Genomic DNA, 57671 nt, shown 5'->3' with positions numbered 1-57671 from the left:
TATGAGGATTTGTATGCTTACTTTGTGAGCTGTCACTCTATAGTGCCGGGACCAATGACATTGGAGTCTGCCATGGAGCATGCTGAAACACTTCTCATGCGCACGTCGGAAAACGTCGCTCGTCTCATACAAGCTTCCAGCGTCAACAGGAGGGAATCATAATGTCAATAACCACGAACATGATCCTACGGGTCGAGATTGATAAATCGCTCATCACTTTTGGAGAAGTGGCAACAGTAATTCATCATGCAGGAGGAGATTTGGTCGCCATGGATATGATCCGGGCAGGCAAATCCGTTATTGTTCAAGATCTTACCATCCAGCTAAATGCTGAGGGCGACAAGCAGCTCATTCATGCGATCAATGCTTTAGAAGGAGCTCGGGTTGTGCATGTTTCAGACAGTACCTTTCTTGCACACCTTGGAGGTAAGATTCAAATAACGCCGAAAACGCCGATTAAAAATAGAGAAGATTTATCACGGGTGTACACGCCTGGCGTCGCTCGAGTCTGTATGGCGATCAAAGACGACCCGCAAAAAGTATATACCTTAACGGCAAAACGAAACACGGTTGCCGTCATTACGGATGGTACTGCGGTTCTGGGACTTGGTGACATCGGTCCTGAGGCTTCGATGCCTGTAATGGAAGGGAAGGCTATGTTGTTTAAACAATTTGCTGATGTGGATGCATTCCCCATCTGTCTGCAAACCAAGGATACCGAAGAAATTTTGCGCATTATCAAGGCGATATCGCCTACTTTCGGAGGGATCAATTTAGAAGACATCAGCTCCCCGCGCTGTTTTGAGATTGAGAAAAGGCTTCAGGAAGAACTGGATATTCCAGTCTTTCATGATGATCAGCATGGAACCGCGGTCGTTATATTGGCGGGTCTGTTGAACGCGCTTCGTTTGGTCGGCAAGTCTATCGAACAAATTAGGGTAGTCATTTGCGGTATTGGAGCCGCAGGAGCAGCTTGCATTGAAATGCTGCAGGCAGCGGGGGTGAAGAGTATAGTAGCCGTAGACCGGTGCGGGGCATTAGTGCCGGGAAGCTTATATGGAAATCCGACGTTGGATCGAATCGCAGCTATTACCAATCCGGAGCGTAAACAGGGAGGGGTATCGGAGGTGATCGGAGGTGCGGATGTATTCATCGGTGTATCAGGTCCCGGCGTGCTCGAAGTTGCGGATCTACGCTTGATGGCAAGGGATCCGATCGTGTTTGCCATGGCGAATCCGGAGCCTGAGATTGATCCGGAGCTTGCCGAGCCTTTCGTTAGAGTTATAGCTACAGGGCGGAGCGATTACCCGAATCAGATCAATAATGTGCTTTGTTTTCCGGGGATGTTCCGGGGAGCGCTTGATTGCCGGGCTTCATGCATTAATGAAGAGATGAAGCTGGCAGCAGCCAGAGCCATTGCTTCTATCGTGACAGATGAAGAACTGAATGAACAATACATCATTCCCAGTATTTTCAACGACAAGGTCGTTCCAAGAGTTCGTGATGCTGTGATAGAGGCAGCTATACGTACTGGGGTGGCAAGGCGGATTCCCCCGGAATACCAGTCTGGTGAGAACATGCGAAATTTCCAACTTTTACAGGGAGAACAAACCGACATACTAGTCTGACACAGGATGGTCGTTAGTAAGTAAAGCTAATTGGTAGAATCGTCTATTATTAAATAGGGTCTTTTCCAAAGTGACTTTTGAAACGACCTCGAGTAACCGTTTAAGATTAATTTTAGAAAACCGAAGAGCTAAGCGGTTTGTTTTGCTTAGCTCCTCGGTTTTTTTCATCCACATCTGCTTTTTGAGCAGATTATGGTGGCTAATTATCGGAACTCAAGGACAATATTTTGAAATGCCTTCAACGCATTGAATCCACTGGTAGAAGTACCCGTTAGGTTGTACGATATGTTCCTGATCCCAAGCACATGCCGCATCTATAAGGTAAAATGGAAGATCTTTATCTGATTCTGTTATGACAGGGAAAAATCTTTTCATGTTATCACATCAAAGTCAATCGAAGTTATCTTTCTAAGAAGTTAAGAGAAGGAAATGATCCTTTCCAAGGAATTGTTCTTTCACTTACTCACATGTTTTATATTTGGGGAGATTAAATAATCGGAAGATCCGCTAAGTCAGCGGAAGATCGTCTCTGTTCGTGAAGCAATGCATCTCCTTATAATAAGATACATAAGTTACATACAAAGTTTAATGGTAAGCGATTACAAGATTTTATCCGTTCCGGTTGTAAAGGACTGAGGGCCTTCAATATATTCAAATTATTACAAGGGGGAAATAAGATGAGTATCAAGAAGCTGGGCTTATTAGCAGCTATAGGCGTGATTGCTGTTACTACCATCACCGGGTGCAATGGGAAAACGGAATCTCAATCGGCAACTCCTGATCCGAGTAAGAATATTGGTAGTAGTGAAGGAGAGGTCGTTGATCTTGAAGTATGGGATGTAAACGGAGGTTTTAAACCGATAACTAAGGGGAGCAAACTTTATGAATTTTACAAGGAAAAGCTGGGGGTAGGCGTCCTTCAACCGTACGTAGATTGGAACGGCGGCACAAACTATTTGAACCAGCTGAACCTTAAGATTGCCGCTGGTGAAATGCCAGACTTATTCCTGCCATGGCAAGGTAATGAAGATACCTTGGCTAAAAGTGGCGGCATTGCCGATTTAACTGATCTTTTGCCCAAATATGCACCAAACGTATGGAATCAAATCCCCAAGGATGTATGGGATATAGTGAAGGCAAATGATCCGACGGGGCAAGGCAAAATTTATTATATTCCCACCGTTTTGGATTATGGAAGAGTGGCTGGCTTGATTCGCAAAGATTGGATGGACAAACTTTCTCTTTCCATGCCGAAAACTCAAGACGATTACGTGAAGGTACTGGAAGCGTTCCGGGACAAGGATCCGAACGGCAATGGTCAGAAGGATGAGATTCCAACCGGAGGCAGGCAGGAAGGGCGTTGGATGGATCACTTGTTTGCGATGTACGGAGTTGCAATGTTTGAAGGGAACCCGGATTGGGATTTGTATGACGGCAAGCTGACGTATTCAGCCGTTTCTCCAAATATGAAAGCAGCTTTAGAATTCATTGCGAAACTATATAAGGAAGGATTATTGGACAAAGAGACGTTTCTGAACAGTAATGCTCAATGGGACGGTAAGATTGACGCCAATAGAGTCGGTAACTATTTTCACTGGGGACAGAACGTGAGTCAACATTTGGATAACATAGTTAAAAATCTCGGTGTCAAGGGTGATTTTTCAGTGCTCCCAATACCGGAGGTCCCAGGATACAAGGGATTTTATACAGCGAAGAAGATGCAGAAACCAGCATATGTCGTCAAAAATAACAAGGATCAAAATAAGTTGATGGCTACAATGAAATTGTTGAACAACATGTATGACAAAAAAAATTGGAAAGACCTGTATCTTGGCGTGGAGGGCATGCATTATACAATTACAGATGGCAAGCCGGTTAAATTGCCTCTAGACAAGAGTACACAAGAAAATCTATTTATTCAACCGTATCAAAATTTAGCGACGGCTGATTTTACTTCTGAATTAATTGAGAGTACTTCGTCGGAGGATAGAAAATGGACAACTGACCAAAATATTCGAAACATCCAAGAAACCCAGAAATATATCAAGACAATTGCCGGCGACGGAATGCCTCCAAGTGTATATGAAAATTTTCCTGATATTAATAATCGTACCCTGTATATCGAATATGCTAGTAAGATTATTACTGGACAATTCCCAATCAGCAAATTTGATGAATTTGTTGAGAAATGGAACAAATCAGGCGGTGAAGAAGTTACGAAGCGTGCGAGAGAATGGTATGCAAAGGTAAAGAAATAGTTTTTATAAGGATTAACATAAATGAATGAACAATGAAAAGAGCGAGTGTTGGTAATAATTCACCAACACTTGCTCTTTTTATTCAGCTAACGATTTGTTTCTCTGTATTTACTAGGAGATACGCCGAAACGTTTTCTAAACATGCGGCTGAAGTGAGTATAGCTGCCGAATCCACTGGAGTAGGCAATTTCCTCTAACGTGCTCGTTTCAAATAGAATATAGTTCCTCGCAATGTTCAACTTAACCTCATTAGCATAATCCATTATAGAGTTGCCAAATGTTGCTTTAAACAACTCCGATGCGCGAGATATTCCTAACCCTGCATGAGAAGCAACTTGTTTCAGGGTGAGTGATTCTGTGGCATGCTGCTCAATGTAATTTCTCATCTGGCTAGACAAATAATGCCTGTTGGAAGCGACTGAGTTGCGGCTTAGAAATCGGCGGATATACAGAAACGCAAGACGAACCGAATAGTCTTGAATATCTAAATCCTGATCCTTCAATTTACGACGTTCATAGACTAAATTTTTTAATATGTTGAGGAAAGGATCATCCATTCCAATGTGCAGCTTGCGAGGGTGATCGCCAAATGGTTCCACTTCTTTCGTTTGGCAGTAAAAAAAGTAGTCGACACAGCGCACGCTTTCCCCGTGCTCCGAAAGACCCGTTTTTAGGGCGTAATGATCTCCAGGAGAGGCGACTAATAGATCACCAGGGTGATACTCTTGAGCTTGCCCGTTAATGGATATCTGACTACTCCCTTCGGCTTGAAAACGAATCAGAAAAAATTGAAGCACCCGCTCGGAATATAGCGGTTTGGTATGGATCTTGTAACCACAACTTAACAAAGAGCATGATTCCATTTCTGTCTTAAAGCCCCCTCCCTGAAATTAATCGGAAGATCCGCTGAGTAAACGGAAGATCGTCTCTGTTCATCATAAGCGCTGCTTACCTATAATGTAAAGAGAGGTTGCGTGACTGCTACCAATCAATTTATATGGAGGTCTTTTAAATGATTCAGCAAAAATGTGCTCTGCAGCTGTATACTTTGAGAGAAGAGTGCAAAGTGGATTTTCCAAAGGTTCTGCGGGAAATAAAAAGCATGGGGTGGGCTGGCGTGCAATTTGCTGGATACCATGGGTATGATCCGGAGGTACTGGCTGAAACGGCGGAGAAAACGGGTCTGCAGACCGCGGGATTGCATGTTAGCTACCAACGGGTTACAGAAGAGTTAGACGAACTCATTGCTGAAGCACGGATGTTCAAAACTCGTGATTTGATCATGTCCTCCACTCCTATGAACCTGAGAGATTTAGAAGGATACACTGAAATAAAGAAGCGATTAAATGCAGCTGCTGAACAATTACGGCTTGAAGATATGCGAATCAGCTACCATAACCACGCCTATGAGTTTGATACCGCGATTAATGGACTCTCAGCTTTTGAATTTTTGCTGGAGCCAACAATGGACAATCTGATCCTTGCCGAAATTGACGTATATTGGGTGAAGAAGGGTGGCTATGACCCTTTATCAATTATCTCTCGTTATTCCGGAAGAATGCCAATCATTCACTTGAAGGATATGGCCCTAAATAATGAACAAACGTTTGCGGAAATTGGCGAAGGATGTATCGACTTTAGTCCGATTTTGAAATGGGGAGAGCAAAACGGTATAGAGTGGTATGTAGTAGAGCAGGACAAATGCTTTAGGGCCCCAATGGATTGTGTACAGACAAGCTTCACCAACTTGTCTCGCATCGTTACAGAGCTTAAATAATAAGGCAACTGAGGAAATCCGAACGTTAATCATAAGTTGGAGGTAACTATTATGGGGAAAAAGCTGAAATTTGGAATTATCGGAACAGGGAATATATTCACAGCGTCACACTTGCAGCCTTTATTGGAGCATGAAGAGGTAGAGATTGTCGCTTTATGCGATATCAATAAACTCAGAGCAGAGAAACTAGCTGCTGAGTACAAGATTCCTTATGTTTACAGTGACTATGATCAGATGCTGAAGGAATTACCTGAACTAGAGGTGGTCGATATATGCACGCCGAACCTCTTTCATTCCAAGGCGGCTATAGCAGCTCTGGAAGCGGGTTGCCATGTGTTTTGCGAGAAACCAGATGCGGTAAATCCAGTGGAAGCGCAGAAAATGGCGGACGCAGCGAAAGGTTCCAATAAGCTATTAATGGTCATGCGCAATAATCGCTTCTCACCGCAAGCTCAATATTTGAAGAGTTATATTGAGGAGGGCCTAGCTGGAGAAATATACACCGGTCGTTGCGGATGGTTGCGCCGTAGGGGTATTCCTGGCAAAGGTGGCTGGTTTACTACCAAGGAATTGTCAGGTGGTGGGCCTCTTATCGATCTTGGTGTTCATTTTATAGATTTGGCCGTCTGGCTAATGGGTAACCCTCGTCCTGTGGCAGTGAGTGGCGCAACTTATACGAAATTTGCTAACAATGAGTTATCGGACTCTATCCATTCGAAATTCGGAGAGCGGCAGGAAAATGGCACGTTTGACGTTGAAGATTTGGCAAATGGATATATCCGCTTCAATAACGGGGCTACTCTCCAATTGGAATTCAGTTGGGCGTCCAACCTTGGGGAGGAGATGAACTTTGTGGAATTACGAGGCACTCAATCCGGGGCCAGCATTATAAAAGGTGAATTACAAATTTATACTGAGACTGCAGGACAGTTAACCAATCTTACACCTGTGTTTAAAGGTACAAGCAAGCTGGGGAATCACGGAAAGCACTTGTATCACTTCATTGATTGTCTACAGGAACGAGCGGAGCCGATCAACACGCCAGAACAAGGAGTCGATATGATTAAAATTTTGTCTGCTCTCTATGAATCTGCGGAAACCGGTAAAGAAGTACGCTTGTAATTTCAAACTGGTGTTCTGAACGATCCCCTTCTGATATGTACCTTAAGAGAATGACTCTTAACGTAGACTTTTAAAGACCATTTGAAAATGAGTCTGATCACACATTTACTCCTCTGATGCAAGAATTGGGCAAATTGGTATAATTAAGATAATAGTGAAAATATCACTCTACAATTTTGAGGAGAAATGAAGATGAATGTAAACGCTGCAAAACGGCCCAATATCATTTATATCATGAGTGACGATCATGCTGCGCATGCCATAAGTGCCTATGGTAGCCGGATTAACAAGACCCCGAATATCGACCGAATAGCTGAGGAAGGTATGCGCTTTGATAATTGCTTTTGCACGAACTCCATTTGTGCCCCTAGTAGGGCGGTGATTTTGACAGGCAAGTATAATCATCTATGTGGAGTTCAAACGCTGAAGGAAAACTTTGATTCGCGACAACCCACCGTACCCAAGATGCTTCAAGAAGGCGGATATCAGACTGCGCTCATCGGAAAATGGCATCTCGGACACGGTGGAATCAGTGATCCTACTGGATTCGACTACTGGAACGTATTCATTGAACAAGGTGAATATCATAATCCAGACATGATTGAAATGGGGGAGAAGAAGACCTTTACGGGTTATGCGACGGATCTCGTGGCCGACTTCTCAATTGATTGGATGAATAAGCGCAATAAAGAACAGCCGTTCTTCCTGATGTGTCATCATAAAGCACCGCATCGGCCTTGGGAGCCGGACGAAAAACATAAGCACATGTACGAAAACGAGGAAATTCCGGAACCGGAAACCTTTTACGATGATTACGAAAACCGTTCCGAGGCGGCCAGTGTAGCAACCATGCGAATCGACGACTTAAAAGAGAGAGATACGAAAGGCAAACCGCCGGAGGGGCTGGCTCCGCAGGAAGTGAAGCAATGGAAGTACCAGCGATATATAAAAGATTATTTGCGATGCATCGCTTCTGTGGACGATAATGTTGGAAGGATTCTAGATTACTTGGATGAAGAAGGCATTGCGGAGGATACGATCGTTATTTATACCTCGGACCAGGGCTTCTTCCTAGGTGATCACGGCTGGTACGATAAGCGGTTTATGTACGAGGAGTCACTTCGTATGCCTTTCCTTGTTCGTTACCCGCGGGGCATCCGTCCAAGCAGTATCAATAATGATATGATTTTAAATCTTGATTTTGCTGAGACATTCCTTGATTACGCTGAACTGCCGGTTCCGAACGACATGCAAGGACGAAGCCTACGGCCGTTGTTCAATGGTGAAACACCAAAAGAGTGGCGAACTTCCATGTACTACCGTTACTGGATGCACTATGATCAGTTCCACAAGGTATATTCACATTATGGTATACGGACACAGCAGTATAAGCTGATTTACTATTACGGTGAAACTTTTGGATACCGTGGCTCCTTTGAACACCAGATAACGCCTGAATGGGAAATGTTTGATCTGAAGGCTGACCCATACGAAATGAACAATGTGTACGACTCGCCGCAGTATGCTCAAATCCAGAACGAGCTGATTGCAGAGCTTGAACAGTTGCAGGCGCAATATAAAGACGAAGGACTACATCGTCGACATAGTGGATAGTATAGGTGTACACAGCAACCCGTTGGAGCTGACGCCCAACTTTGACAGATTGACCTAGTAAACAGCTTGCATGAAGCCTGTGAAATTAAGATTTCACAGGCTTTTAATTTTTTATGTCGATGTTGAAAGGGGAGGTGCACACGGTTAAGTATTTTCAGATGTGGTCAAAGCTTAAGCATCCGTCTGAAATCCCGTGGCGCGAACCCGGTGTGGTTCTTGAACATCGTTGAAAAGTTATGCTGTTCCATGCCTACGGCTTGGGCAATGCTGCCGATGGACTGATCCGATGCCAGCAGTTGGCGAGCCTTCTCCACCCGCAGACGGTTCATATACTGCATGGGAGAGCAGCCAAGCAAAGTGTGGAACGCGCGGATGAAGTAATTCGGATGGTAGTGTGCCAGTCCAGCCAGCTGTTCGATTGTAATTTTTTGATCCAGATGTTGTTCAATATATTGAAGAACACAGTTCATTTTTTGGGCAGCAGCAGCCGGATTCGCAATCATCTCGCAGGGCTGCTGCAAGTAGAGTCCTAACAAGCTGAGCAGAGCGGACCGTGAATGAAGAATGGCGGCTGGCGACAGATCTGCGTTGCAGTCTACGATTTGCTGGAACCACCGTTTGACCTCTGACGGGTCGGGGGCTTCGAGGCATACGGGGAACCGATACAATTCGAAGAGATCCCGGCTTCCGACGCGGGCGGTGAAGTGGCACCAATATTTATGAAACGAGGCATCGCTATCCTCTGGAAACGACTGCACGGTGTGGCAAGGCAGCAGAATGAGTTGACCGGGCTTTGCCTGGTAAGCAGTTCCGTCCACTTCGATGGGGCCGCTGCCTTCTATAATAAAATACATGCGATTAAAGCTATGGATGGGGTTGTTTGGCTTCCAGTCATCACAGACGTTCTGAACCTTGGCGACGATTACATCGACCTGTAAATTAAAGAGCAGGCTGCGCAGAGAATCAATCATTGCTTTCTGATGCATATTGCCTCCTATTTTCGAAAAATGAAGTTAATATTTACTACAAAAAGGTTAACAAATTGAAAGATTGATGTAAATAGAAAAGGTACGATAGAAGGGCAGTTTGTAAGCGTGACCAAGCTAATTGAGCATGACAAGTATCCATTAGGAGAGGTGTGAAGGAGCAATGGCAGGTAATCGCGCTGTCGTGTATGTTGAGCCAGGAAAGGTGGAAGTTCGGGATATTCAATTTCCGGATCTTATTCTAAGAGACGGACCGGGAGTGAATCCGCTTAATGTGGGGCGCAAATGTGAGCATGGCGTTATTCTCAAAGTCGTGACCACGAATATTTGCGGCAGTGATCAGCATATGGTTAGAGGCAGAACGACGGCTCCAAGCGGATTGGTATTGGGACACGAAATTACAGGTGAAGTCATCGAGGTTGGCCGTGATGTGGAGTTTATTAAAAAGGGAGATCTGGTTTCCGTTCCGTTCAACATTGCATGCGGCCGATGCCGAAGCTGCAAGGAGCGGAATACGAATGTCTGCGAGAATGTGAATCCGGACCGCCCGGGCTCTGCTTATGGTTACGTCGACATGGGAGGCTGGGTTGGCGGGCAATCGGAATATGTTATGGTGCCTTACGCCGACTTCCAGCTGCTTAAATTCCCTGACAAGGAGCAGGCGATGGAAAAAATCCAGGACTTAACGATGCTTTCGGATATATTTCCTACTGGATACCACGGAGCTGTCAGCGCGGGGGTGCGGCCAGGCTCGACGGTATACGTCGCCGGAGCTGGCCCTGTCGGTTTAGCGGCTGCTCACTCGGCACAGCTGCTTGGCGCTGCAGTGGTTATCGTAGGTGACTTGAATGCTGAGAGATTGGCACAAGCACGCAGCTTTGGATGCGAAACCGTTAACTTGAGGGAACATCCCGATCTGGGAGAGCAAATCGATCAAATTCTAGGGGTTCCTGAAGTCGATTGTGCGGTGGATTGCGTCGGTTTCGAGGCTCACGGCCACGGTCACGCGCACGGCGAAGCTCCGGCAACGGTGCTCAACTCCATTATGCAAGTCACTCGGGCAGGAGGAAAACTCGGGATTCCAGGGTTATATGTAACTGGAGATCCGGGAGCTGTTGATAACGATGCCCGAATCGGCACGTTAAAAATTCGCTTTGGCCTTGGCTGGGCCAAATCTCATACGTTCGTGACAGGCCAGACGCCTGTTATGCAGTATCATCGGGAACTCATGATGTCGATCCTGAACGGTAAAGCTCAAATCGCTAAAGCTGTAAATGCAACCGTGATTTCGCTGGATGAAGCGCCGGCTGCTTATTCGGAATTTGACAGGGGAGCTTCCAAGAAGTTCGTCATTGATCCACACGGTTTAGTTAAGAAATAAAGTCAGTAACGGAAATGATGGAGGTTGGCATGAAAACAGGCAATCGTCAATTTATGACGGAAGTTGTAGCAGGGTGGGGCAAGCTGCCCGAAGGCATTTCGTTTGGCTATACGCACGGCATTGTGATCGATCGAGAGGATAACGTATACGTATTGCATACCGGTGAAGACAACGTAGCTGTGTTTAATCGATCCGGTGAATTTTTGCGTTCCTGGTCCGTGGAAGGCATAGGCGCTGGCGCGCATGGATTGTATCTGCATGCAGAGGCTGATGGTGAATATCTGTACATGACGGATACGGACAGTGCAGCAGTGCTTAAGACAACGCTTGACGGGGAGATCGTGCTGCGGCTGCAGCCACCAGTTTTGCCGGATATATACAAGGAAGAGAAGCTATATAAGCCGACCGATCTGGCGGTTGCGCCGAATGGCGACATTTATGTAACCGATGGCTACGGCCAACATTGGATTCACCGTTATGCGGCCAACGGGGAGTATCTGAGCTCTTTTGGCGGCACAGGCAACGAACCCGGACGTGTAAAATGCCCTCACGGCATCTCCGTGAAGTTGACGGAGAATGGTCCCGAACTGTATGTCGCAGATCGTGGGAATTACCGAATTCAAGTCTTCACGATGGATGGCAATCACAAACGGTTTATTCAAAATGATATGGACATGCCTTGCAGCTTCTATTTTGCTGGTGATTATATGTTCTTCCCTGACCTGCACAGCCGAGTCACCGTATTCAATGCTGCGGACGATACGCTGGTCGCGCATCTCGGTGAGGATCAACAGGCTTACAAGCAGCAGGGCTGGCCGAATCTGCCGAAAACCTACTATCGTGATAACCGTTTCAGCTCACCGCATGGTGTCTGTGTGGATTCCCACGGAGATGTGTATGTGTCGGAATGGATTTTCGATGGTCGTGTAACGAAGCTTCGCAAGATCTAGCGATAGAAAAAAAACGAGTTGAGCGCGAATCCGCTGCTTGACTCGTTTTTTTATGTTCAGTTTTAACAAGCTCGAATTCGAATCTCTGCTTGCGGCAAGCAGTCCGTGATGATTATTTCCACGCCGCCGCCTATGCGAGCGGCAATTTGCACCGTACACCCCGTACCTTCAGCTGCAAACTGCCCCCCTTCAGTCAGATTGACCAAGATGCAGAAGGGCTGGTCACGTTCCCCCACGTAGCGGAATGCTGCACGGTACGCCGTATAGTCTTCGTTGAAATGCTGCTGCAGCATCCACACATTGAAGCCGGCCGTCACTTTGCCCAACTGATAATAAGAGGCAAACCAGTTGATCACCGGTGCCGACAAGCCGCCGAACTGATGCCATCCTGCACCCCGCCCGGTCTGAACGATAAAATGCTCGTAACAATTGTAGGTGTCTTCCGTTTCACGTTTCCATAGCTCCAGTGCGGTATGGGCTATGCGGGAAGCCAGATCCGGGTAACCGAGATCAAGCATCGTTTTCCAGAAAAACCATTGATGCGGCATCCAAACCGCACCGTTCCAATAGCCATCCGCTCGATAATACGGTGCGCTTTGGTCTACGGTAGAAAGACCGATCGGCGTCCAGAAGCGGTCCTCATCGAACAGTGCCGCAACCAGCCGCTCTGCGCGCGCTCTGTCACAAATACCGGCAACCAGCGGATAAAGGCCGTCCATCCCCATGTTGTAGTTGGCGCCGGAGGCGTGCCGCAGAAGACCGGCAGGCGTGCCATCCTCGTGATGGATGACATAGCCGTAATAGCCGGCTTCTTCATCCCATGCATGCTGCTCCAGCGCTTCGGTCCATAACCGAATATGTTCCTCGTACTCCGTAATATCCGCTTGCCAAGCCTCGGACATGCCAGCCGCCAGTTGAAGAATCTTCGCGATGCGAATCGCCTGACTCGTTGTGATCACAGGAGCAACCGTCGATGCCAGTGCTTGTTCATGTACATATTTCTGCGGCGGATAGTCGTCCCAGCCTCCGGAATTATAGAAATAATCCCATGTTCGGAGCAGCCCGGACTGGAGTGTATTGGTCGTAGAACCGCCGGTTCTACCGGCCAGGAACAGGTAATACTGCCGCAACCGCGGGTAAAAATGGTTCACAAAGGCGAGAGATTGACCGTGGTTCCACAACTCTTGGAACAGGTACAGCTGCACGGGCACCGGGCTGCCGTGGTGAATAAAGGCGGCTTGGGAATCGCCCGGCTCCGTCATATACGCCTGCAAGCAATCGATCGCACGCTGAGCGTCGAGATCGGAAAAGCCCAGCCCAATAAACCCGGAGTCCCAGGTATAGAGCGAATCCCACCAGCGGCCAGGCGTGCTGTGGCGAATATATTTTCGCTTCGTATAGACAGGGAAAACGGTATTCGTCAGCAAGGTGGCGCGCATCAGCTGCTGGCTGAAAGCATAGGTGTCGCCGGAAGGGTAGACTGGAGCTGGCTTTAGCTTCGCGCGCTCCGTGAGATAGATGGACTCGCATTTCTCAGCGTCAAGCGTAAACGTCGCTAACATGGCATGAACGTCTTCATACGTCCCCGAGCACACGATCCCATGAAGAACCATCGATGAAGCGGGAAGCAGATGAATCGGGCGCATAAACACATTCGTAAAGTGCCCCTTCCCATTCCCCTGCAAAATCTCATCGACATGATTATGTACCGTATGACGAGCATAACGATCCAGCTCATCGTTTCTGTACTGCCGAATCTCAACATCAGGATACGTCCATAGGAGTCCATAATGATAAGGGGAGTCTGGGTAGCGAAGAATCAGACTGTCTAGAACAGGGCCTTCCAGCAGCTCAGGCTCGATCTGCCAATGACGGTCAACAAAGACGACGTCTGAGCAAACGCTGCGTTCGATAAGCGTGAATCCGTCAATGATCAGGGGACCCGAGCCAGCAGCCTGCAAGCGGATGGTGACTTCTCCGGCAGGAAGCGTCCCTAAGTGCAAGGGAGCAACTATGAAAGCGCTCGATGGTTCCAGCACAAGAGGATGCCTCTCACGTCCGATCTCAATCTCGAGTGTTCCGCGCTGCTTCGCTTGATAGCGCAATAGAAACACGCCGTCCTTGAGAGGGGCAGTGAGGCTCACCTCATAGCGGAGCAGATCTCCGTCGTCCGCGCCGAACTGGCACCCGATGGCAGAGCCGCCCGTACAATGCTGCCCGCGCACTTCTCCGCGCGCAAAGCCGTCATAGACCAAGCCGTCCGACGGGCGCGGATGGGCAAACGTCAATTCGCTGTAGTCCAGCGCATCTACCCACACCGCGCCTTCGGGAAGCTTGGCTTCTGCATGCACATGCACGTCTCCGTGTCCCGGAAGACGAGGCGGTTGCAGCGAAGCCATCCAGTGCAGCACGAGGTTCTGCGGCTGCTCGGTTTGATTAGCCAAAGCAACGCGGACGAGCCGGCTCTGATCGTCGATTCGACTGAACGAAATATCGGCATAGACCCGATCTTTCCATTCCAGTTCATGTCGATGAGAGAAATAGCTAAAATCCGGCGCAGCTTCCCACGGATGATAGCCGGATTCCCACAGAACGCTGGGAATATCGATTTTTCTTCTGTAGAATCCCGGCATTAAACTGAGATCAAAGCGCAAGCCTCTTGCTTGATCACTGATATGGGAAATGCCCATATATTGTTTCGTGTAAGGTCCCCAAGCAGGCAGTCTAAGATCATGGTCAGCGGGGAGGTTGTCGATGTCTGACATGTAGAATCGCTCCTTCAACAGTGTGGGATATTCTCTTTATTTTAAAGGAATACAAGCCCCAAAGCCTCTTGAAAGCAGATCAATTTGTCTTGAAATCGGATATTCGTGTTATGATGGAAGGAAAGCACCCGGGTGAAAGGGAGAACGCAAATGCCAGTAAGTTTGGCCCCTTACGATAAGGAACAAGTTGAGTATGCAGATCCGAATTTTCGAATTAAAATTTGGACGATCAACCATCCCAGCCAACCCTGGGAACAATATGGACCGTGGCACTACCATGAGGAAGTGGAGTGGATCGCAGTACTGCAAGGCACAATGACAATGGAGACGACGCATCTCAGCTATCCGCTGCAAAGCGGTGATGCGGTGATGTTAGGCTCCAACGAGCTTCACCGATCCCATAAATATGGACAGGCTGATCTGACGTATATCGTTTGCCATGTGGATATGCCGGCTTTCCTGGATCCGTCACTGCTGCCCTATCTGGCTGCTTTTACCGGCAGGTCCGCGAATCTAACGCAACTGAATGATGCGCTGCGCAAATATCCGTCAAGCAGACAACTCATTCACGAGCTCCTGCACCAGATGCTGGTGGACATGACCGCCAAACCGAGAGGCTACGAGCTCGCCGTGAATGCCAGTTTGAAAAAACTCCTGTATACGCTGATTCAAATTGACGATGCCCGCGTCATTGTGCCGATGGACCCGCAGTTAGCAGAGAAACTACGACCGGCGCTGACGTATATCGAGCAGCAGCTAGAGGCGTCTTGCCAGATTACGGATATTAGCGCCAAGCTGAACTACAATAGCAGCTACTTTGCCAAACTGTTCAAGAAAGGAATGGGCATGACGTTTACGTCGTATGTACAGCTGCGCAGAATGAAGCGAGCGGAGCAGCTCTTGCTGACAGAGGCATGGTCGGTGACGGAAATCAGCGGAAAAGTAGGGTTTACAAGCCCTGCACAGTTTTATCAGTTGTTCAAAAGGCACTTCGGCTGCTCACCGAAGCAATTTGTTGAAAGGCGGAACGCCAACCATACGACGAGGGATTAAAGCTAGGTACCACGCCGAAATTCACTTGGTGTCAGTCCAGACCAGCGCTTGAATTGCCGGCTAAAGTGTGTGGTATCCTGGTAGCCCAATAAGGAAGCTAAAGATTCAATGGATAAGGCGCTGTTAAGCAGCTGCCATTTGGCCTCTTGCAAAAAAGTGGGCTGCCTATGTGAAAGAATTATTCCGATTATGGAAGGGCTTGTCTTTCCTTTCATCGCAGGCTGTTCCAGGCATGTAGCCTTGGGACAGCCTGCTTGCATTTAATAATTCGAATAGTTAAGCTCGACCGTCGACAACCCGCAGAAGCCCGGGAAGTTCTTGGCGATCTTTCTGGCTTCTTCATCGGTGGAGGCTGCACCTAATTCTTCGATGCGGCGAATGCGGGCTCGCTCTGACATTTCCGCAGCTGTAATAATGTTATTAATCTGCTTATAAAGTTCCGGACCCCAGACTTTGCCGAAGTCTACATGCATCCGTTCATCGGCCATGTCAAACTCGCAATGAATCGCAGACAGCCCGTCGTCGAAGTTCCAGAACTGTTCGGCGCTTTTCCGCTTTTTAATAAAGGAACACGGTTCGGCGACCATCGTCAGCCCTGCGTACATATCCGGGAACCACTCGGCTGCAAGATCTTGGAGGCCTTTGCCCGGAGATCCTTTAAAGTACTTGAATTGGGAAGTGGTGTAGCCCATTTGCTCAAGACGCCGAACGCCCATTTGGCAATGCCGCACTTCATCCCACAGGTGACGGGCCAGGTCAAAATAAAACGGTTTCGGCAGGAGCTGCGCCCCATAATATAAATAGCATAACGATTCCGCTGCTCCCATTTCCGTGGCGTTGATATAGTGCATTTGTTTGATGCTGTCATGAAGGACAGACATGGAGGGATCTTCGTACGCCGTTTTATACTGGCCTGTAAAAATATGAATGGGGAAACGCTCAGCGTTCCAGGCTGAATCGGAAGGCACAGGGCCGAAGGCTTCGACTTCTGGATGAATCGGCCATTGGATAGTTGAACCCGACTCCCTGGGAGCTTGGCGATCATAACAATGCCACACCTGATCTACGTAGCGCTGCCAAGCTGCAACTTCCTCCGCGATAGCAGCGTTGTCGCTGCCTGCAAAGAAGATTTGGTCGTGGGCCCATGTCAGCATCGCCTGCCGATCCAGCACAATCATGCGCAGGACATCCAGCGTAGGCGCATCCAGAATGGGGTCAAGTTTATACTGGAGCGCTTCGTATCCGTCGTATAACCGGCGAAGCATGACGGTATAACCGGCAAAAAACGCGGCCTCCGAAGGCGCAAGAGAGCTTCGCTCGAAAGCTTCGCGCACATATGCCGGAGGGGGCTGCTTCTCAAGGGAGGGGCCAGGGAGCTCGCCTGTACGGGCATAGAGAAGCTTGGCGTGCTGATTGTGCAAGTAGCCGAAGCGGGCGGTCTGCCCCTTCGTTTCAAATTCTTTGACAGCAGGCACCCAGCCTAAAACGGCACGAGATAGCTCGAATTCCTCCCAGAACAACGCAGTGAGCGCAGCTGCCGTGTCTTTGGGACGCAGGTAGCGATTGGGTTTGCCTAATCTCGCTTTTACCGTATCCTGATCCATGATATTAACATCACGATGTTCATTCATAAAGTGGACCCCCAGTGAGATAGTGTTTGGTTCATAGGTTTAGTGTATCGCTCTGGAGGTAGTAAAAGTTTCTTTCATTTGTGCTAAAATATCGTTATGTTGCTCTTTATCAAAACAACCGAGGAGTTAAGCGAGAACAAAGCGCTTATCTCCTCGGTTGTTTTTAAATTTAATCTGACAACAAGCTTATTTATTTTTGTAAGCCTCGTTAATTTCTTGCACTATTTTTTGCACGTTCGGATCAGCTTTCATCTTGGCGACAAAGTCGTCCCAAGCGGTCAGTGATTCTTTGCCCATAATGACTTTTACTTTCATATCCTGAATTTTCTTTTTCAATTCGGGACCGTTGGTCAAGAAGGTCTGCGAAATCAGGCCGTTGCCAGCGTCCGGCGTGCTGAAGGCGGCGCGGTCGTCAATAATTTTTTTGCTGCGATCGTAGAACTCTTTCGGAATGCCGTTGTAGTAGGCGCGTTGGTATTTATCGAACATTTGGAACAGTTGTCCCAAGTTGTTTGATGTATCCGCGACATTATCCGTTTTGGCTTGTTCAGTTGCAACTTTAAGGTCGTCTTTCACCGTGTAGTGCTTGTCAGGCAGGCCGTACCGGGCGAGATTGGAGACTTCCTCGCCGTATCCTTGATCCATCAGAGCCAGCAACTGCTTCATTTTTGCTTCCGGCACCGTTTTTGGAATAACATACATGCCGTAGTTGCCAGAATCCTGGCCGGCGAATTTCTTGCCGTCCGGTGTCTTCAGGTAAGGAACCGGGAAGGAATCGGCTTTAGGGTCAATTTTTCTCATCGCATCCGTGTACAGCCATTGCGGGTTCAGCGCGGAGCCCAATACCCCGGCCTTGCCTCCCATATACTGCTCGCGGGCTTGCGTCATTTTAATGACGGCAAAATCCGATGTCAGCACTTTTTCATCATACGCTTTTTTCAACCATTCCAATGCTTGACGTTCACCAGGCTGGAAGGCTATGAAATCCAGTTGATTGCCAACCAGCTTGAAGGTGCCGAAGGCGCCGTTGAAGGTATCTTCAACCCAGGTATAGAGGCCCATGCTGTCTGTTTCTACTTGACCGGTGAGTCCGATAGTGTCCGCTTTTCCGTTGCCGTCCGGATCTTTTTCGGTAAATGCTTTCAAGACAGCGTACATCTCGTCCATCGTCTCCGGCACTTTCATGCCGAGCTTATCCAGCCAGTCTTTTCGGACATGTACGCCCCATGAGCCTTCGACCGGCCGCGGCCGCGGAATGCCGTAATTCTTTCCTTTAATTTTGGCATTATTCCATACGACCTCTGGAAGCGCACTCAAATTTTTATAGTCTTTGATGTAGGGAGTAACGTCCCAGAAAGCACCGGATGTAGCCATTTGCACAACCTGGGAGTCAAAAATATTGGGCACAAGCGTCAAATCAGAAAGATCGCCGGAAGCAAGCATAACTTTCGTTTTTTCATTAAGAGAATTCAGCGGGCTCCAGATGATATCCAGCTTAGTGTTGGTCTTTTTCTCAATTTCCTGCAAAATCGGGTTGCTCGGATCGACGGCCTGAGCACCTTGCTGCAGAGTATAAATGGAAACCTTCAGGGGTTCCTTGGAAACGGCGGTTGTACTGGTGCCGGCAGTTCCATCCGGAGTGGTTTTGGCATCCGTTCCGCAGGCAGTGAGCACCGTCGTCAGACTTAGCAGCGCGACGAGCGTCAACGCTGTATTCTTGGCAATGTTGTGATTGGTTGTTGGCATAGAATAACCTCCCTTGTGTATCATAGCGTATTTTGGGTTAAAAAAACATATAAGCAGTCCTTGCAAAATTCCGTCAGATGTCAGCCTTTGACGGAGCCGACCATCACCCCCTTGGCGAAATGCTTTTGCAAGAACGGATAGACAACCAGAATCGGCACCGTAGCGATGACGACAGCCGCCATTTTGAGCGTATCCGTTGGAATCTGGACATCGCCGGCCATTTGATTGGCGATTTCCCCCGAGGCGGAGCTGGACGAATCGATGAGCAGCATCTGCAGCACAACTTGCAGCGGACGCAAGTCTGGCTTCGTGATATACAGCACGGCGGAGAAGAAGGTGTTCCAGTAAGCGACGGCGTAGAAAAGTCCGAATGCGGCCAGCGAAGGCAGCGATAAGGGTAAAATAATGCGGAACCAGACGCCGAGATCGGTGGCGCCGTCGATTTTCGCGGCTTCTTCCAGTTCGTCCGGAATGCTGTCAAAGAAGCCCTTCATCAGAATCACATACCAGCCGCTGGTGAGCACTGGCAGAATCAGCGCCCAGGCGGTATTGATCAAATGAAGCTCGCGCACGACGAGATAAGGCGGGATGATCCCCGGATTGAACAAGGTGGTCATAAGAATCAGAATGAGCAGAACGCGTCGGCCCAGCAGCCTTTTCCGGGATAATGTGTAAGCACCGGCTGAAGTGACAATGAGACTAAGCGCAGTTCCGACGGTTGCCAGGAAGGTGCTCATGCCGGCTGCTTTGGTAAATACATTGTTGGAAAGCAGGTAACGGTAAGAGTCGAGCGTCCACTTGTCCGGCAGCAGAATAATCGTCTTCTGCAAGTATTCAATCGGCGATGTAAAAGAAACCGTGGTTATATAGTAGAAAGGAAAAAGCATGACCAGCGCGATCAACACCAACGCGCCAAGAATGGTTCCCTCAAACCAGCGGTCGGATAAGGATTTGTGGTTCATAGTCAAGACCTCCTAGTAAATGCCTTCCTCGCCGAATTTCTTGGCAAGGCGATTCGTAATCACGACGAGCACGACACCGACAATCGATTTGAAGAGACCGACGGCTGTGCTGTAGCTGAACTGCGCCTGCTGAATGCCGCTTCGGTAGACATACGTATCGAAGACATCCGCGACTTCGGAGACGGCGCCGTTCATCATGAGGTACACTTGTTCGAAGCCCACGTCCATCATATGTCCGACGCGAAGAATAAGCAGGATAATAATAACGTTGCGAATGGCGGGCAAGGTCACGTGCCATATCTGGCGAATGCGTCCGGCGCCATCGATTCTTGCCGCTTCAAAGAGCTGCGTATCGACGGAGGCGATCGCCGCGAGAAAGATGACGGTTCCCCAACCCACCTCCTTCCAGATGGATTGGAGGGTCAAGAGCCCCCAGAACATATTAGGGTTGGTGAGAAATTCGATTTTATCGAGTCCGACGGCATCCAGCAGCTTATTGATAAAACCGCTGGAGGTGGAAAGCATCAGATACGTAATCCCAACAATGATGACCCAGGACAGAAAGTGCGGCAAATATATAATGGATTGAATAATGCGTTTGACCCACTCCAGCTTGACTTCGTTCAACATCAGCGAGAGGAGGATCGGAAGCGGGAAGAAAAAGACGAGATTGAGCAAATTAATGGCAAGAGTGTTGCGCAGCAGCAGGAAGAAGCTGTCTTCGCCGAAGAACCGCTGGAAGTGCTGAAGACCTACCCAAGGGCTGTGCATAAAGCCTGCGAAAGGAGAGTAATCCTTGAAGGCGATAAGAACCCCCCACATGGGCACGTATTTGAATAGAAGAAAGAAGAGCAGCATTGGCGAGGCGATCAGATAGAGCATCCGATCTCGTTTAATCGCAGACCAGCGTTGCCGCAAGGTTGATTTGTTCGCTGCCTTGGCGGGCTTGTTTAATGCAGGCATGGGAACATCTGGCGTTATCGATGATTTCATAAGTGTCACCTGTTTCTGAATGAGATTGGTTGCGGTTGTCTGACTCCACTGTAAACGTGCCGTGCATTTCCGGCAATTAGACACATATTCCGGACAATTTCCTGCGATTGGACAATGATTCCGGAGCTGTTTTTTACAGAAAAAGGTTGGAATCGAAGCTGTTTTTCTTATATGATGAAGAAACATTTACGGAGGATAAGGACGAAGAGGTGAGCGAAATGTGGCGGCAGCAGTATCGAAAAAAGGGGCTATTCATCGCGATTCTCAGCGCTTGCGCACCCGCGGCTCTGATTGGCATTATGCTTTATGTGCTGGGGACACAGCAGATTGAAGCGCAGGCACAGAAAACCCATCGCAATCAAGTTGCCTATGCAACGGAACGGATCAGCCAGAACCTTACTCATTTGGAGACGATTATGGCGCAATGGTCCTTCAATTTGAATCTGGGGGCCGCCTATTCGGACTTGGAGATTTACAAGGATTTTCAGAGCACGCGCGCCATCTATCAAGCGCTGTCCTGGATTAAAGCGTCGGATCCTCTAATCGAAGAAGTTACGCTGTATCTGGACAAACAGCAGGTCGTGATCAAAGAAAGTTCGGGAATCCGTGTTGTCCAAAGCGAGAAGGAACTGCAAACTTACCGTGAGCTGGCCTCTTATCAACGAGATGTATACTGGACGCCGCGGGGAACGATCGCTGAGACGAATTCGGGGGAATTTGCGCCGTATATGCTGATCGTGCGGCTGCCGGGGGGATTGGTGCGAACAGAAGCTGCGCTCGTCGTTGAGATCAGCGCCAAGCAGCTGAATAATCTGATAGCCGAGCTGGATTCGGAAGGAACGGGCGCAACCGTGCTGATCCAGCAGGATGGCGATGCGATTTCGCTCGGGAAACATACGCTGACAGAACCGACCGTGCTGGACAAAGAACTGATTGACTCCATCCGTCATCCTCAACACACTGATAAATCCTCTGCAATTGAAACCTGGGGACAGGAAGCGTATTCCGTCTCATATGGAGGCATGAACCGTGTGGGGAATACGTGGACGCTGGCGGCGGCTACGCCGCTTTCCCAAATGACCAAGCCGGTGCAGACGCTTTCGCGGATTATGATTGCGACCGGCTTGTTCGGGGTGGCTCTGGCCTTGGCGCTCTCCTGGTATTCCTTCCGGCACATGTATAATCCGGTGCGGAAGCTGATGCAGCAGCTATTCCCCGGCCGCGTGGCGGCTTCATCTGATGAACTGGCTGCGATCGCCGACGCATGGAAAAATTTATCGCGGGAAAGTCAGATGCTTCAGGAGCGGGTGGATCGACAGCTGCCTTCCCTTCGGGAAAGCTTCCTGATTCAGTTGATGCAGGGGCACTTGTCGTTTCTGAGCGAGGAGGAACTCGCAGACCACATGGCGCAGTATGGGTGGGATGTGCAGGGGAGGTCGTTTTCGGTCATCGCGGTGAAGCTGTTGGGACTGTACAGATCGGAAGGCAAATTCTCTCCTGGAGATGAGCAACTGGTTACATTTGCGGCCGTGAACATTACGCAGGAATTAGCCGAGGGCATGCATCTGGAAACGAATACCATTAACTTTCAGGATTTGACCTTGGGCGTGCTCGTCAGTCATGCGCATCCGACGATTCCGTTGGAGGAGATTCGGACAAGCCTGTTTCACTTTGCTGAGACATTAGCGCCTGCGCTCAACAATCTGCTCAAAGTTGAAGTGACGGTATGCGTCGGCGCGAGCACGCAGGAACTGCATAAATTGCCGGTCTACTTTGAAAATGCGCGCAATGCGCTGAATCACCGGACGATTGGCGACGAGCAGCAGGTGATGGATGTGGATGACATTCTGCCCGGCGGTCATGATGTGATTGTCTATCCATTCGAAGAGGAAGCGGCTATACTCAAAGCGCTGCGATCGGGGCAAGAGAATGAACTGGACGTTCAACTAAATGAGTTTCTTGGTCATCTGAAATCGCGTCTGGTAAAGGAGCTCGATGTTCGGCAAGGGCTGCTGCAGCTCTGCGGCAATATGCAGAACACCATTATGCTTTCTGGCTTCAACCCTTTGGAATTGAACGACGGGGTGGATATCTGGCTGCATTTGTCGGAATTGCAGGAGCCGGAAGCAATTCTGCTCTGGATCAAGAAGCATATTGTTAAGCCCTATGTTCATCGGCTTCACAGCACGCAGGACATGCAGTTGAAGCGGCTTGTAGAGAATGTGCTGTCCACGATCCATACCGATTACGCCAAGGATATTTCCCTGGAAGGCTGCGCCGACCTTCACGGCACCTATGCCAAAAAGCTGAGTTTAGGCTTTAAGCAGGTCACAGGGATGACGTTCATCGACTACGTGACGATGTATCGGCTTGATAAAGCGAAGGCGCTTTTGCTGGAGACAGATGATAAAATTAACGACATTGCACTGAGTGTCGGGTACCAGCCGCCGTATTTCAACCGGCTGTTCAAGAAGTACGAAGGGATTACGCCGGGACAATTTCGCGAGCAGGCGAAATAGCGCGCCCGTGAGCTGCTCTGCCTGCAGCGCGCTTCTCGGAGCGGCGAGGCAGGCGTCATGAAAGTCATATGCCGGGAAACGGCTTCAGAATGGATGTGCAATTGCCGGAAATTGCACATCCCCTTTATAGTGAGGGCAAGAGCGCAGAAAGGAGGGCGCTTGGCCAACATTTCACGATAAGGGGAGAAGTTATGTGACAAGTATGTTCAAAAGAAATGTAAGCGTTTTACTTGCGTTTGTGATGCTGGCGGTTCTGTTCTTGGCGCTGCCGTCGAAGCAAGCGCACGCTTCGGACGCGTATGACGATCTTCGCGCCAAACGGAAGGAGATGCTGACCGGCGGCACATCCTACAGCACTTCGGACCCCGATATTGCCGCACAAATTACGACAATTACCACGAGAGCCCAGTTGTACTGGGATACGATGACGACACCGCCGGTCTCCTATGTATGGAGCGATCTGGCCAGCAGATGGGAAACCGTGCAAGTAACGAGCAGCTATAATCGTCTATATGCGATGGCGTTGGCGTATTCCACGTATGGCTCAAGCTTGTACAACAATGCTTCGCTTAAGACGGCTATTATTGCCGGTCTGGACTGGCTGTACACGAACCGCTATAACGAGACGAAGACTGAGGACGATAAATGGTGGGATTGGGAAATCGGCATCCCCAATGCGCTCAACGATACGGTCATTCTCCTGTACGATCAGCTCACGTCCACACAAATTACGAATTATATGAACGCTGTCTATCATTTCTCGTCGGATCCAACAAAAATGATGGGCACGGCGACTTCATCAGGAGCAAACCGCGTCTGGAAAAGCCGTGTCGTCGGCTTGCGTGGCATCATTATCAAAGACAGCGACACAATCACCGCAGCCAAGAACGCATTGAGTCCTGTCTTTGATTATGTGACGAGCAGTGACGGATTTTATCGGGACGGCTCCTTTATTCAGCATGCGTATTTCTCCTACAACGGCGGATACGGGCTTTCGTTGATTGACGATATCGCTAACCTGCTCTATCTGCTTGATGGCTCGACATGGGAGATAACGGATCCTGATGTCGCCAATGTGTACAAATGGGTGTACGATTCGTTCGAGCCATTCGTCTACAAAGGCTCACTGATGGCCCTTACCCGCGGTCGGGAAATGTCGCGCGACTATTCAACGGATCACGGCAAGGGAGCCGCCATTGGTCAGGCGATTACGCGCCTGTCGACCTTTGCTCCCACAGCGGACGCAATGGCCTTTCAGCAAATGGTGAAGTACTGGATTCAATCCGATACGTACCGAAGCTTCTATACGAATTGCCCCATTCCCATTATCGTGCTGGCGAAGAGTATTATGAACAATTCCGCTGTGACGCCGCGCGGTGAATTAATCGCGCACAAGCAATTCTACAGCATGGATCGCGCCGTTCATCTGCGCCCTGGCTTCGGATTTGCACTCAGCATGTCCTCCAGCCGAATCGGCACCTATGAATCGCTTAGCAATAACATTGAAAACAAGAAGGGCTGGTATACCGGCGATGGCATGACGTATGTGTACGATAGCGATTTAAGTCAATTCGACGATAACTTCTGGCCGACCGTCAACCCGTATCGTCTGCCTGGCACGACGGTAGACACGATGACGAGAGCGAACAACTCGGGTGCAAGCTATCGGAACTCGTCTGCCCGGGCCGGCGGCGCCGATATCGCGGGCTTGTATGGCGTCTCCGGCATGTCGCTGTACGGCTGGAATTCCAGCCTGACGGCGCTCAAGTCCTGGTTCATGTTCGATGACGAAGTCGTGGCGCTCGGCGCCGGCATTACCGATTCGAGTCAAACAGGGAATGGTTGGGATGGCATCGCAAGAAAGGTGGAGACCATTGTTGAGAACAGGAAGCTGAACAGCGCGGGAAGCAACACGCTGACGGTAAATGGTGTCGACGAAACGGCAACGTCCAGTTGGACGCAATCCGGTGTCAATTGGGCGCATTTGGCGGGCAACGGTTCGGGATCGGATGTGGGCTATTACTTCCCGGGCGGCGCGACGGTGAAGGGGCTGCGGGAAGCGAGAACCGGGAATTGGAATGCCATTAACGAGAACGGTTCGACGACCAATGCCACAAGAAGCTACCAGGCGCTGTGGTTCGATCACGGAACGAATCCAACGAATCAGGCGTATACCTACGCGCTGCTGCCGGGCAAAACAAGCGCGCAGATGAGCAGCTACGCGAGCATTCCGGACATTGACGTGCTGGAAAATTCGACCTCCGCACAAGCGGTGAAGGAGAAAACGATCAATGTGATCGGCGCAAATTTCTGGGAGGATGCGCTGAAATGGATTCAGGTCGGCGGCACGAACCTCATTTCCAGCAACAAGAAGGCATCGGTGATGACGAAAGAAACGACCGATGACTTCGAAGTCGCTGTCTCGGATCCTACGCGGCTGAATACCGGTAACATTGCGATTGAGATCAACCGAAGTGCGGCAAGTATCTTCTCAGTGGACGCCGGAGTTAATGTGACGCAACTGAGTCCAACGATCAAGCTGTCGGTCAATGTCAACAACGCGAAAGGAAAAACGTTTCACGCCAAGTTCAGTTTTATACCGACACCGTCTGTTCTGCTGATGGATGAAGATTTCGACACTGGAACGACTGGCAGCGCCCCTGCGGGCTGGACGGTGGATTCTCCGACGGGCGCGTCAACTACGATTGCTGCGGTGCCAAGTGCGTCGGATAAGAGCATGAAGCTCGCGGACAGTTCGACAACGACATTTACATATGCGAAGAAAAGCTTTGTCGCCCAAACGGGTGAAACAACCTTTGAGTTCCAAGCCATGGCTGCTCAGACGAGTTCAACGACCGGCTTTCATGTAAGGAACACCTCCGGTACTAGCGCCATAACGGTTGCGTTTGGCTCTTCAGGTGATTTGTACACCTACTATGGTGCGACCCAGACGAACCTGCAGACATACACGGCCAATACGTGGTACACCTTCAAGATTGTGGCCCGGCCTGCCACGGATACCTTTGACCTGTATATCAATGGCACGCAGGTTGTTGCCAACCAAAGCTTCAGGAATGCTGTTACTTCGGTGAGTGAGGTGTACTTGAACTCGCCGATCGCCTTAACGGGAACTTTTTATTATGATGAGATACAGGTGTATCACTAGAGAAAGCAAGAGGAGGATGTGGAGTTGGAGAGAATACACAACGACTGTTATTCTGAAAATTTTACTGATAATCGAAAAATAGATTGGTACCTTCCCCGGAAGTCTCGGAAGCAGACGGCGCTCCTTTTCATTCATGGAGGGGGATGGATGAAGGGCAGCAAAGAGCAATGGCAGGACGTATGCGCACATTTTGCGAATAAAGGCTATGTCTGCGCTACAGCGGGCTATAGATTGGTGCCGCAGTTTCGATTTCCCGCCCAGATTGAAGATGTGAGATTGGCGATTCAGCATATGAAACGCGAGAGCGGGAGGCTTGGGTTTGACGCTGGTCGCATTGTGGCCATAGGTTCTTCGGCTGGGGGCCATCTTACCGGTATGCTGGGTACGATGGGGGCGGATGATCCGCTTGGCGTATCGGATGAACTGCAAGATCGTGAGACCGTCCCTTATGCGGTGATCGGCTACTGTCCGGTTGTCACCATGTTCGACCGCAGGGATACGATTGCCAATCTGCTTGGTTATCCGCTCGGAGAGCAGGAAGCGTTGTATCGAATGGCGTCCCCAATAGAACGGTTGCGTGGGGGCGAGCCTCCATTTCTGCTGATTCATGGGGATGCGGATCAGTTGATTCCATTGGCGCAAGTGCAGGATTTCCATGATCGATTGCTCCGGCAGGGGGGCCGTTCCCGGCTTGTTGTCCTGCCCGGTGTCGACCACGGCTTCGGGTACGGCGTTCAGACCGAGGCGCAGCAAGCGGCGCTGGCTGAAGTGGAAACCTTCTTAAGCGATCTTGAGAAGGAGAAGTAAGGATTTGGCACATCCCTCGGTTGACCATTCTTTTCAATTGTGGCCTAGTCTTCTCCCATAGTCCACCACAATTTACTTTCCGAGCAGCCGCTTCCGGTACTGCTTCGGCGATATGCCTTTTAGGCTGCGAAAATGCTTAATAAAATAACTGGTATGGTTGAAGCCGGTTTCAGTGGCGATTTGCGTAATCGTTTTAGAAGGGTCGAGCAGCAATTGCTCGGCTTTTCTGATCCGCAAAAACAAAATGTATTTGAGCAGCGGCATGTGCATGAATTGCTTGAAAACGGTGGCAAACCGGCTATAACTCATCATAGCCAGGCGCGCGACTTCGACGGCATTCAACTCTTCATGAGAATGGTCGTTAATGAAGGAGAGTACCTGGGTAAACGTATGCATGCGCTCGCCGCTGTGGGAGTCCTCTTGTGGAGCGGCTTGGGCGAGCACGGAGCTATGGCGAAGCAAGAACAGCATCAGTTGGTGGATACCGGATGTAACGGTGAGTTCAAAACCGGTCTCCTTGGTTGTAAATTCGCTGTGCATCATCGTAATCATATTTTCGAATCGCTGCTTCTGTTCATTCGGAAGCTTGATTAAGTTCCAATTCAACTCCCGGTGGAGGGAGTAAGGCAGGCGATATTTTAAGTCAAAGGCGAGCTGCGGCATGGGCGACATCAGTTCAGGATCGAACCCAATGACATAATGGCTTGTAGCAAGATTTGGTTCAACGTACACAGCGTGCACTTCGCATGGAGGAATGAGAACCAGATCGCCGGCCTCGACGCTTAAGGTCGAGCTGCCTGTCGTCACCGTACCTCTGCCTTCAGCCCAGTACACGAGTTCCATATGATAATGCCAATGGTGACCGATCGAATAGCCTTCTGTTGTGGTTTGCAGCGTTCCGATATAGAAAGGGCGTTCAATGCTGCCGCTGTTCGATTGGTCTTTGTTCGCTTCCCAGTAAGGTGTGATGTTCGTCATATGCGTATCGCGGCTCCTCTCAGGCAATGAATCGATAGTAGAATCGTTATACTTTTTAATATGTTCATTATAGTTTACTTGCCTTATTTTTAGTAGGCTAAAAGTGGTCAAGTATGAGGCATAGCGGAAGGGGTTACAACATCATGAATGCAAGTATTCAGGTAGAAAGTCCGTTCTTTCTTGGCGTCAATTACTGGGCGTCCCATGCGGGGACGGCGATGTGGTCGGATTGGCGTCCGGAGCAAGTTGAGACGGATTTGGCAAGGCTGGCGGGAGCAGGTGTCGAAATTTTGCGTGTTTTCCCGCTTTGGCCGGATTTCCAACCCATTCATACCCTGTACACCGGACGCGGAAAGCTGCATGGGCATCGCTTCGGTGAGGAGCGGCTCCCGGATAGTCCTGCAGGACAAGCTGGGGTTTCCGAAGTGATGATGGAAAGATTCAAGGATTTTACCGCGATTGCCGAGCGCCACGGCTTGAAGCTCATTGTCGGACTGCTTACGGGCTGGATGAGCGGAAGGCTGTTTGTGCCTCCGGCACTGGAGGGCAAGCCGATTTTGACGGATCCGGATGCGATTCGTTGGCAGGTACGGTTTGTGCGGTATTTTATATCGGAAATGAAGCACAGTACGACGATCGTGGCGTGGGATCTGGGGAATGAATGCAATGAGATGGGGGAAGTAGCCAGTCGGGAAGAAGCTTGGCTGTGGACGTCTTCCATTGGGAATGCGATCAAAGCCGCCGACAGCTCCCGGCCGCTAATCTCGGGCATGCATAGTCTGCTTCCAGCAGGGAAATGGACGATGCAGGATCAGGGAGAGCTGACGGATATTCTGACGACACATCCGTATCCATTCTGGACGCCCTACATGGACTTTGATCCGCTGGACACAATCAGACCTACAATTCATGCGACGGCGGAAAGTTTGTTTTATGGGCAAATTGGCGGCAAGCCGTGCTTTGCCGAAGAGATGGGAACGATGGGCCCTATGGTGTGCAGTGAAGAAACGGCGGCTGCCTTTGCGCGAACCAGCATGCTATCTCAGTGGGCGCACGGATTGGATGGCTTGCTGTGGTGGTGTGCGAACGACCAGACGAAGCTCCAGCATGCTCCATATGACTGGGTAGCCTGCGAGGGCGAGCTCGGCCTGCTGACGGAAGAAGGCCGCGTGAAGCCGGCTCTTCAGGAAATGGGCAAACTCAAGAAGGCGATTGAGGCACTTCCGATGCCGAAACTGCCGTCGCGGATTACAGAGGCGGTCTGCATCATCAATACGTCCCAGGATCACTGGGCTGCGGCGCTTGGCTCTTTTATGCTGGCAAAACAAGCAGGGTTCGATCTCGAATATCAGTTCGAAGATCAACCGTTAAAACAAGCGGATCTCTACATGCTGCCGAGCCTGAGCGGCGTGCAGGGCATTCCCAAGCAGCGCTGGGAAGAACTGCTGCGCAGAGTAGCCGATGGGGCTACCTTGTATATGTCTACGGATGACGGCTACACGCTCGATTTTGCTGAGCTGACAGGGCTGACGGTGGTGAACCGCCAGCGTCGTGCGGAAGCGGCAGAGCTGAAATTGGCCGCTAGTGCTGGTGATGCTGAAATGGCGATCCCGGTCTCGTTCAAGCTCACCTTCCGCAATGACCGGGCCGAAGTGTTGGCCGAGGAGGAGGACGGCAATCCCGTCTTGACGAAGGCCTCTTATGGGAAAGGAACAGTCTATTTCTTATCCGTGCCTGTAGAACTCGCGATTGCGCAGAGCAAGGAGACGAGTTATCGGACCGAGGACAATCCATTTTGGAAGCTTTACGAAGCAGTATCCGCCGATGTGCGCAGCAGCAGTCGCGTTGTGACGGCAAATACGCCGAATTGGGGAGTGACCGAGCACCCGATCGACGAGCACACGAGAGTTGCAGTCATTATCAACTACTCACCGCTCACGTGCGTTAAGCAGTTGATCCTGGCCGAAGGCTGGAAGGTAGAGGCTTGCTGGTACGGCCAGGCTCCATCCCTGTCAAATGCTGAAGGAAGTGACGCGCAGAATATCTGGATGAGCAGCGTGCCGGCGAATGACGGATTGATTGTGCTGCTCTATAAATGATTTGGCCTGCACGACGGAAGGGTGCACGGGTTTGTGCTTGTTTGTAGAGCCTTCGGAAATAAAGGTTTCCGTTCGGCATTGAAGTTTTTTCATGAGCATGGCTATTAAATACGCTGGGGGAATGCTTGCGACTCGCCCCCATCAGAGCTCGCTGCAAAGATCTTTTGATCTTTCGGCGGGCTTTTTTGCGATAAGTTAAGGTTATTCAATAGACTTAATGTCAAATTAAATTAAACTTAGTGAATCCATCGGATTTAACTGAATTAGAAACCAACAATAACCGAGTTTTCTCAGGTCTTTTTTCTTATATTTAAAAATGTTTATTCCATTTTGGATTAAAGGAAGGTATAATGAATGTAACAAGAACGGACTTGGGAGGGATCCATTTTGCGTAATCGTAAACTTCATCTTTGCTTGGATATTTTCTGGACGTTTTTCAAGATCGGTCCATCGACGTTCGGCGGCGGGTACGCCATGATTCCTGTGATTGAGCGCGAAATTGTCGGCAAGAAAGCGTGGATGGAAGAGGCTGAAATGACAGACATTATCTCCATCGCAGGATCGGCGCCAGGCGGCATCGGTGTCAATGCTTCGGCTTTTATCGGGTATCGGCTTGCCGGTATTTGGGGTGCGATCGCTGCAGTTGTCGGGATTGCGCTGCCAACGTTCCTTATTGCGCTTGTTCTTAGTCTATTCCTGGTGTTCATGCAATCAGAGCCTAAGATTGAAGCAGCGTTCAAAGGCATTCACGGCGCCATTATCGGACTCATTGCCCTTGCCGCATACAACATGGGGCGCTCAGCGATTTATGACAAAACGACACTGGGCACAGCGATCGTATCTCTGGCCCTACTGCTGATCCTGCCGATCAATCCGATTTTGATCATTCTCGTCGGGCTGTTCGTCGGCGTTGTGCTGGTCAAGGTCAAAGAAGCGATGGGCTACCGCGTTACGCTTGAAAAGGGCAAGGAACCGATTCACACCTCGCATAACGGTTACACGCATTACGACTATTTTATCGCAGACGGCATTTAAAAAGAGAGAGGGGAGAGCCGAATGCTGTTATGGCAGCTTTTTATATCGTTTTTGAAAATCGGGTTCATGTCTTTTGGCGGCGGATACGCCATGATTCCGATTATTCAGCATGAAGTGGAGCAGCATGGCTGGATGCCGCTTGAGGCTTTTAACCAGAGCGTCGCGCTAGCGGGCATGGCGCCTGGACCGATTGCAACGAACAGCGCAACGCTTGTCGGGTATAAAGCCGCGGGTTTTCTAGGGGCTACTGTCGCTACCGTTGGGATGGTGCTGCCTTCGCTGATCATCGTCATTATTATTTCCTCGTTCTTCTATAAGATTTACAAGAGCAAGGCGGTTCATACAACCTTTTACGGACTACGGCCTGTCGTCACAGGGTTGATCGCTTACGCGGCCATCCATTTCGGCTTCGCAGGCCAAATGCATGATCTGTTCAACTGGCAGGTGCTCGTGACCATACTGATTGCTGCAGGCGTGTTTATCGCTGTCTATAAATACAAATGGCACCCGCTGGCGACCATCGTCTTGTCGGCCCTGGTCGGAATTGCTATATTTAGTTGAGAGTATGCATAACTTAAGTCGGACACGAGAGGAAGTTTCAGATGGAAACGAATAAACCATCCTGTTGTTCAGTAAGCCGAGCTTCGTCCGAGGAAGCTTCCTCGAGCGTGAATATTCAATTTGAACGTTTTGGCGCCAAGCAAGAAGAGACGCCTACGCGTGAGGCCAAGTCGGGGATGATTTACTTGTCAGGCGGCAAGTTTCTGATGGGGACAGACGACCGGGAAGGCTTCCCGGCTGACGGTGAAGGCCCTGTGCGGGAAGTCAGCGTAGCACCTTTCTACATAGATCCGTGTACGGTGACGAATGCTGAGTTCAAGCAGTTCATAGACGCAACCGGATACAAGACAGAGGCGGAGCGATTCGGCTGGTCCTATGTATTTCACCTTTTTGTCTCCGAAGCGACTGGCGCCAAGGTGCAAAATGCTGCGCACCAAACACCGTGGTGGTGGGCTGTGGAAGGCGCGGATTGGGCTCATCCGGAGGGCCCTGATTCGAACGTTGAAGAGCGCCTGGATCATCCTGTCATCCATATTTCCTGGAACGATGCGATGGCTTACTGCAAGTGGGCAGGCAAACGCCTCCTGACCGAGGCCGAGTGGGAATTTGCCGCGCGCGGCGGACTTGTGCAGAAGCGTTATCCTTGGGGGGACGAGCTAAAGCCGGACGGCAAGCATATGTGCAACATTTGGCAAGGGAAATTCCCGGTGAAAAATAATATGAGCGACGGCTACGCCGGCACGGCGCCGGTTCGCTCTTTTGAACCCAACGGCTACGGCTTGTACAACGTATCCGGCAATGTATGGGAATGGTGCGCGGACTGGTTCAGCCCGAACTATCATCTTAAGGAGAAGCGGGAGAACCCGATCGGCCCTCCCGCAGGCGATAACCGCGTGCTGCGCGGCGGCTCGTATCTGTGCCACCGCTCCTACTGCAACAGGTACCGTGTTGCGGCCCGCAGCAAAAACACGCCGGACAGCTCAACCGGAAACATCGGTTTCCGCTGCGCGGCGGACGTATAAATCAAGATGGGCACAGGACGCCTCAAACTTCGACGAGTTTGGGCGTCTTTTTGCATCATGAAAGCCGTCCTCTGGGTAACACATCCCTCTTATCGGCAATATGCTGAGTCTAGAACAACTTTATGAGGTGATCTGATTGTCAGTTGTAAAAGCCAGAAGCAGCGATATTGACATGCTGGCAAGGCTCCTGAGAGCTGAGGCTGAGGGAGAGGGAGAAATGGGCATGCTCCTCGTCGGAAATGTCGGCATTAACCGAATCCGAGCAAATTGCTCCGATTTTAAAGGACTTAGAACGATTCCCCAGATGATCAATCAGCCCCACGCATTTGAGGCGCTGCAGCACGGACAGTTTTATCAAAAAGCCAGAGATCGGGAGCGCCGATTGGCACAGCGTGCGGTAGACGGCGAGCGTCATTGGCCGGGCAAATTTTCGCTGTGGTATTTCCGCCCGGGAACGGCGGCCAATCCGAAGCCATGTCCGGAAACATGGTATAACCAGCCGCATGTAGGGCGTTACAAACTCCACTGCTTCTACGAGCCAACTGCGCAAGAATGTCAAAATGTGTACAACACGTTTTAAAAATGACAAAGAGACAGTTTTATTGAACTGTCTCTTTGTGCTGCGTTAGTCATGTCTCGAAGGCCTGTTCGCCAGAAGCATGAAGCCGAACGAAATCACGATGATTGTCCCCGCCCACCACCAGGCGAGCGGTTGATTTCCCGATTCGACCGCGATATAGATCGCGGTGGGGAGCGTTTGCGTACGATGCGGGATATTGCCCGCAATCATGAGCGTCGCGCCGAATTCGCCGAGGCCGCGGGCAAAGCCGAGAATATACGCGGTGCGAACGGAGCGCCAGGCGAGCGGCAAGGTGATGTACCAGAGCACCTGCCACTCCTTGGCGCCCGCGGATCGGGCGGCGTGCTCGAGATCGGCGTTCACGCCGGCGAAGCCGGTTTTCATCGTCTGGTAGACGAGCGGAAACGCGACGACGACCGATGCGATGACTGCAGCGCCCCACGTGAAGATGATCGTTTGATCGAAGAGCGCCTCGATGGCGGAGCCGATCCAGCCTTTTTTGCCGAGCAGCACGAGCAGGATGAACCCGACAACAGTCGGGGGCAGCACCATCGGCAGCAGAAATGCCGTTTCGATGAGCAGCTTGCCACGAAAGCGGCGTCTCGCCATTAGCCATGCAGCCCAGCAGCCGAGCGCCAGCACGATAAAGCTGGCTACGCCGGCTACTTTCAGCGACAGAAGGACAGGGGAAACGAATTCTTGCCAGGAAATGCCGACCATGTTACTTGGCAGCAACGGTAAAGCCGAATTTCACGAATACATCGAGCGCTTCCTTGCTTTGCAGATACGTATAAAAATCGCCGGTTTCCTTGCCATGCTTTGTCGCTTTCACGATGCCGGCCGGGTATTCGACGGCTTTATAGGTTTTCGGGTCGATCGTGCCGGCGATTTTCACCTGTTTGGAGGTCAGAGCGTCCGTTTTATAGACAAACCCTGCTTCCGCGTTGCCGGACTCAACATACGTAAGCACCTGGCGTACGTCTTTGCCTTGCACGATTTTGTTTTGCAGTGTATCCCACAGCTTCGCATTCGTCAGCGCTTCTTTCGCATATGTACCCGCGGGCACGGTTTGCGGTTCGCCGACGGCAACATGCTTGATGTTGTCCGCTGTCAAATCTTCCACCTTGGTCGCGGCAACCTTGCCGTCCGCCGGGACGACGAGCACAAGCTCATTTAAGAGCAGGCTCTTCTGCTGGGCTGTATCGATGAGCCCTTTGTCGACGAGGTCTTTCATATTTTTGGCCGCTGCCGAGAAGAATAGGTCGGCCGGAGCGCCTTGCTCAATTTGCTGCTGAAGCGCGCCAGAAGCGCCGAAGTTGAAGTTCAATTTGATGTTCGCATGCTGCTTTTCATAGTTAGCGGCGATTTCTTTCATCGCATCCGTCAAGCTAGCAGCAGCGGAAATCGTAAGCTCCACTTGCGTTTGCGGCTGCGTGGAAGCCGTTGCAGAGGCAGTTGCTGCGGCGGCTTGTGTGCTGGCAGGAGCTGGGGAACTCGTTGGTGCAGGAAATTGACTGGACGTGGACGAGCAGCCTGCAGCAAACAGCATAAGCGCAAGTCCAAATAACGAAACAGTACGAAACATGATTTTCTTCATCTTTTTACCCTCCGACTTGTTCTATTCTATCTATTTAGTTATAAATAGTATGATTTAGTTATAAATGATTATAATTCAATCCGTTTCGTGCGTAAATATGCAATTTGAAATCCTTGTCCAATCGGCATATGATGGAAAGAAACGAGCTATCCGGAGGTCGCGTATGACAGCGAATATATCTTATACAACCGAGGACATCTCCAAGCTTCTGAAAATATCGAAATTAACGGTCTATGATCTGATTAAAAAAGGCGAGCTGCCGGCCTACCGTGTCGGCAAGCAGATGCGAGTGGACGCATCCGATCTAGAGGCGTACAAAGCGAGAGCCAAGAGCGGCACAGCGGCCGCCGCGATCAAGGTGGAGGTGGACGAGCCCGGCTATGCGTCCCAAGCGCGGCTCCAGCCGACAGCATCTGGCGACCGCAGTTCACTTGTCATCACCGGTCAGGACATGAGTCTTGACATTCTGGCGAAGCACTTGGAACGCAGGACGCCTTCGCGTCGGCCACTGCGCGCCTATGTCGGAAGCATGGACAGTTTGATCGCGATGTACAGGGGAGAATCGGACATTGTCAGCACGCATTTGCTGGATGGCGACACGGGAGAATACAATGTGCCGTATGTTAGGAAGCTGCTGATCGGCCACGCTTATGTGGTCGTGACGCTGGTGCAGCGAACGGCCGGGTTATATGTGCAGCGCGGGAATCCGAAAGGGCTTCACGGTTGGCAAGATTTGGCGCAGGAGGGGCTGCGCCTCGCCAATCGGGAGAAGGGCTCGGGCGCCCGCGTACTCCTAGAAGAGCAGCTTCGCCTTCACGGGATTCCGGCGCGGCAGCTGCTCGGGTACGAGCAAGAAGAGACGAACCACATTGGCGTTGCAGGGAAAGTGGCGGTCGGCGCTGCCGATGTCGGTATCGGCATTGAAAAAGCGGTATCGATGGTCGGAGGCGTCGATTTTATTCCGCTCATTCAGGAGCGGGTGGACCTCGTCATGGTGAAGAAGCCGGAGAGCCTGGGCTGGATTCAAAGCGTCATCGACGTTCTGCAATCCGAGGCGTTTCTCGGCGAGCTTCGCCCGATTCACGGCTACGACCTGTCACAAACAGGAAAAATTGCGTTTGAAGTATAGTCGGTGTGCAGAGCCTTAGGCCTTGGCAAGATAAGGTTCTGCGCGTATAATTGTTAACGTGTGCAATGGTTGAAGCGTTTAAATTAGGCGAAAAGAGGTCGATGACAATGAACCGCAAAAGTGTAGGACGTGCAGGATTTGAAATTTCGACGGTAACGTTTGGCTGTTGGGAGCTGGGCGGAGGCCCATGGGAGTTCACGAATGATGAGAACAACAAGCAATTGCTTCGCAAAGCTTACGAGCTCGGCGTGACAACGTTTGACACGGCGGAAGGCTATGGCAACGGCCACTCGGAGGACATCGTAGGGGCTGCGCTGAAAGACATCCGCCAGAACTGTATCATTTCCACGAAAGTCAGCCGCGCGAATTTGCATCCGGATCAAGTCCGCCGGTCGGCGGAAACGAGCTTGCGGCGATTGCAAACCGACTACATCGACATTTATTATATCCACTGGCCGAGCTTTGACATTCCTGTGGCGGAGACGCTTGGCGCGTTCAATAGGCTGAAAGAGGAAGGTCTGATTCGGGCGATCGGCGTTTCTAATTTTTCGCTGGCACAGCTGCAAGAGGCGGTCCAATACGCGCAAATCGACGTGATTCAGCCGGAGTACAGCTTGCTTCACAGAGCGATCGAAGGCGACATTGCACCGTTCTGCGAAGAGTGGCAAATCGGCATCATGAGCTACAGTTCAATTGCGAAGGGAATTTTGACCGGCGCGTTCCATTTGGCAGGGAAAAAGCTGGCCGAAGACGATTTCCGCGCGCAGCGGCGCCTGTTTTCGCCGGAGCATTTGCAGGCGTCGCAGCAGCTGCTCGAAACGATGAAAGCGATTGCGGATGAACACAGCGCGAGCGTATCGCAAATTGCGATTGCGTGGCTGCTGCATCAAGCGCCGCTGACGTCGGCGATTATCGGCACGCAGGATGAGCGCCATTTGGCGGACAATCTGGGAGCGGCGGACGTTCAGCTTCGTGCGGAGGAATTAAAGGTATTGAGTGAGACGAGCCGGCAAGCGTTGGCGAAGATCGGATACTAGATTTGGAATCGTATAAAAGGTGTTTATCATGAGAGCCTGCGCTATGCAGGCTTTTTGGCGTTTGGCCGGCGAAGCCTTTTAACCCTGCATTTCGCAAAATCTCTTAAATAACAACATATGAAACTTAAAAAACATGATTTATCTCGCATGAAAGCGTTGTTAAGCTTACAGCATAGGAAAACATATTCCTGATTATAGAAAGGAGATTGAGCATGAAACGGCTTTTCAAGCAGGCGATATCTTTGCTTTTATGTGTGTGCATGGCTGTTACATCCCTCTTGTTGGGTTCAGCTACGAACGTTGCGAACGCTGCGGGAACGACGGTTTCGTTTCAGCCGACACAAGACGGGTTTGTATCCAATTTTAACGGACAAGGCAACAATACGAATCCAACGGCAACGAAATTAATCTATGGGAAGTCCCGTCATACTTATTTTAAGTTTGATCTATCTTCCATCGATACGACCCGGTATGCGATTGGCGATATGAGTATGACGCTCAGCTTTAGGAAGTCGCATGCGGCGAATGAGCTGATTTTTACGGAAAGCGAATCGGTTCTGCGCGGTACGAGCACGGAATGGACGGTCACGAATGTGACGTACAATAACCGTCCGTACGATATTGCCGGAACGCCAAGTGTAAGCAAGAATGTCACATCTACAAGCGAAGAGAATCTCTCTATCGATTTGTCAACGATCTTCCAGAATGCTTTGAACCAGGGCAGAAAGGTCGTCACGATTCATTTGACAACTGCGAAAGTGGACGACGGTACGGTAAGTGCAAGCGAGTTGTATTCCTCAAGAAATACAGCGTACCCAGGACCAGCCTTGAGTGTGACCCTCGGAAACCCGATTGTGAACGACGGGGTCGATAGAACGGCTCTGAATTCAATTATCGGTCAAGCAGAGCAATTAGATGAAACCGCATACACGCCTGGAAGTTGGGCGACATTAATGACCGCGCTCAATGCGGCGAAAGATTTGCGCGTTAACAACACGACGCAGAGCGAAGTTAATCAAGCCGTTGCCTCACTGCAAACGGCAATAAACAACCTTGTGGAAGCAGAGCTTCCCTCCAAGATTGCGGGGCCGGATATGGGCAATTATTACAACAATAGTAAAACAGCTGCTAAGATCATCCTGATGAAAAATGAGGCTGGACAATATGTGAAGGTAGACCCTGTCACAGAAAAGCTGTCGCTTACAGCCAGCGCCGCTGAGGCGTCGCCGTTTGCGTTGTATGTGCTGGATTATTTTGCGACTGTGGATCATACCGAGCCTGAAGTTGGGGCTACACGAACGGCGTATTCCATCAAATCCTTGGTCAATAACAAATATTTGACCATTCAAAACTATTTTACGGCGGAAGAATTTCTGAGCAATACCCATCGTTATTTTAATATTGTGACGGGGGCCCAAAGCGGAAGCAGTACGGACCGGACGTTCGAAATCAAGGCATCGGCTGCTGTGCCGGGCTGGAATGAGCGGTTCTATATCGATCAGTACGCGACTTCAGGTTTTTATCGCATCTGGTCGCATTTGTCGACGATGAGGGACGATGTAAGCTTTAACCGATATAATGTAAAAATGTCCACAACCGCTATGCTGAGCAGCGGAACGGCGTCCGAGAATACCGAGTACAAATTTTATTTTGACCCCGTGACGGACAAAGATCAATTGGACATCAGCCAGAACGTCTCCGGGAATAGCGCTAGCTTGTTCTGGAAGCCGATTAATGGCGATACGAACCCAGCCAGCTATAGTGTCAATACAGGAACGGTCACTGGAATCGTGTACTCAGGCGGTTTGATGCGTCTGGCGCTCGCCAATCTAAGTGTCGGCGTTCATTCGTATGCGGTTGCTTATAATGGAGGCGGCTATCAAACGTCGGCGGATGTGAATGTCCGCATATTCAATCATCCCGGCATCCTGCTTACAATGAATGATTTGGACAGCATGAAAGCGCATGTGCTGGCCAAGGAGGAGCCATGGTACTCCGATTACCAAAGAATGGTGAACAGCGTTTCGTATGGCGTTGCCAGCTACGACTATCAGACAACTGTCTTTTCCAACGTCGGGCGCGGAGGAGCTCCTTCGGATTCCGGAAATATCGGTTATTTTGAAAAAGGAGGCAATGCCGCTTATTTCAATGCTTTGCAATGGGTGATTACCGGGGATCGCCAGTATGCCGACAAAGCTGTGGACATTGTGACGCAGTGGGCGAACGCGCTGAAAGTGATTGACGGCCGGGACAGAATACTGGGAGCCGGCATCAATGCGTATAAGCTGGCCAGTGCCGCGGAAATTATCAAGCATTATAACGGCGGCTATGGCGGATACAGCGATGCCGACTTCAAGGCGTTGCAGGATATGATGATCAATGTGGTCTATCCCGTGATTCAGGATGCGGCAGTTCCGATGCTGGCCAATGGCAACTGGGACCTGGCGGCGCTGGTCAGTATGATGGCGATTGGCGTGCTTTGCGATAATACCGAAATTTTTGACCGCGCGATGTTCTTCTATCAAGACATTCACACGAATGGTTCGATCTTCGCTTATGTGAACGATGCCGGCCAGACGATGGAAACCGGTCGCGACCAGGCCCACGCTATGCTGGCGCTTGGCTATATGTCCGAAATCGCGCTGATTGCGAAAAGTCAGCAAGAAGATCTGTATTCGCTGTATAATAACAGGCTTGCGAAAGCGTTCGAATATTTGGCCAAATACAACCTGTATTCAAAGGAGTTATACGGAGAAGATCTTCCTTTCGTGGCGATGCCGAACGTGTTTGCGGATACCAGCAGAGGGTATTACGGCGTCGGTTTTGACAGAGACAGCAACGGGCTGAACCGAGGCGAGATCAGACCTGTTTTTGAACAAGGACTCGCTTTGTACAGAAACGTGCCCAGCGTCGATCTGACCTGGACCGAAAGAGCGGCGGCAGCGTCGCGCCCGCAAGGCATGGTGCATTTTGACAATCTGAACTTTGGCACCTTGACGTACTATAACGGTGAGCCGCTCGGCACAATAAGCGGACCGTATTTTCAAATGCGGACCCGTTGGGAACCGCTGTATCAACGGAATTGGAGCACAGTGAACGGGGAGAAAGTGGCCGAGACACTGAACTCGTACTATGATGTGAATGATAAAGGCGAGCTTACGACCAGTGTGATGAAGGGAACTGCACCTTTCTACCGGACGGTCGCGAACGATGACGGCACGTATGCCATTCAAGTGCTCAAAACAGGTAAGTTTTTATCTATCAAGGATGAGACGGCTGGGGATTACAACGTCATCAAAGCTGATGCAACACAGATCGGCGACAATGAGAAGTTTATCCTGCGTGCCAGCGGAGTCGGCCCGTTCTTCCTGGCTTCGCCCAAGTATGAGAACCGGATTGTGTATCAGGATGTTGTCGGTTCAGGCAACACCGCAGTATTAACGCTTCGTCTGGGAACAAAGAAGTTGTCGCAAATTACAGATACTCCGGATGTTACGACGAATGAAAGATTGCTCTTTATGTACAATACGCAGGAAGTTGCATTGACTGGCCTTGAAACGCCGCCGACCATTCCGGGCAGACCGCAAAGCTTTGCAGTTGTAGCCGGTGACGGACAGGTAACATTGAGCTGGAGTACGCCATCCGATAACGGCGGCGCGGACATTACGAAGTATGAAGTATCCAAGGATAATGGCATTTCTTGGATGGATGCAGATACCCAGACTGGACACACTTTCACGGGCTTGACGAATGGAACTGTGTACTCGTTCAAGGTGCGGGCAGTCAATAGTGTCGGCAGCGGACTGTCGGCGGATGTGCAGGCTGCGCCGGTTGCGGCAGATAGCTCGCCCTCAGATCCGGGTTCAGCACCGGTTACGACCGGCCCGGTAGTGAAGGAAGAAGAGAAGCAGCATGTGTCACTCAATGGCAGTAGCGGCACACTTACCCAAACGGATGACGGCGGCTACAGCCTGGTCAGCACTGCTGAGCAAATTAAAGCGGCGCTTGGCGGCAGCAGCGAGTTGATCATTCATGCGCAAGATATTACGAATCTGACCGTGAAGCTCCCAGTTTCGGCGATGGGCACTGCGGCTTTGACGGTGAAGTCTGATTTCGGAACGGTCACACTGTCAAATGGGGCGCTGCAGGAAATGGTGAAGCAGTACGGAGACACGCTCGTTCTTCGCATCCGCAAAGGAAGTTACGTGCTTGAACTGCTAGCAGACGGCAAGCCGGCGGCGTACAACGACCCCGCTCATCCATTGACGATTACACTGCCTGTCCAAGTGGCTGAGGGACGCGATGCTTCGGAGTATGTCGTGGTTAAGAAAGAGAACGATCACAATGTGATTCTGCCATTCGTTGTTGTCGGAGATGGCGGAAGCGTGACCTTCGACGTGGCAGGGACGGGCACCTACGATGTGCTGGCAAATGGCCTCGCTTTCCAAGATGTGCCTTCGGCCAATTGGGCAGCGAAGGATATCGCCTTTGTGACGGCGCGGAGACTGTATGAAGGAACGGCTGACCATGTATTCAGCCCCGAAACTTCCATGACGCGGGCCATGTTCGCCCAGGTTCTCGCCAATCTGGAGGGAGCCGACCGCAGCAGTACAGGAGCGTCTGCGTTCTCCGATGTGGTGGACGGCACCTGGTATGCGGCGGCCGTGAACTGGGCGGCGAAGAACGGCATCGTGAGCGGGACCGCTGAAGGCCTGTTCAGCCCGGATGCCAGCATTACGCGCGAGCAGGTGGCGGTTATGCTGTGCAACTACGCGGCAAGCAAGGGGTATAAGCTGAGCGCAACGAGCAGGGCAGACTTTACCGATGGTGATAGCGTGAGTACATGGGCGCAAGAAGCCGTTGACAGACTCGCAGCGGCAGGCATTTTGAGCGGCGAAGATGGCGGCTACTTGGATCCGCAGGCGGGCGCTAGTCGCGCAGAGGTGGCTGCGGTGTTTGCAAGATGGATTCGAGCGTTACAGTAGAAAAGGGACAAAGATAAACGGCTCCGCCGTCCTTTCGAGGACGGTAGCATTTACTGATGACATGGAGCTGCTTCGAGGATATACTTTCTGACATGTTGAAGAAGAGCTAAGCGATGGATGTCGCTTAGCTCTTTATCGTTGGAATCATTTGCAACTGGAAGTTCGTTGTTTACTGAGTAACATTGGAACCGTCAATTTTCTTGAATCCGCTTGCATTTCCGCCGCCGTCGATATTGTTCTTCACTTCACCGTTCGAGCTGCTGCTATTGACCAAGATGCCGTAACCGCCATTGTTTTTGACGGTATTCGAGTTGATTTTAAAGTTTGTAACTCCTGTGGACTCGCTGTTATATACAATGCCATCACCGGTTGTATTATCATGGACATTATTATTGATCGTATCAATGTAACTGCTGTCAGCGACGCGAATTCCGCGGAAATAGTTGTTGTATACGCTGTTGGAATCAATCGTAACATTATCCGAATACGAAATGTTGAGCCCATTTCCGGACGAGGAATAGCTCATCACGTTGTTTTTAACTAATACTTTGGAGACTCGTCTTACATACATGTTGTGCCAGTACAGATACGATCCGCCATTGTTGTTGAAGTCACTGTTCTGGATCGTTACGTTCGTGCTTCCTTTGATGTGGAGACCCATCGTGGAATTTTTAACTTTAAAATTGTCAAACAAAATTTTATCGTTGGAGCTATCCGGCCCTTGAATCAAAGCGCCGTAATTGGTAATGCTGTCATGGTCCGGATCGGTATCGGGGTCGATAAAGCTGTTCCCGTCAATCCCCAGATTTTTAACAATGACGTTAACCACGCCGCCTGACGTCGAAGTCGTTAATACGCCGTTGGCTCCGAGATTCGTACTGGCATTACGTTTAAGCACGGTCGAGTTTTTTCCGGCGCCGTTCAAGGTGACATTGCTTTTTAAAACAATGGGTGCGGTAATCGTATACTCGCCTGAAGCCAGCGTTACGGTTCCTCCTCCCGCACTGGAAGCGCTGTTAATAGCGCTTTGGATGGTGCTTGTAGAAGCCCCGGCCGCAACGGAAACATCCTGAGTATGCTTTTGTGTGGGAAGTGTGGGAAGCGCTGCTGTCGCACCTGCAGCATTCGGAAGAATGCCGACGCCGCATGCAATAGCTAAAGAAAGTGCAAATGCCGAAAGCTTACGATTTACTTTTCTCATGATTAATTGCCTCCTTGTTTTGAATATTGGATTCTAAAAGCTGATCCACTTAGGTACTCGTCGAGGAGGAAGATTCCTCCCAAATTCACCTCCTGACATGATCATAAGGCCGGCAACGCATCCGCAGCATCATTGATATTTAACGAAGTCCACGTTTTCTTACGAAGGCGGGCAGGTTCTTAAAAAAGCGCGCTTCAATATTAAAAAACCGCACAATCCCAAGGTTCTGCATCCGATTTTTCTTTTTTCGGCGAATTCAGGTATACTAACAGGTGCACAAGAAAAAGGGGTGGCGTTATGTTCGCAATTACAAGTTACACCGTGGAAGCGGTTAGGGATCCGTTCGGCATTTTAGCCGGCCAGCGCTATGAGTTCAAAATCGAGATCGACGTCGAGGAGGACGACGAGCTGTATACGGAAAGCGGCTTGTATGTCAGAGTCATTTACAATGTGACCGAGGAGTCGGCCGGCATTTTGAAATATGAGCTGTACGAGAAAACGACTGAGCTTTATTTGGATTTTGACTTGGAGGACGACGAAGTGGCTGAACTGGAGGCGTTCTGCAAGGCGCACTACCTGGAAGGGCACGAAAGCGAATAAGAAGAATGGGACGAAAGAAAGGACCTCGCTCCCCGCGAACCGGCGGTGGAGACGAAGTCCTTTTGCTTGCTCAAGAATATTTCACGACTTTATTTTTACCGGTCGTCTTGGCTTTGTACATCGCTTCATCTGCCTGCTTGATCAGCTCATCGGCGGTCAGCCCGTTCTTGTACTTGCTGTACCCGATGCTGGCGGTGACGATTGTTTCTTTCTCGATGCGGCTGCGGATGCGTTCGGCGAAGCTTTCCATTTTCACGCCCGGATCGGACACCATAACGACCATTTCCTCACCGCCGTAGCGGCCGGCAATGCCGCATTCTTCCGCTTCTTCTTTCATAATTTGAGCCACCTGCTTCAGCACATGGTCCCCCATTTGGTGGCCTTGCGTGTCGTTCAGCTTTTTAAAATTGTCAATATCGCTGAACAGCACCGAAATCGGAATATGCCTCTGAATATGCTGGGAGACCCGGGTGTAGAAAAACTTGCGGTTATAAAGCCGGGTAAGACCGTCGGTAATGGAGGAATTATAAATCGCCTGCATCAGCTCGACCACCCGCTCGAACAACAGCAGGAATAGCAGGAAATAGTACACAATCGGCAGCACGTTGCCCGCCAGCGTCAGCGCAGGTTGAGCGCTTCCATACATGTACGTATTAATGAGATGAACCAATTGTTGGGCAAAAAATATCGTAAGTGCAAGCTGATATTTCATCTGCTGCCCGATGTACGGCGGAATTATATAGAAGCATAGGAAAATGATGACAAACATATACAGCTCAAACCCGATGTCCTGCAAAAGGCGCACCTGCTGCTCGGTTCCGCTGTACAGACGAGGTACGCTGAAATGCAGCACCGACACGACGAAGCCCATGACGATCAAGCCGTAGAAAAAGATGTACTGCTTGCGGCTCGTGCGATTATATAACTGGTAAATTCCCATATTAATAAGTACAAAGGAAATAATGCCAAGCATGTGCAGCGTATAACTCGTAAGGGAAGGGTTATAACTCCACAGCGCCACTGTCATCTGGAGCAGATGATGGATGCCGACAATGACGAGGGAAATCGTCATGGACATGTAGCCTTTTTTTCTTCTGTCCAGAAACAATCGAAGCGAGATCACAAACATTAATGTAACAATGACAGATACAATCGCATTGGAAATCCAAGTGGCCAATTCACCATAGAGCAGATCGTGAACGTTCATGCGGCCCTCCATCACCTCTTAATTTTCGACAAAGCTAGACTCTATTATATAGGAAAATCGGCGTTCGGCATAGAAAGGATTCAGGGGAATGCGCGGTGTTCTCTTTTCTAATTGATGGACACAAGTTACAATAAGAAGGAAAGCTGAAGGATTTTGGAGAGGGGCTCATGCAATGAACATCTTGCAAGCTTTATTTTTCCCGCCGGAACAGCCGGGTGGGGTGTCATCCATGGTTCCCTATATTTTGGAACGATTTAATAGAAAAGGCTGGGAAATGGAACTGTTCTCACTGCCCAAGCGAATTCGCGGCAAAGGTACAGAGGACGTGAATTTCACGACATTCGACTGGCGCAAATATGCAGGCAACCCGATTGTCGATAAATATATACAAACCTACAAGGATTACGTCTGGTGGACCAAGCTGCGGATCAAGAAAAATTATGACATCATTCATGCGCATCACCCGATTGCGGGGTTGGCGATGAAGCAGATTTTCCCGGATACGCCGGTTATTCTTACGATTCACTCCTCGTTTGAGCGAGAATTGATACTCAATGGCCGCATTCAGGAAAATGGAGTCGAGCATCAATTTCTGACGCAAATTTACGGCGAGCTGGAAGCGAAAGTGGATCAGATCATTACGGTGTCCAATTCGTTCAAGATGTACATATCGGATTACGTGCAGGACAGCGAGCGGATCGGGGTTATTCCAAACGGATTTGACGAGAAGCGGTTTCGCCCGATTTCGCACGAAAATCAAATCGCGCAGTTTATTACGGTATGTCGGCTCGTGCCGGCAAAAGGGCTCGATACGCTGATTATCGCGTGCGGTGAGTTGAAAAAACGCGGTCATCCGTTCGTGCTGCACATTATCGGCGACGGTCCGAGCCGTGAGGAACTGGAAAAATTAGCAATCGAGCACAATGTGTACGAGGATACGATTTTTTATGGGTATATGCTGCATCCGGAAGAGTTCATGCCGTTTTTTGACGTGTTCGTGCTGCCTTCGCGGGCGGAGGCGTTCGGTTCGGTGTTCGCCGAGGCGGCACTGTGCTGGCTAGCGCTGATCGGCACGAATGTCGGCGGGATTGCTGAGCAGATTGAGCATGGCTACAACGGACTGCTCGTGCCTGTCGGGGATGCGCTGGCGCTGAGCCATGCGATGGAGAAAGTTGTCATCGATCCCAGCTACCGCTACAATCTGGCCCGCGCTGCGTGGGAAAAGTCGAAGAAGTCGTATTCCCTCAACCGGGTACTGCGGCAGCTCAAGAGTGTGTATGAGCGCTATCAGCAGCCAGAAGTGGAAACAGAGCCGACGGACGCAGCCCAGCAGCCGAAATCGGATGAATAAGGGAGCTTTCCGAATGTCTCATAAGGGGAAGGAAGGCGAAGGAGCATGAAACGATTGCGGTTTCTGCATGCAGCCGACCTGCATCTGGATAGTCCGTTCAAAGGCATGTCGGCGCTGCCGGAGCGCATCCGGGAGCGGGTGCGCGAGTCGACGTTCGATACGCTAGGGGAGCTGGTGAGGCTGGCGATCCGGGAACGGGTGGATTTTGTCCTGATCGCCGGCGATGTGTACGATGTGGCGGATCGCTCGCTCAGGGCGCAAATCCGGTTTCAGCAAGCTGTGGAACAGTTGTCCTCGGAAGGCATACCGACCTATCTCATACATGGAAATCACGATCCGCAGGATGGACGCGCTGCACAGCTGGATTGGCCGGCAGACGTTCATTTTTTTGCGTGCGATCGTGTGGAAACGGTGCAGGTGATAAAAGAAGACCGCGGGATCATTGCCGAAGTGCACGGCATTTCTTATGGGACGGCGGCGGTGACGGACAATTTGGCGCAGCGGTTTGCAAAAGGGAGCGAGCCCGTCTATCAGATCGGGCTGCTGCATACGAATGTCGATGGCGATGCCAATCACGACAACTATGCGCCTTGCACGAAGCAGGATCTGCTGCGGGCGGGCATGGATTATTGGGCGCTCGGGCACGTGCATACGCGGCAAATTATACAGGCGCAAGGGCCTGTTATTGTGTATCCCGGCAACCTGCAAGGGCGCAGCATTCGCGAGCAGGGGCCGCGGGGGGCGTACGTGGTGGACGTCCATGAAGATGGACGAGCCGACTTGTCTTTCCAAGCGCTGGATGCCGTACGCTGGTATGAAGAAACCTTGGACACGACGGCGATCACGACGGAGCAGGGTCTCAAGGACGCGCTTGGCGATTTGTTGGATCGCGTGCGCGGCACGGCGGACGGCCGGGCTGCAATCGTACGCGTCGTGCTTGCAGGGCGCAGCGCGCTGCACCGCCTGCTGCGGCAGGGACAGGGGCGAGCGCTCCAGGAATTGGTCGACGAGCTGAGGGAAGAGGAAGCGGAGCAAAGCCGCTTTGTCTGGATCGAATCCGTCGTCGATCGGACGGCGAGCGAGTTGGATTTGGCGGCGCTGGCCGGGGAGAACAGCTTTCTCGGCGATTTGCTGCGGTATGCGGATGGACTTCAGCAGGATGAGGCTGCGCTGCAAGCCTTCGCGGATGAAGCACTGGCTGCGCTGCAGGGCTTGCCGCAGAGCGTAAGGGGCAGCGTGAACGCTGAACAGCTGCGGGAGTGGCTGCGCGCGGCCCAGCAGCTTGCCGCGGACTTGCTGACGGAGGAAGGAGGGCGGCGCGAATGAGGATTGTCGCGATCGAGGTCGATGGCTTCGGTAGCCTGCGCGAACGGCGGCTCACGACCGAGAGTGCGCTTGTTGTGTTCTACGGCGCGAATGAAGCGGGCAAAAGCACGCTGATGGGCTTTGTCCGCGCCGTCCTGTTTGGCTTTCCGACGCGCCAGCAGCGCGCGGAGCGGTATGAGCCGCTGGGCGGCGGCGCCCACGGCGGAGCGTTGACCCTGGAGGACGACCAGGGTCAGCGTATTCGCGTCGAGCGCTACGACGTGCCCGCCGCAGGCGGCCGACGTGCCGCAGCCGGGCACGTGCGCGTGGTATTCGCCGACGGCCGGATCGGCGGCGAGGCGGAGCTTGGCAGGCTGCTTGGCGGCCTCTCGGCCGACCTGTACCGCAGCCTGTTTGCTTTTGGCCTCAGCGAGCTGCAGGAGCTGCGCACGCTGCAAACCGACGAGCTCAGCGGCTATCTGTACAGCGCTGGGCTCGGGGTGAGCGGCTCGGCCATCATGGAGGCCGAGCGCAAGCTGACGGCGCAGGCCGACGGCCTGTACCGCCCCCGCGGGCGCAACCAGGAGATGAACCTTCTCCTGAAGGAGCTGGAGGGGCTGGAGCAGTTGCTGCGCCGCAGGCGGGACGAAGCCGCCGGCTACGGCCGGCTGCGCGAAGAGCGGCGCTCCGCGGCGGTGCGCATTGCTGCTCTCGAGGAGCAGCAGGCGGCGCTTCGCGCGGGGCTGGAGCAGCTCGCGCTGGCCGGTAAGGCGCGCAGCGGTTGGCTCCGCTGGCGGCAGCTCGGCCGCGAGCTGGAAGGGCTGCCCGCGCGGCCGGGCTTCCCGGCGCAGGCGACGGCGCGCCTCGAAGCGCTCGAGGCGGAGCTGGAGCGCCTGCAGGGCGAGCGCGCGAAGCTGGAGCTGCGGCGCGGCGGGCTGCGCAGCGAGCTGCAGGGGATTCAGCGGAAACCGGAGGTGCTGGCGCACCAGACCGAGCTGAATCACCTGCTGGAGCAGGTGCCGACGTACGAGGCGTATACGCGGCAGAGGGAGCAACTGCGCGTGGAAGCGGCGCAGCTTACGGCGCACATTCGCCGGCAGCTCGCGAGCGTGGATTTGGACTGGGAAGAGCCTGCGATTTTGAACTTCCCGATTACGATAGCACTGCGGGAGCAGGCGCGCCTCGATCGCGAGCGGCTCCGCAAGCAGGCGGACGCCGAGCTGCGCATGGAAGCGGAACTCGATCAGCTCTACGAGCAGGAGCGGCGGCTGCAAGAGCAGGCCGCACGGCTGGCGGCGGAGCTGGAGCGGAGCGGCGCCGGCAGCATGGGCGTGGGCGGCGTGGCCGGCGGGGCTGGGCAGCCCGTCGATCCGGCCAGTGAGCTGGCGGCGCTGACGAGTGATTACGCTCGTTGGCAGCTTGCTTCCCGTGAGCTGCGCTACGAGCAGGAGCGCCAGCAGGCGCAGCGCAGTCTGGAAGACGCCGCAAAAGCAAGCAAAGCGTCCGCGCGGCGGCTCATGCGGCGCTTGATGCTGCTCGCCGGCGTCTTGACGCTGGCGCTGCCTGCGGTGCTGCTGTGGCAGGGGGCGCTGCCGGCAGCAATTGCGACGTTTGTCGTGCTCGCTGTCGCAACCGGGTACATCGGATTCGGCACCCGCGAGCAAGGGCAGCGCTCATCACGCGCCATGTCGTATGCGGCGGGAGCGGCCGAAGCTGGAGCCGCCGCAGCGGAAGCGGATCTCCAGGCCCTGGAGCTGCGCCTCGCGAAAGGGATCGAGCGGATGATGCAGCAGGGAGCTGGCCATGAGGAAGCAGCGGCAGGCCGCGAAGGGCGGAGCAGCAGCGGAAACGGCGCGATCCCGCTGGACAGCTTGCAGCCATACCTGGACGCATGGCAGCGGGAAGCGGAAGGGCGCAAAGCCCAGTACCGCGAGCAACTGCGCAAGTGGGACGGCCGCAAGGATACGGAAGAACGGTTGCTCGCCCTGCATGCGCAGATTGAGCAGCGCAGTCAGTTGGCGGAACGGTTACATAAGGAAAAAGCCGATGCAGAGAAGGCGTGGTCAGCGTGGCTGCACGGCATGAACATACCGGCGGCGTTGTCGCCGGACAGCTTTCTAGAAACGCTCCAGACGTTGGGACAAGTGCAGGAAACGTTACGGCAGCGGGGCCAGTTGGAAGCGAAGCTGGCGACCATGGAACGCTATCTTGCGCAATTCGAAGCGCAAGCGGCGGCGCTGTTGGATCGGCCGCTTAGCGGGTCAGACGCGATGTTTGCGCTGAAGCGCTGGAAAGAGCAGGAAGCCGATGAGCTTGCCGGCGAAGCGTCTATACGGCAGCTGGAGCAGGCGATTCGGGAAACGGAGGAAGCGTTGGCGCTGACGGAACAGACGAAGGAGCGAACGCAGTCGCGCCTCCACATTCTGCTGCAAGAGGGCGGCGCGGAGGACGGAGAGCAGCTTCGGCAGTTAGAGTGCGAGCAGTTGACACGCACACAGCTGGTCGACGAGCAGCGCCTGCTGGAAGGCTCGCTGGAATCGCTGCTTGGCAGCTTGCCAGCTGCGGATCGTCTCTTCGCAGAGCTTGGCGACGTTACGGAAGAGGGGCTCGCTGCCCGCAGCGAGAACGTCCAGCAGCAGCTGGCAGAGCTGACGGCGGAGACGAACGAGCTCCGCGAGCGGGTCGGCAAGTTCGACGGTCAGCTCGAACGGCTGGAGCAGGGCGCCGAGCAAGCGAATGAGCGCTTGCAGGCGGAGGCGCTGCGGACGCGGCTGTCGCAGCTTCGTGACGACTACGCCGTCGCGTCGTTCGCCTCGCTCCTGCTGAAGAAAGCGCGCGACGTCTATGAGCAGCAGCGCCAGCCCGGCGTGCTGCTGCGGGCGTCCGCCTACTTCGCGGAGATGACGAACGGCGCCTTCCAGGCGGTGAAGGCGCCGTTTGGGGAACAGCGGCTCCTGGCGATTCGCGCCGGCGGCCAGGCGGTGGACACCGCAATGCTCAGCCGGGGCACAGCTGAGCAGCTGTATCTCGCCATGCGCTTCGCGCTGGCTGAGGAATATGCCGGAAGGGCGGTGCTGCCGCTCGTGATGGACGATATTTTGGTTAATTTCGATGAAGCTAGAATGGCGGGATGCTTACGCGTCTTGGCCGATCTGAGCAAACGCCATCAGGTGCTGCTTTTTACGTGCCATGCGCATGTGCGGGAAGCGGCGGCGAGCCTGATCCCGAATCATTTATCCATTTCACTATAAGTCACTATAAGGAGGGCATGTCCGGATGGAAGATGAGCCCGACAAGAAGAAAGAACATCGTGAAATCTCGTATCAGGTCGGCTGGAAAAAAGGCAAAATCGCATGGAAGGAAAACGAGATGGGCAGCGTGCAGCCCCAGGCTGCGTCCAGCGTTGACGCTTATTTCCCGGCAGTGGCCGATAGGCGTCTCAAGCTGCTGTGGCAGCCTGCGATGAGACTGCCAAACGGCGCATTGCTTCCGTTGCTGTACGCGCTGCCGATCATTTGCTTTGCTGTTACCCTTATTCTAATTACAGGCCTGCGTTAACGTCCGTCAGGACGCAGGAAGAGGAGGCTCACCTATGAATATGCTGCTTACGGTCATCGGCGCTTTGATCGGTTTATTCGTTACCGGCGCCGCTTTGTATACAGCATGGACCGTCCATCAGTTGTGGCGGCAGCAAGCGGCGTCACCGCGCGCCGTCTCCCAGGTGGAAATTGCGGTCACCTATTTTTCCAAATGGACGATCCTGGACTTCTCGGCGATCGGTATATTTCTCATCGGCTTTGTCTTACTGCTGGCTGAGCTTGTTTCGGTTCACCGGGGGCAGACGGAGGCGAATTTGCATTTTATGTACCTGCTCTCCGGCATGATCTACTGCTCGCTGGGCATGCTGCTGCTCATTGTTCGGCTAGCTGTGGTGCTCGCCTTCCTGCCGACGAGCACGTTACAGCGCGCTTCGGCGATTGCGCCAGATCATCAGCACGAGCCACACAACGCTAATTAAGCCGAATACCGGATACAGTGCCGACAGCAGCACCTTGAATCCGATATGGCTGATGATATAGCTGAGCGTTAAAATAAGCAATAAGAGCACTTTTGGCGGCAGCTTGGTTCGCTGCTGAAGCTGCATGGACAGCCCGTAAGCGTCACCGATGAATGTGGTGAATATTTCCCCATAGATAACGAGCAGATACGCAAGCTGCGGCAGTGGGCCGAGCTTGGTCATGATGGAGCCCATCGGGATTTCGAACTGCGCGATGCCCGGCATTTGCGCCGATAAGGCATAGTGTGCGGACAGAAGCAGCAGGCCGATACCTGCTCCGCCGATAAGGCCGCCCCATACGAGGACGGAGCGATTCGTCATCGCAGCGCCCATCGGCACCAGGACAGCCTGTGCCATCGCCAGGTTGAACGCGGTATACAGAAACGGGGCAAACCAGATTTGTCCGAGCGTGTCGTCGCTTGTGATGCGCAGCCAATTGCCCGAAGAAGGGGAATGCCACGTGTAGACGACGATGACGACGCTGAACAGCAGCATAATCGGGACGACAACGGAATTGACCGTCATAATGGCTTTGATGCCTCGGGTCAGAATGAGATAAGATAAGACCAACGTCACGAGGAGTCCGCTTGTGTAGGACAGGTTCAGCTGTTCCTCGAAGACCGTGCCTGCACCTGCGAGCATCACCGTCGTGATGCCGAAAAGGACGACCATCATGAACAAGGAAATCCATTTGCCTATACGTTCTCCGAAAATGACTTTATTCAAATCTTCATAGGAAGCGGCTTTCAGATCGTACGCCATCAGCATCAACCGAATGCCGATCCAGATGAAGAGGAGAGTGGCCAGGGCAATCGTGAGTGAAGCGAGCGATCCGTATCTTGTAAAAAATTGCAAAATCTCCTGTCCGGACGCAAAACCGGCCCCTACGACGGTGCCGATGTACGTAAAGGCCACACGGACCACCTGTGCACCTGTTCGCATAGATTGCCTCGCTTTCTATCGTTTGATATAGTACAAGGTATGTTTGTTCCAACCTTCGCATGACTGGAACTTTGGGCAAGCTCTTGGCGCAGTCATAAGGCGAGAAGCCGATAAATCGAAGAAATGTACGGGAGAGTGTCTCTTGTGAAAGAAACTCTTTTTGCTTTAATTGACCAGTACGGCTATGTGGCGTTATATTTGCTGCTTGCGACAGGCATTATCGGGTTGCCGGTACCGGATGAAACGATAATGGCCTTTGTCGGCTCTTTAATTGCGTTCGGCGGGCCCTTTGAATTCGGTCCAACATTGCTCGTGGCGTATGCGGGCACGATGACGGGCATGATCGTCAGCTATCTGATCGGCCACCGCGTGGGCAAGCCCTTTTTGAATCGCTACGGCCGCTGGATCAAGCTGACGCCGAGCCGCATTGAACGCGCGGAAGGATGGTTCAAGAAGTATGGCCTCTGGACCGTATTTTTCGGATATTTCGTTCCTGGCGTCCGGCATTTCACCTGTTATTTGTCAGGGGTAAGCGGTGTCAAGTTCTATAAATACATGCTGTACGCGGGAAGCGGCGCGCTGCTGTGGTGTACAACTTTCCTCCTGCTTGGCCGGTTTATCGGCCATAACCTGGAAGGATTGTTTCACCTGATTCATCGCTATGTCGGCTTCTCATTGATCGCGATTGCGATACTGGTCTTAATCGCGCTCATTATTATTGTACAAGTACGGAAACGCAAGACGGCGTCGTAAGATGCGGGGATAGGAAGCACAGTGCAGGTTGTATAGTGAAGCGGCAGTTCAGGACGCTAAGGGCGTTCCGGGCAGCCGTTTTGTTGTTTTTAGCTCGCCGCCCGCCTATTGCTGGGGAATAAGGGTACTCAACCACTTCTATTTTTTCCAAGTCAAGTGCTCGCTACAAAATAAGTGTAGTAAACCGCTTCTATTCGAAATGGGGAGGGGGCACTTCGGCTATATTTCCGAAAATTAAAGTGGTTTGCCACTCTTATTGGAAATGTCCTGTTTCTTTGGGATAGTCTCTTTTGGCGAGAAATTGCAATTTCTCTATAAAAACCGGATATTGAACTAAAAAAAGCGCATTCAGTCTAACGCCGGATTCTGCTATGCTCGTTATTATCGCAAGAATCGAGTATCGATAAGGAAGCGGGGAAACGTCATGTGGAGCGGCGACCAGCTCATTCAAGCCATGATTGACGAGGCGAAGCAAGCAAGAAAACTTCGCCGTACTGGGGAAACACGACACCAGCGCAAACAACGCCTACAACAGCTTCTGCGGGAGTCGCTGGGCACTTTTGCATCGACAGAGAACTTTACGCCGGTTGATCTTGAAAGCGAGAAGTGCGACGGCTACACCAGAGAGCGGGTCGAATTGTCGGCCGTACCTGGGGTAACGTTCCCTGCGTACATTCTCATCCCGGACGGCGCGTCGTCAACTAACAAGCTTCCGGGTGTGATTGCCGTGCATGGCCATGGTTACGGAAGCCGGCAAATTTGCGGCATGCGTTCGGACGGTTCGCCCGATAGGGGTGAACCGGATCTGTATAACCATTTTGCGGTGCAGCTCGTGAAAAGAGGCTTGATCGTCATGGCTCCGGATGTGATTGGATTCGGCGAGCGGCGTCTGCGTTCCGAAGTCGAAGAGAATCCTGACGCGCCGAGCTCCTGTTACCGGATGGCCTCACAGCTGCTGATGCTGGGCAAAACGCTAACGGGCTTGCGGGTCAAAGAGACGCTAAGCGCTGTAGACTACTTGGCCCAGCGAAGCGAGGTAGATGCCACAAAGTTGGGTATCGCCGGATTTTCCGGGGGATCGCTTATCAGTTATATCGTTGCAGCGCTGGATGAACGGATTCGGGCTTCGCTGCTGATCGGTTTTCCCAATACGTTTGAGGGCAGCATCATGGCCGTTCATCACTGCTTGTGCAACTATACGCCGGGGATTCTATCGCAAGCCGAGCTGCCTGACCTGATGGGGCTCATTGCGCCGCGGCACTTGTTTCTTGAATCGGGCAAGGACGATCCGATTTTTCCGGCGGCCGGGTTTATGGAAGCCGTTCACGAGCTTCAGGCGATCTATGAAGAGGAAGGAGCGCGAGATCATCTCGGGTTCGATCTTTTTCCAGGCGTACATGAAGTAAGCGGCAGGCACTCGTTTGCCTGGCTAAGATCAGTCCTTAATTCCTGAACTGAAGTCTGTTTCAAAAGGGGGATTGCGATGAAACGCATACAGGCCTTCCTGACCAATAAAAATATGCTGCTTCGCATAATTTTGTCCTACTTGCTGGTAGGACTTTTAGTTATTGTCATGCTCACTTTTGTGATCGCTTCCAAAGTGTCGGGGGATTTGACAGAAGAGATTAACCGCTCGGCGGATACCGCGATTGAGCAGTCGTACAATACGGCGAGCATTGTACTCAGCTCGACCTTTGACAACTTTGGCTCGGTGTTCGGGAGCGCGGATATTCAGGTTGGTTTTTATAACGAGGATTTCGACACGAGCACGTTAGGGCGGATCGGCACGAAATTGTATGCGCTCAGCGCGAGCAATCCGCTCGTCCATTCGATTTATTTGCTCAACAGTCAACGCAAACTGGCGTTCTCGTCGTTGTCGACGGTCAGAGACTTTGATGAGTTCTATGACAAGGGCGCGTTGGCACTGCTCGATAACCTGCAGCCGAACCGATCCGGCATTTTTACCCCGCGGCACATTCATTACGCCATAGACGGCAAAAGCGATGACCGCAATCTGATTTCCGTTGTGCTTCCGAATGCAATCGGTCAGGCGACGAACGGCGCGCTGGTGCTGAATCTCGATCAGCGCACCCTGCAGAGCATGGTGATGAACGGCTCGGAGAGCCGGCTTTTTCAATCGATGATTCTGAATAAGCAGGGCATCGTCATTACTCATACGAACGCAGAGAAGATTAATATGAATGTGGCGGAGCAGCCTTTTGTCCGTACGATCAGCGCGTCAAGCTCCCCGAAAGGAACATTTCAATTCAAAGAGGAGGGGCGGACGTACCGGGTTACGTACATGAAATCCGACAGCTTGGGCTGGACGTTCATCGGGATGATTGATTATGAGCAACTGCTGGGGAAGGTGCAGGAAATTAAACGCTTTATCCTTGGCGTGACCGGCGGGATGCTGGTGGCCGTCTTCCTGATCGGCGGTTTCTTTACACGCTGGATCTACGCGCCGATTCACCGGCTCATGACCTATGTGCATCATTCTCCCCTAGGTGCCAAGGAACGGCAAGGGGGGAGCGAACTTGACCTGCTTGGAAGTACATTCCATTATTTGGAAAATAAAATTCGCGATTTGCAGTGGCACGTAACCGAATACCAGTCGGCCAAGCGATCGGAGGTGATCCGGCTGCTTCTCTCCGGCGCGTGCACCCGGGAAGGGGACATGCGCAAGAAGCTGGTTGACGTCCGTATTGAGTTTACGCATCCGATCTTCGCCGTCGCTGTCTTGAAGCTGGATCATTTCCGAACCTTGCAGGAAACGTACACACAGGCCGACATCGATCTGTTCAAATACGCCGTGGCGAATATTGCTGACGAGCTCGTCTCTTCCCGCGTCTACTGCGTTTGCTTTGACAGCGGAGCCGATGAGGTTTCCCTGATCGCGAATTTCCCGGAAGGCGCAGGGGGGCTGCAAGATATGGCGGCTATGTCCGCCGACATCCAAACCAAGATCAGCGAGTTTCTGAGATTGTCCGTCACTGTGGCCGTTGGTCAGGAGGTATCGCAATTGGCCCATGTCAAGCGATCGTGGGCGGATGCGCGGAATACGCTGAGGTATCGGCTTGTGAGCGGGACCGGTGCTTTCCTGGGGCCGGACGTGGAGGAGAATCGGGAAAGCCGCTCGGATCATGAGACGGCTTCGGCAGAAAAACTCATTTTGGACCAGTTGAAGCTTGGCGATCTGAACAAAGTGCGGGAAGCGCTGGAGCAGTATATGGGCCTGATTCGCAGCGCACCGTTCGATGAGCTGATGCTGGCGTTGATGCAATTGATACTATCAACCGCAAAAGCGGCAAAAACGATGGCCGGTCCGGATCAACTCTCCACGCGCATGGACATCGGGACGCTCTTGGAGCAGCTCGGCACCTGGGAAACGTTGGAGGAAATTGAAAGCTGGTATATGAGGCTATGCGAACAGGCTGTTCACCTGCGTGACCGGCAAGCGCAGCACAAGAACAAATGGATTGTGGACAATATCCTGGATTACATTCATACGCATTATGTCGATCCCGGACTCACGATCGATCAACTGGTGGAGGTTGGCGGGCTTTCGCTCAATTATACGCGCAAATTGTTCAAGGACATGACAGGGCAGACGATCACGGCTTATTTAAGCGGCTATCGATTTGCCAAGGCGCAGAAGCTGCTCGTCGAAACCGATCTGCCAGCGAACCGGGTGGGGGAACTGGTGGGCTTTGAGAACGCCAATTACTTCTATGTATCGTTCAAAAAGCATACCGGAAAGGCGCCGGATCATTATCGAAAGCAGCATAAATTCAGTGCAAACGAGCAAGCGGCAAGCGAAGTTTAATCAGAAAGACGGGCGGAAACGCCCGTCTTTTTCAGTGCGCCTCACAGT

At 51.7% G+C, this 57671-nt stretch carries 43 protein-coding genes (1 of these 43 running past the window's edge); 29 read left to right on the top strand and 14 right to left on the bottom strand.

Going from position 1 to position 57671, the window contains the following annotated elements; genetic code table 11:
- From ABE504_RS30285 to ABE504_RS30275, 3 genes are all read left to right on the top strand, one after another.
- Positions 1-162: the 3' portion of a glycerate kinase gene (locus tag ABE504_RS30285; protein WP_430096192.1), read on the top strand. The gene continues 984 nt to the left of window position 1, outside the view; 162 of the gene's 1146 nt are visible here — the last part of the coding sequence; its start codon lies off the left edge, out of view; its stop codon occupies positions 160-162.
- Positions 162-1628: an NAD-dependent malic enzyme gene (locus ABE504_RS30280; protein WP_430096190.1), complete on the top strand. Its 1467-nt coding sequence runs from the start codon at positions 162-164 to the stop codon at positions 1626-1628. The genes ABE504_RS30285 and ABE504_RS30280 overlap by 1 nt, the downstream gene beginning before the upstream one ends.
- 677 nt (positions 1629-2305) lie before the next feature.
- Entirely contained in the window at positions 2306-3886 is a 1581-nt protein-coding gene (locus tag ABE504_RS30275; protein ID WP_430096189.1) for an ABC transporter substrate-binding protein, read from the top strand.
- An 86-nt stretch (positions 3887-3972) separates the two neighbouring features.
- Here ABE504_RS30275 and ABE504_RS30270 read toward each other — a convergent pair whose 3' ends face one another.
- The gene (locus ABE504_RS30270; RefSeq protein ID WP_430096187.1) at positions 3973-4749 is read right to left on the bottom strand and encodes a helix-turn-helix domain-containing protein; all 777 of its coding nucleotides are present in this window, start codon (positions 4747-4749) and stop codon (positions 3973-3975) included.
- 149 nt (positions 4750-4898) lie between these two features.
- Between ABE504_RS30270 and ABE504_RS30265 the strand changes: the two genes are divergently transcribed.
- The 3 genes from ABE504_RS30265 to ABE504_RS30255 all read left to right on the top strand — a co-directional run bounded on the left by ABE504_RS30265 (position 4899) and on the right by ABE504_RS30255 (position 8399).
- Positions 4899-5663 (top strand): sugar phosphate isomerase/epimerase family protein, encoded by a 765-nt coding sequence (locus ABE504_RS30265; RefSeq protein WP_430096185.1) that lies wholly within the window; start codon positions 4899-4901, stop codon positions 5661-5663.
- A 51-nt stretch (positions 5664-5714) separates the two neighbouring features.
- The gene (locus tag ABE504_RS30260) at positions 5715-6785 is read left to right on the top strand and encodes a Gfo/Idh/MocA family protein (RefSeq protein ID WP_430096183.1); all 1071 of its coding nucleotides are present in this window, start codon (positions 5715-5717) and stop codon (positions 6783-6785) included.
- 192 nt (positions 6786-6977) lie between these two features.
- Positions 6978-8399 (top strand): sulfatase family protein, encoded by a 1422-nt coding sequence (locus ABE504_RS30255; protein WP_430096181.1) that lies wholly within the window; start codon positions 6978-6980, stop codon positions 8397-8399.
- 164 nt (positions 8400-8563) lie between these two features.
- On the opposite strand, the gene ABE504_RS30250 is transcribed toward ABE504_RS30255, so the two are convergent.
- Positions 8564-9385 carry an AraC family transcriptional regulator gene (locus ABE504_RS30250; RefSeq protein ID WP_430096179.1) on the bottom strand — a complete coding sequence of 274 codons (822 nt, stop codon included), beginning with the start codon at positions 9383-9385 and terminating at the stop codon, positions 8564-8566.
- A gap of 163 nt (positions 9386-9548) precedes the next feature.
- Here ABE504_RS30250 and fdhA point away from each other — a divergent pair, with 163 nt between their 5' ends.
- Complete coding sequence (fdhA, locus tag ABE504_RS30245) at positions 9549-10766, top strand: formaldehyde dehydrogenase, glutathione-independent (protein WP_430096177.1); 1218 nt, start codon at positions 9549-9551, stop codon at positions 10764-10766.
- A gap of 29 nt (positions 10767-10795) precedes the next feature.
- Complete coding sequence (locus ABE504_RS30240; protein ID WP_430096175.1) at positions 10796-11716, top strand: hypothetical protein; 921 nt, start codon at positions 10796-10798, stop codon at positions 11714-11716.
- Positions 11717-11778: 62 nt separating this feature from the next.
- Here the strand turns inward: ABE504_RS30240 and ABE504_RS30235 are convergent, their stop codons facing one another.
- On the bottom strand, positions 11779-14481 hold the full coding sequence (locus ABE504_RS30235; RefSeq protein ID WP_430096174.1) for an MGH1-like glycoside hydrolase domain-containing protein: 2703 nt from the start codon (positions 14479-14481) through the stop codon (positions 11779-11781).
- A gap of 150 nt (positions 14482-14631) precedes the next feature.
- Between ABE504_RS30235 and ABE504_RS30230 the strand changes: the two genes are divergently transcribed.
- Positions 14632-15534 carry a helix-turn-helix domain-containing protein gene (locus tag ABE504_RS30230; RefSeq protein WP_430096172.1) on the top strand — a complete coding sequence of 301 codons (903 nt, stop codon included), beginning with the start codon at positions 14632-14634 and terminating at the stop codon, positions 15532-15534.
- 2 nt (positions 15535-15536) lie between these two features.
- On the opposite strand, the gene ABE504_RS30225 is transcribed toward ABE504_RS30230, so the two are convergent.
- From ABE504_RS30225 to ABE504_RS30205, 5 genes are all read right to left on the bottom strand, one after another.
- Complete coding sequence (locus ABE504_RS30225) at positions 15537-15749, bottom strand: helix-turn-helix domain-containing protein (protein WP_430096170.1); 213 nt, start codon at positions 15747-15749, stop codon at positions 15537-15539.
- A 45-nt stretch (positions 15750-15794) separates the two neighbouring features.
- On the bottom strand, positions 15795-17165 hold the full coding sequence (locus ABE504_RS30220; protein WP_430096169.1) for a hypothetical protein: 1371 nt from the start codon (positions 17163-17165) through the stop codon (positions 15795-15797).
- A gap of 186 nt (positions 17166-17351) precedes the next feature.
- The gene (locus ABE504_RS30215) at positions 17352-18911 is read right to left on the bottom strand and encodes an extracellular solute-binding protein (RefSeq protein ID WP_430096167.1); all 1560 of its coding nucleotides are present in this window, start codon (positions 18909-18911) and stop codon (positions 17352-17354) included.
- Positions 18912-18991: 80 nt separating this feature from the next.
- Positions 18992-19873, bottom strand: a complete 882-nt coding sequence (locus ABE504_RS30210; protein ID WP_430096165.1) for a carbohydrate ABC transporter permease — start codon at positions 19871-19873, stop codon at positions 18992-18994.
- A gap of 12 nt (positions 19874-19885) precedes the next feature.
- Entirely contained in the window at positions 19886-20866 is a 981-nt protein-coding gene (locus ABE504_RS30205; protein WP_430096163.1) for an ABC transporter permease, read from the bottom strand.
- Positions 20867-21084: 218 nt separating this feature from the next.
- On the opposite strand from ABE504_RS30205, the gene ABE504_RS30200 reads away from it, so the two are divergent.
- The 3 genes from ABE504_RS30200 to ABE504_RS30190 all read left to right on the top strand — a co-directional run bounded on the left by ABE504_RS30200 (position 21085) and on the right by ABE504_RS30190 (position 27358).
- On the top strand, positions 21085-23385 hold the full coding sequence (locus tag ABE504_RS30200; protein ID WP_430096257.1) for a helix-turn-helix transcriptional regulator: 2301 nt from the start codon (positions 21085-21087) through the stop codon (positions 23383-23385).
- Positions 23386-23587: 202 nt separating this feature from the next.
- Positions 23588-26551, top strand: a complete 2964-nt coding sequence (locus ABE504_RS30195) for a polysaccharide lyase 8 family protein (RefSeq protein ID WP_430096256.1) — start codon at positions 23588-23590, stop codon at positions 26549-26551.
- 18 nt (positions 26552-26569) lie between these two features.
- Positions 26570-27358 (top strand): alpha/beta hydrolase, encoded by a 789-nt coding sequence (locus ABE504_RS30190; RefSeq protein ID WP_430096161.1) that lies wholly within the window; start codon positions 26570-26572, stop codon positions 27356-27358.
- A 72-nt stretch (positions 27359-27430) separates the two neighbouring features.
- Here the strand turns inward: ABE504_RS30190 and ABE504_RS30185 are convergent, their stop codons facing one another.
- The gene (locus tag ABE504_RS30185; RefSeq protein ID WP_430096158.1) at positions 27431-28336 is read right to left on the bottom strand and encodes a helix-turn-helix domain-containing protein; all 906 of its coding nucleotides are present in this window, start codon (positions 28334-28336) and stop codon (positions 27431-27433) included.
- 143 nt (positions 28337-28479) lie between these two features.
- On the opposite strand from ABE504_RS30185, the gene ABE504_RS30180 reads away from it, so the two are divergent.
- From ABE504_RS30180 to ABE504_RS30160, 5 genes are all read left to right on the top strand, one after another.
- A complete protein-coding gene (locus ABE504_RS30180) occupies positions 28480-30435 on the top strand; it encodes a glycoside hydrolase 5 family protein (protein ID WP_430096155.1) in 1956 nt (651 codons plus the stop codon).
- Positions 30436-30822: 387 nt separating this feature from the next.
- Positions 30823-31470, top strand: a complete 648-nt coding sequence (locus ABE504_RS30175; protein WP_430096152.1) for a chromate transporter — start codon at positions 30823-30825, stop codon at positions 31468-31470.
- A gap of 21 nt (positions 31471-31491) precedes the next feature.
- Positions 31492-32031 (top strand): chromate transporter, encoded by a 540-nt coding sequence (locus ABE504_RS30170; protein WP_430096149.1) that lies wholly within the window; start codon positions 31492-31494, stop codon positions 32029-32031.
- A 107-nt stretch (positions 32032-32138) separates the two neighbouring features.
- Positions 32139-33053 (top strand): formylglycine-generating enzyme family protein, encoded by a 915-nt coding sequence (locus ABE504_RS30165; protein ID WP_430096147.1) that lies wholly within the window; start codon positions 32139-32141, stop codon positions 33051-33053.
- Between the two features lie 136 nt (positions 33054-33189).
- Positions 33190-33633: a cell wall hydrolase gene (locus tag ABE504_RS30160; protein ID WP_430096144.1), complete on the top strand. Its 444-nt coding sequence runs from the start codon at positions 33190-33192 to the stop codon at positions 33631-33633.
- Between the two features lie 45 nt (positions 33634-33678).
- On the opposite strand, the gene modB is transcribed toward ABE504_RS30160, so the two are convergent.
- On the bottom strand, positions 33679-34353 hold the full coding sequence (modB, locus tag ABE504_RS30155; protein WP_430096254.1) for a molybdate ABC transporter permease subunit: 675 nt from the start codon (positions 34351-34353) through the stop codon (positions 33679-33681).
- 1 nt (position 34354) lies between these two features.
- Positions 34355-35230 carry a molybdate ABC transporter substrate-binding protein gene (modA, locus tag ABE504_RS30150; protein WP_430096141.1) on the bottom strand — a complete coding sequence of 292 codons (876 nt, stop codon included), beginning with the start codon at positions 35228-35230 and terminating at the stop codon, positions 34355-34357.
- 163 nt (positions 35231-35393) lie between these two features.
- On the opposite strand from modA, the gene ABE504_RS30145 reads away from it, so the two are divergent.
- The 3 genes from ABE504_RS30145 (at position 35394) to ABE504_RS30135 (ending at position 42381) form a co-directional block, all read left to right on the top strand.
- Complete coding sequence (locus ABE504_RS30145; protein WP_430096138.1) at positions 35394-36359, top strand: substrate-binding domain-containing protein; 966 nt, start codon at positions 35394-35396, stop codon at positions 36357-36359.
- Between the two features lie 107 nt (positions 36360-36466).
- Positions 36467-37396 carry an aldo/keto reductase gene (locus tag ABE504_RS30140; protein WP_430096135.1) on the top strand — a complete coding sequence of 310 codons (930 nt, stop codon included), beginning with the start codon at positions 36467-36469 and terminating at the stop codon, positions 37394-37396.
- A gap of 212 nt (positions 37397-37608) precedes the next feature.
- The gene (locus ABE504_RS30135; RefSeq protein WP_430096132.1) at positions 37609-42381 is read left to right on the top strand and encodes an S-layer homology domain-containing protein; all 4773 of its coding nucleotides are present in this window, start codon (positions 37609-37611) and stop codon (positions 42379-42381) included.
- A 169-nt stretch (positions 42382-42550) separates the two neighbouring features.
- On the opposite strand, the gene ABE504_RS30130 is transcribed toward ABE504_RS30135, so the two are convergent.
- A complete protein-coding gene (locus ABE504_RS30130; RefSeq protein ID WP_430096130.1) occupies positions 42551-43582 on the bottom strand; it encodes a right-handed parallel beta-helix repeat-containing protein in 1032 nt (343 codons plus the stop codon).
- Positions 43583-43879: 297 nt separating this feature from the next.
- Between ABE504_RS30130 and ABE504_RS30125 the strand changes: the two genes are divergently transcribed.
- Entirely contained in the window at positions 43880-44182 is a 303-nt protein-coding gene (locus tag ABE504_RS30125) for a DUF6509 family protein (RefSeq protein WP_430096127.1), read from the top strand.
- Between the two features lie 70 nt (positions 44183-44252).
- On the opposite strand, the gene ABE504_RS30120 is transcribed toward ABE504_RS30125, so the two are convergent.
- Positions 44253-45389 carry a GGDEF domain-containing protein gene (locus tag ABE504_RS30120; protein ID WP_430096125.1) on the bottom strand — a complete coding sequence of 379 codons (1137 nt, stop codon included), beginning with the start codon at positions 45387-45389 and terminating at the stop codon, positions 44253-44255.
- Positions 45390-45561: 172 nt separating this feature from the next.
- Here ABE504_RS30120 and ABE504_RS30115 point away from each other — a divergent pair, with 172 nt between their 5' ends.
- From ABE504_RS30115 to ABE504_RS30095, 5 genes are read left to right on the top strand one after another with little or no spacing between them, the layout of a single operon-like run.
- Entirely contained in the window at positions 45562-46740 is a 1179-nt protein-coding gene (locus ABE504_RS30115; RefSeq protein ID WP_430096122.1) for a glycosyltransferase family 4 protein, read from the top strand.
- Positions 46741-46785: 45 nt separating this feature from the next.
- The gene (locus ABE504_RS30110; RefSeq protein ID WP_430096120.1) at positions 46786-48066 is read left to right on the top strand and encodes a metallophosphoesterase family protein; all 1281 of its coding nucleotides are present in this window, start codon (positions 46786-46788) and stop codon (positions 48064-48066) included.
- Entirely contained in the window at positions 48063-51296 is a 3234-nt protein-coding gene (locus ABE504_RS30105; RefSeq protein ID WP_430096118.1) for an AAA family ATPase, read from the top strand. Before ABE504_RS30110 ends, ABE504_RS30105 begins: the two co-directional genes overlap by 4 nt.
- 25 nt (positions 51297-51321) lie before the next feature.
- Positions 51322-51603: a hypothetical protein gene (locus ABE504_RS30100; RefSeq protein ID WP_430096117.1), complete on the top strand. Its 282-nt coding sequence runs from the start codon at positions 51322-51324 to the stop codon at positions 51601-51603.
- 34 nt (positions 51604-51637) lie between these two features.
- Positions 51638-52063 carry a hypothetical protein gene (locus tag ABE504_RS30095; protein ID WP_430096115.1) on the top strand — a complete coding sequence of 142 codons (426 nt, stop codon included), beginning with the start codon at positions 51638-51640 and terminating at the stop codon, positions 52061-52063.
- Here the strand turns inward: ABE504_RS30095 and ABE504_RS30090 are convergent.
- Entirely contained in the window at positions 52004-53044 is a 1041-nt protein-coding gene (locus ABE504_RS30090; protein WP_430096113.1) for a YkvI family membrane protein, read from the bottom strand. The two genes, ABE504_RS30095 and ABE504_RS30090, sit on opposite strands and share 60 nt — an antisense overlap.
- Before the next feature lie 144 nt (positions 53045-53188).
- Here ABE504_RS30090 and ABE504_RS30085 point away from each other — a divergent pair, with 144 nt between their 5' ends.
- The 3 genes from ABE504_RS30085 (at position 53189) to ABE504_RS30075 (ending at position 57623) form a co-directional block, all read left to right on the top strand.
- Positions 53189-53797, top strand: coding sequence for a DedA family protein (locus ABE504_RS30085; protein ID WP_430096110.1), 609 nt, complete (start codon positions 53189-53191; stop codon positions 53795-53797).
- A 424-nt stretch (positions 53798-54221) separates the two neighbouring features.
- Positions 54222-55250, top strand: coding sequence for a dienelactone hydrolase family protein (locus tag ABE504_RS30080; RefSeq protein WP_430096107.1), 1029 nt, complete (start codon positions 54222-54224; stop codon positions 55248-55250).
- A gap of 30 nt (positions 55251-55280) precedes the next feature.
- Positions 55281-57623, top strand: coding sequence for an AraC family transcriptional regulator (locus ABE504_RS30075; protein WP_430096105.1), 2343 nt, complete (start codon positions 55281-55283; stop codon positions 57621-57623).
- The last annotated feature ends 48 nt before the right edge of the window (positions 57624-57671 follow it).

The sequence above is a fragment of the Paenibacillus oryzisoli genome, assembly GCF_050467285.1.
GTDB classification, from domain to species: Bacteria; Bacillota; Bacilli; order Paenibacillales; family NBRC-103111; genus Paenibacillus_E; species Paenibacillus_E oryzisoli_A.
The sequence above is the reverse complement of the archived record's forward strand: the minus strand, read 5'-3'. Positions and strand labels throughout refer to the sequence as shown.

What these genes read in the sequence shown, in the direction of transcription:
- ABE504_RS30260 (WP_430096183.1), top strand. Translation starts at nt 5,715, where the DNA reads ATGGGGAAAAAGCTGAAATTTGGAATTATCGGAACAGGGAATATATTC.
- ABE504_RS30095 (WP_430096115.1), top strand. Translation starts at nt 51,638, where the DNA reads ATGAATATGCTGCTTACGGTCATCGGCGCTTTGATCGGTTTATTCGTT.
- ABE504_RS30250 (WP_430096179.1), bottom strand. Translation starts at nt 9,385, where the DNA reads ATGCATCAGAAAGCAATGATTGATTCTCTGCGCAGCCTGCTCTTTAAT.
- ABE504_RS30275 (WP_430096189.1), top strand. Translation starts at nt 2,306, where the DNA reads ATGAGTATCAAGAAGCTGGGCTTATTAGCAGCTATAGGCGTGATTGCT.
- fdhA (WP_430096177.1), top strand. Translation starts at nt 9,549, where the DNA reads ATGGCAGGTAATCGCGCTGTCGTGTATGTTGAGCCAGGAAAGGTGGAA.
- ABE504_RS30240 (WP_430096175.1), top strand. Translation starts at nt 10,796, where the DNA reads ATGAAAACAGGCAATCGTCAATTTATGACGGAAGTTGTAGCAGGGTGG.
- ABE504_RS30080 (WP_430096107.1), top strand. Translation starts at nt 54,222, where the DNA reads ATGTGGAGCGGCGACCAGCTCATTCAAGCCATGATTGACGAGGCGAAG.
- ABE504_RS30185 (WP_430096158.1), bottom strand. Translation starts at nt 28,336, where the DNA reads ATGACGAACATCACACCTTACTGGGAAGCGAACAAAGACCAATCGAAC.
- ABE504_RS30230 (WP_430096172.1), top strand. Translation starts at nt 14,632, where the DNA reads ATGCCAGTAAGTTTGGCCCCTTACGATAAGGAACAAGTTGAGTATGCA.
- ABE504_RS30195 (WP_430096256.1), top strand. Translation starts at nt 23,588, where the DNA reads ATGTTCAAAAGAAATGTAAGCGTTTTACTTGCGTTTGTGATGCTGGCG.
- ABE504_RS30255 (WP_430096181.1), top strand. Translation starts at nt 6,978, where the DNA reads ATGAATGTAAACGCTGCAAAACGGCCCAATATCATTTATATCATGAGT.
- ABE504_RS30075 (WP_430096105.1), top strand. Translation starts at nt 55,281, where the DNA reads ATGAAACGCATACAGGCCTTCCTGACCAATAAAAATATGCTGCTTCGC.
- ABE504_RS30090 (WP_430096113.1), bottom strand. Translation starts at nt 53,044, where the DNA reads ATGCGAACAGGTGCACAGGTGGTCCGTGTGGCCTTTACGTACATCGGC.
- ABE504_RS30145 (WP_430096138.1), top strand. Translation starts at nt 35,394, where the DNA reads ATGACAGCGAATATATCTTATACAACCGAGGACATCTCCAAGCTTCTG.
- ABE504_RS30125 (WP_430096127.1), top strand. Translation starts at nt 43,880, where the DNA reads ATGTTCGCAATTACAAGTTACACCGTGGAAGCGGTTAGGGATCCGTTC.
- ABE504_RS30110 (WP_430096120.1), top strand. Translation starts at nt 46,786, where the DNA reads ATGAAACGATTGCGGTTTCTGCATGCAGCCGACCTGCATCTGGATAGT.
- ABE504_RS30105 (WP_430096118.1), top strand. Translation starts at nt 48,063, where the DNA reads ATGAGGATTGTCGCGATCGAGGTCGATGGCTTCGGTAGCCTGCGCGAA.
- ABE504_RS30210 (WP_430096165.1), bottom strand. Translation starts at nt 19,873, where the DNA reads ATGAACCACAAATCCTTATCCGACCGCTGGTTTGAGGGAACCATTCTT.
- ABE504_RS30140 (WP_430096135.1), top strand. Translation starts at nt 36,467, where the DNA reads ATGAACCGCAAAAGTGTAGGACGTGCAGGATTTGAAATTTCGACGGTA.
- ABE504_RS30120 (WP_430096125.1), bottom strand. Translation starts at nt 45,389, where the DNA reads ATGAACGTTCACGATCTGCTCTATGGTGAATTGGCCACTTGGATTTCC.
- ABE504_RS30225 (WP_430096170.1), bottom strand. Translation starts at nt 15,749, where the DNA reads ATGAAAGGAAAGACAAGCCCTTCCATAATCGGAATAATTCTTTCACAT.
- ABE504_RS30265 (WP_430096185.1), top strand. Translation starts at nt 4,899, where the DNA reads ATGATTCAGCAAAAATGTGCTCTGCAGCTGTATACTTTGAGAGAAGAG.
- ABE504_RS30235 (WP_430096174.1), bottom strand. Translation starts at nt 14,481, where the DNA reads ATGTCAGACATCGACAACCTCCCCGCTGACCATGATCTTAGACTGCCT.
- ABE504_RS30135 (WP_430096132.1), top strand. Translation starts at nt 37,609, where the DNA reads ATGAAACGGCTTTTCAAGCAGGCGATATCTTTGCTTTTATGTGTGTGC.
- modA (WP_430096141.1), bottom strand. Translation starts at nt 35,230, where the DNA reads ATGAAGAAAATCATGTTTCGTACTGTTTCGTTATTTGGACTTGCGCTT.
- ABE504_RS30170 (WP_430096149.1), top strand. Translation starts at nt 31,492, where the DNA reads ATGCTGTTATGGCAGCTTTTTATATCGTTTTTGAAAATCGGGTTCATG.
- ABE504_RS30270 (WP_430096187.1), bottom strand. Translation starts at nt 4,749, where the DNA reads ATGGAATCATGCTCTTTGTTAAGTTGTGGTTACAAGATCCATACCAAA.
- ABE504_RS30200 (WP_430096257.1), top strand. Translation starts at nt 21,085, where the DNA reads ATGTGGCGGCAGCAGTATCGAAAAAAGGGGCTATTCATCGCGATTCTC.
- ABE504_RS30130 (WP_430096130.1), bottom strand. Translation starts at nt 43,582, where the DNA reads ATGAGAAAAGTAAATCGTAAGCTTTCGGCATTTGCACTTTCTTTAGCT.
- ABE504_RS30100 (WP_430096117.1), top strand. Translation starts at nt 51,322, where the DNA reads ATGGAAGATGAGCCCGACAAGAAGAAAGAACATCGTGAAATCTCGTAT.
- ABE504_RS30220 (WP_430096169.1), bottom strand. Translation starts at nt 17,165, where the DNA reads ATGAATGAACATCGTGATGTTAATATCATGGATCAGGATACGGTAAAA.
- ABE504_RS30215 (WP_430096167.1), bottom strand. Translation starts at nt 18,911, where the DNA reads ATGCCAACAACCAATCACAACATTGCCAAGAATACAGCGTTGACGCTC.
- ABE504_RS30180 (WP_430096155.1), top strand. Translation starts at nt 28,480, where the DNA reads ATGAATGCAAGTATTCAGGTAGAAAGTCCGTTCTTTCTTGGCGTCAAT.
- ABE504_RS30115 (WP_430096122.1), top strand. Translation starts at nt 45,562, where the DNA reads ATGAACATCTTGCAAGCTTTATTTTTCCCGCCGGAACAGCCGGGTGGG.
- ABE504_RS30205 (WP_430096163.1), bottom strand. Translation starts at nt 20,866, where the DNA reads ATGAAATCATCGATAACGCCAGATGTTCCCATGCCTGCATTAAACAAG.
- ABE504_RS30280 (WP_430096190.1), top strand. Translation starts at nt 162, where the DNA reads ATGTCAATAACCACGAACATGATCCTACGGGTCGAGATTGATAAATCG.
- modB (WP_430096254.1), bottom strand. Translation starts at nt 34,353, where the DNA reads ATGGTCGGCATTTCCTGGCAAGAATTCGTTTCCCCTGTCCTTCTGTCG.